The following is a 43462-nucleotide window of genomic DNA, read 5'->3' on the forward strand; positions in this document are numbered from 1 at the left end:
TGCGGCAGAAGTTTTAGCCCGTCCGGCGTTTGAGGACGAGCGCGAAGCGCGATGAACGGGGGGTCCAGGGGGGGCGGAGCCCCCCTGGTTCGGGAAGGGGCGGGTCTGGGGCGCCCCCGCGACGGCCTCACCCCGCCAGGTACCGCACCTGATCCCACAACACCGGATCCACCACCCCCACCCGCCGCCGAAAGTCCCCCACCCCCAGCTCCCGCACCACATCCGGCTCAACAAAGCTGGCGCGCCCCCGCACATCCCCCACGGCCCCCGGCGGCAACGGCACCACCCCACCCCGCTCATCGTGATACTTCGTCGCGATCCGAGCGACCCGCACCACGTCCCCCCGCACGGCGAGCACCAGAAACGGCCGCTCACCCCCACCGGGGTCCGGATCCCGCGCCCACCAGATCTCCGCGACCCCCGGCCCGCCCCCGCCACGGGACCGCCGCACCCGCCGCCGCGCCCCCCGCGCCCCCCGGCCCCACCCGTCCACGAGCGTGACCACGAGCGCGAGCACGACGACGGCGGCGAGGGCCAGCCACCAGGACGTGTCCATACCAGCGACGGTACCGGCGCACCCGCCGACCCGCCGCCCCTAGGGGTACGGGGCGATGCCGGTGAACGCGATGCCTGCGACGGCGGCGGCGCCCGCGAGCGCGGTACCGAGCCGAACCCACCAGTTGAGACGCCGCCACCCTGCCCGACCCGCATCCCTCGCCATGATCCCCCCGGAGGCCGAGGCACCCAGCCGTTCCTCACCACCTCTGTCCCACCCGCACCGGGCCCCCTCCCGGGAGCCCTCCTCAAGAGTTACGCCCGCCACCCCGAACTACGGGGGAAGAGTGACGTGACCGGTGACTTCGCCCACAACGGCCCGCGACGGAGGAGCGAGGCACCGTTTCGCGCCTTACGCTCGACGGACCGCACGCCCCCGTTTCCCCCGACCGCCAGCGCGGAGGTTCCAGCTATATGAAGCTCACCGTCGTCGGCTGCTCGGGGTCGTTTCCGTCCGCGGACTCGGCCTGCTCGAGCTACCTCGTCGAGGCCGACGGCTTCCGGCTGCTGCTCGACATGGGCAACGGCGCCCTCGGAGAGCTGCAGCGCCACATCGGTCTGTACGACCTCGACGCGATCTTCCTCAGCCATCTGCACGCCGACCACTGCATCGACATGTGCGCGTACTTCGTGGCCCGCTACTACCGCCACGAGGGCGGCCGCTGCGCGCCCATCCCGGTGTACGGCCCGGAGGGCACCGAGCAGCGCCTGACCACGGCGTACGCGGACACGCCGTCCGCGTCGTCGATGAGCGAGGTCTTCGACTTCCACACGGTCAAGCCGGGCGCCTTCGACATCGGCCCGCTCTCGGTGCGCACGGAGAAGGTCTGCCACCCGGTCGAGGCGTACGGCCTGCGTGTCGAGCACAACGGGAAGTCGCTCACGTACTCCGGAGACACCGGCCCGTGCGAGGCACTCGACGAACTCGCCGCGGGCACCGACCTGTTCCTGTGCGAGGCGGCCTTCACGCACGGCAAGGAGAACATCCCGGACCTGCACCTCAACGGCCGCGAGGCGGGCGAGTCCGCGAGCCGCGCCGACGCCCGCCGCCTGGTGCTCACCCACATCCCGCCGTGGACGGACGCCCAGGTCAACCTGGCCGACGCCCGGGACGTCTTCGCGGGCCCCGTGGAGCTCGCGGCGCCGGGAGTGACGTACGAGATCTGAGCCGCCGGGCCCGCCCCCAGGCGTATCGATACGGCAGCGGCCCGCACGACGGGCGTACGCGGCGGCAGTACGACGACGAAGGCCCCGGAACCAGTGCGGTTCCGGGGCCTTCGGCGTACGGGGAAGGGCTTACGCCTTCGTCAGGTCCTCGATCTCCTCCTCGGGCTCGCGGCCCGGGGTCGGGATGTTGAACTTGACGATCGCGAAGCGGAAGACCACGTAGTAGACGGCCGCGAACGCCAGGCCGATCGGGATGATCATCCAGGGCTTCTCGGCGAACTTCCAGTTCAGGACGTAGTCGATCGCACCGGCGGAGAAGGTGAAGCCGTGGTGCACGCCGAGCGCCCAGGTGACCGTCATCGCGACGGCCGTGAGGATCGCGTGGATCACGTACAGGGCCGGGGCGATGAACATGAACGCGAACTCGATCGGCTCGGTGATGCCGGTGACGAACGAGGTGAGCGCGAGGGACATCATCATGCCGCCGACGACCTTGCGGCGCTCGGGGCGGGCGGTGTGGGTGATGGCGAGCGCGACGGCGGGCAGCGCGAACATCATGATCGGGAAGAAGCCGGACATGAACTGGCCCGCGGTCGGGTCACCGTGCATGAAGCGCTGGATGTCGCCGTGCCACATGGCACCGGCGGAGTCGGTGAAGGAGCCGATCTCCTGCCAGGCGACGGTGTTCACGAACTGGTGCATGCCGACGGGGAGCAGCGCGCGGTTGACCACGCCGAAGATGCCCGCGCCGATGGAGCCGAGGCCGGTCATCCACTCGCCGAAGTTGGTGATCGCGTCGCCGACCGGGCCCCAGCACAGGCCGAAGAAGACGCCCATGGCGGTGCCGATGAAGGCCATGATGATCGGCACCAGGCGGCGGCCGTTGAAGAAGCCGAGCCAGTCCACCAGCTTGGTGCGGTGGAACTTCTGCCAGACCACGGCGGAGATCAGGCCCATGATGATGCCGCCGAAGACCTTGGGGTCGTTGTACGTGGCGGCGACGTCGGCACCCTTGGTGATCTTCAGCTCGGTGACCGGGAAGGCCTGGAGGACCTTCGTGTAGACCAGGAAGCCGACGAGCGCGGCGAGGGCCGTGGAGCCGTCCGCCTTCTTCGCGAAGCCGATCGCGACACCGATGCAGAACAGCATCGGCATGTTGGAGAACACGGCGTCACCGGCGTTGGCGAACACCGTGGCGACCTTGCCCCAGCCCAGGCCGTCCTTGCCGAAGACGTCGTCCTGGCCGAGGCGCAGCAGGATGCCCGCCGCGGGCAGGACGGCGATGGGCAGCTGCAGGCTGCGGCCCACCTTCTGCAGACCCTGCAACAGGCCGGCGCCCCGCTTCTTCGCGGGCGCCGCCTTGGCGGTGGCCGTACTCATGACTTCCTCCATGTGCGGGTGCTGCCAGGGGGACAGTTGGGGGGTCGACAGCATCCAGGTGGTCTACACCACTCAGTGGTGTAGACCTGTTGTAACACGGTCAAGGCGACATAAGGAACCTGCGATTCCTGTGGGGTCGGCCATAGCGCCGCAAACACGACGAAAGACCCCCGGACCATGGGGTCCGAGGGCCTCGTAGAGGGTATCGCGCGGAGGTTCCGCTTCCGCCCCGGAGCCCGGGGCTCAAACGCCTACGCCTTGGTCTGCTCCGCGTCCAACGCCTTTGCCTCTTCCTCCGGTTCGCGCCCTGGCGTGGGCAGGTCGAACTTATGGATCACGAAGCGGAACAGGGCGTAGTAGACGACCGCGAAGGCCAGGCCGATCGGGATGATCAACCAGGGTTTCGTGGCCAGGCTCCAGTTGATGACGTAGTCGATCAGGCCCGCCGAGAAGCTGAAGCCGTCCTTGACCCCGAGCGCCCAGGTCACCGCCATCGAGACGCCGGTGAGCAGCGCGTGGATCGCGTAGAGCACCGGCGCGATGAACAGGAAGGAGTACTCGATGGGCTCGGTGATGCCGGTGACGAACGACGTCAGGCCGACCGAGAGCATCATGCCGCCGACGACCTTGCGCCGCTCGGGCCGGGCCGCGTGCGTGATCGCCAGGGCCGCCGCGGGCAGCGCGAACATCATGATCGGGAAGAAGCCGGTGGTGAACTGGCCCGCCGTCGGATCCCCGGCGAGGAACCGGTTGATGTCGCCGTGCACCACCGTGCCGTCCGCCTTGGTGTAGTCCCCGAACTGGAACCAGACGAACGTGTTCAGGAACTGGTGCAGGCCGACCGTGAGCAGCGCCCGGTTGGCCACGCCGAAGATGCCCGAGCCCAGCCAGCCGAGGTCCACCAGCCACTTGGAGAAGCTGGTCAGACCGTCACCGATGGGCGGCCAGACCCAGACGCACAGCCCTGCGAAGACGAGCCCGATGAAGGCCATGATGATCGGCACGAGCCGGCGGCCGTTGAAGAAGCCGAGCCAGTCGACGAGCCGCACGCGGTGGTAGCGCTGCCAGAACCAGGCCGCGAGCAACCCCATCACGATGCCGCCGAACACCCCGGGATTCTGGTACGCGGCCTGCGCGGACGTGCCGTCCTCGGCCACGCACACCCCGCTCCACATCCCGGCCCCCGCGAAGTCGGCGCCCGCCGCGCAGTCGTCGGGAAAGGCGCGGAGCACGGCGTAGTAGACGAGGAACCCCGCGACCGCCGCGAGCGCCGTGGAGCCGTCGGCCTTCTTCGCCATGCCGATGGCGACGCCGATGCAGAAGAGCAGCGGCAGGCCGAGCGAGGAGTCGAGGAGCGCGCCGCCCGCCGCCGCGAAGACCTTGGCGACGTTCGTCCAGCCGAGCCCGTCGTCGCCGAAGACGTCCGGCTGGCCGAGCCGGTTCAGGATGCCCGCGGCGGGCAGCACGGCGATGGGCAGCTGCAGGCTGCGGCCCATCTTCTGCAGCCCCTGGAAGAGGCCGTTCCACCACTTCTTCCGCGGTACCGCGGCGGCGTCGGAACTCATCGGCGTTCCTCCCGGAACCAGCCAGGTTTGGCGGTCGTTGAAAACTGGTGTAGACCAGTTGCGGACGGGTACGCGGCACCGCCCCCACAAGGGGCGACACCTTGATCGTCATGATTGAGTACGGCCGCCGTGACCGCCCGCGAAGATGGGCCAACCGTGCGTTACCGTGACAAAGCGGACCTACGGTGTTGAGGCCGCGTCCTTTCACAGCAGGGAGAAACCAATGGCCAGCAAGGCTGAGAAGATCGTCGCCGGGCTCGGTGGCCTCGACAACATCGAAGAGGTCGAGGGCTGCATCACCCGCCTCCGCACGGAGGTCAACGACCCGTCTCTGGTCGACGAGGCCGCCCTGAAGGCCGCGGGCGCGCACGGCGTCGTCAAGATGGGCACGGCGATCCAGGTCGTCATCGGCACGGACGCGGACCCCATCGCGGCGGAGATCGAAGACATGATGTGAGACCGGCTCCCGCTGGTTTTTGAAGGCCCCGCTCCGCTCGACCGGAGCGGGGCCTTCACGCGTGCGCGGATGAAAAGCCCGTCGAGGGGGCACCCCCTGCTCTTTAAGAGCTTGGGGGAGATTGAGGACGAGCGCGCAGCGCGACAAGCCCGAGCCAGGGCAGCCCCGCACGGCACCGCGGCAACCGAGGAACCGCTCAAAGGCTAGGCTCAACGCCATGTCTCGATTCGACGGCCGCACCCCCGAACAGCTCCGCCCCATCACCATCGAGCGCGGCTGGAGCAAGCACGCCGAAGGCTCCGTCCTCGTCTCCTTCGGCGACACCAAGGTCTTCTGCACCGCCTCCGTCACCGAAGGCGTGCCCCGCTGGCGCAAGGGCAGCGGCGAGGGCTGGGTCACCGCCGAGTACTCGATGCTGCCCCGCTCCACCAACACCCGCGGCGACCGCGAGTCCGTCCGCGGCAAGATCGGCGGCCGCACCCACGAGATCTCCCGCCTCATCGGCCGCTCCCTGCGCGCCGTCGTCGACTACAAAGCACTCGGCGAGAACACCATCGTCCTGGACTGCGACGTCCTCCAGGCCGACGGCGGCACCCGCACAGCCGCCATCACCGGCGCCTACGTCGCCCTCGCCGACGCCGTCACCTGGGCCCAGGGCAAGAAGCTCATCAAACCCGGCCGCCAGCCCCTCACCGGCACCGTCAGCGCCGTGTCCGTCGGCATCGTCGGCGGCGTACCCCTGCTCGACCTCGCCTACGAGGAAGACGTCAAGGCCGACACCGACATGAACGTCGTCTGCACCGGCGACGGCCGCTTCGTCGAGGTCCAGGGCACCGCCGAAGCCGAGCCCTTCGCCCGCGACGAACTCAACGCACTCCTCGACCTCGCCGTCGCGGGCTGCGCCGAGCTGACGGCGCTCCAGCGTCAAGCACTGGATTCGGCCAAGTAGCGCGAAGCAGCGCCAAGTACCGCCAAGTAGCGTCAGGCCGAGCCAAGTAGAGGCCGACGCACGGCAGTTCAGTACCTCCCGAGGCAACCGTCCCCCTCATGTCCGGCGTTCTTTGGGGTATGGAGCGTGCGGGCACAACCACGTGCCCGCACACCGCACAACGGGAGGACTCATCCATGGCCGTGCGTCACCGGCGCATCACCGTCGCCATCACCACCGCACTGATAGCCGTCCCGGCGACACTCGGCCTCGTGGCCTGCGACCCCGAGGACGCCGTGGACTGCGTCAAGGCGGCCGACGCCGTCTCCGACGGCGCCGACGCCCTGCGGAAGGCGGCCCAGGACGCGGTCCTGTACCCCGACCGGAATTCCGAGAAGCGGTTCGACAAGATCAGGGACGACCTCGACGACATCCGCAGGGACCACGACGACGACAAGGACATCACCGAGGCCGTCGACGAGATGAAGAAGGCCGTCGACAACGTCGAGGACGCCGTCGACGACGGCGACAAGACCCCCGACCTCAGCCCCGTCGTGGACGCCGCGGGCAAGGTCACCAAGGCCTGCACCAGCTGACGCGGCGGGCGGGCGAGGCGAGGAGACGGCCCGGCGATCACGTCCCGCCGACGGGACCGATACTGGTCCCATGACCCGCCTGATCCTCGCCACCCGCAACGCCGGAAAACTCACCGAACTCAGGGCGATCCTCGCCGACGCGCACCTCGACCACGAGCTCGTCGGCGCGGACGCCTACCCCGACGTCCCCGACGTCAAGGAAACCGGCGTCACCTTCGCCGAGAACGCCCTCCTCAAGGCCCACGCCCTCGCCCGGGCCACCGGCCTGCCCGCCGTCGCCGACGACTCGGGCCTGTGCGTGGACGTACTCGGCGGCGCCCCCGGCATCTTCTCCGCCCGCTGGGCCGGCCGGCACGGCGACGACCGGGCCAACCTGAACCTGCTCCTCGCCCAGCTCGGCGACATCGCCGACGACGCCCACCGCGGCGCCCACTTCTTCTGCGCCGCGGCCCTCGCCCTCCCCGACGGCACCGAACGCGTCGTCGAGGGCCGCCTCCTGGGCACCCTGCGCCACACCCCGTCCGGCACGAACGGCTTCGGCTACGACCCGATCCTCCAGCCCAAGGGCGACACCCGCACGTGCGCCGAGCTCACGGCGGACGAGAAGAACGCGATCAGCCATCGCGGCGAGGCGTTCAGGGCGTTGGTGCCGGTGGTGCGGGAGCTGTTGGGCTGACAGTAATGGCCTGCGAATTCAACTTTCGATTCGCAGGCCATTCATGTGCGGCGGAAGGGATTCGAACCCTCAAGCCCGATCAAGGGCCACAGATCCTAAGTCTGCCGTGTCGCCATTGCACCACCGCCGCGGGCGCTAGCCATGGTACCGGTCAGGCCCTCCCTCTCGACCGCTGCCCTCCTCTGCACCAGGTGCTGGTGATCGCATGGCAGTTCGGGCACAGCAACCGCAGATTCTCCCGCCGGTCGTCGCTCCAGTCGCCGTTGATGTGGTCGATCTCCAGGGTCATGGGCTTCCCGTTCCATTCGGGCGGGGTCCCACACCTGTCGCAACGCTCGGAGACGCCGACCTCGCGCAGGGCGCGGCGGAGCAGGAAGCTCTGGGCTCGGCGTTGGCCGTCGTGCTTGACCAGGATGGCCTCAGCCGTCTTCCTCGGTGTGGTGCCCGGTTTGCCCAGTTGATGCGCCTGGCCGAGGAAATGGGATGTGTCTATTCGTTCCTCGGCGATCCACTCGCGCAGCATGCTCCGCTGCGCTGAGTTGTTCGGCCGCTCAAGGACCCGAAGTGTCCCGGCGATGGACTCGGACTCCGCTACGGCTTTACGGAGAGAGGCCGCATCGGGCCGTGTGTGCCGCCTGGTGCTGCGCTTGCAGCGGCGGAGGTGTGTTACGTCGATTCCGAAATGGTCGAACCGTTTGAACAGGTGGCGGTGGAGGCTCCGGTAGGGTCGCGTCCCCAAGAATGCGACGACCTCTTCGATGGACGAGCAGTTCTCGGCCGCCTTCGTCAGCAGCTCCCGCGTGTAGCGGACCGGCGGCTCCTTCATGATCGCCTCTTCTTGCCGCGCCCCCGGTAAGTGTCCGTGGTCGAGTGGCAGTTGGGACAGAGCATCCGCAGGTTCTCGATCCGGTTGTCGCTCCAGTCGCCGTCGATGTGGTCGACCTCAAGCGGCAGCGGTTCACCCAGCCATTCCGGCCCGATTCCGCACAGCGCGCACCGTTCGACAACACCGAGTTCTGTCATGGCTCGCTTGAGTCGAGTGTTGGGCACACGCCTGGTGGAGTCGACGATCAAGATCTCCGCAGGGGTGCGCCTCCTGCGGATGTCCGGGACCATCTCGGACCGAGCCTGCTTGCTGAAGTGCGACGTGTCGATCCCATACGCCTTGATGCGACGGCTGATGTGCGTGTGATAGCCGCCCACGATCCCGATTTCGAGGTACCGCAGCACGTCGTTCACGCTCTTCGACGCCGCCACCGCAGGCTCCAATACCTCCCGCGTCCACCGCGCCCCGTTCTCCCGCACGAAGTGCGACGTGTCCACGCCCAGCTTCTTCATCCGGTTCCGGATGTACTCGCGGCTCGGCCCCTTCGGATCCACCCCCAACTTCCCCAACGCCTCCGACAACGTCCCCGAAGACGCCGCCGCCTCGGCCAGCCTCTCCCGTGTGTAGGGGCTTGCCCCCATCGGTCCCCTCCGATTCCGGCCACTCGTTCGTGGTCTCGTACGGAGTAACGAACCGACTATCGGACAGTCACGCACGGGATGCGGAGCGTGCGGCTCCGGGCGGGCCGAGGCGTTGGCCGGGGCTAGACGCCCAGATCGCGGATGATCTTGGCCACGTGGCCCGTCGCCTTCACGTTGTAGAAGGCGTGCTCCACCTTGCCGTGCTCGTCGACGACCACCGTCGAGCGGATGACGCCCGTCACCGTCTTGCCGTACAGCTTCTTCTCGCCGAAGGCGCCGTAGGCCTCCAGGGTGGCCTTGGACGGGTCGCCGACCAGGGTGACCTTGAGGTTCTCCTTCTCGCGGAACTTCGCGAGCTTCTCCGGCTTGTCGGGGGACACGCCGATGACGTCGTAGCCCGCGGCCGCGAGCACGTCCAGGTTGTCCGTGAAGTCGCAGGCCTGCTTGGTGCAGCCGGGCGTGAGGGCGGCCGGGTAGAAGTACACGATGACCTTGCGGCCCTTGTGGTCCGCGAGGGAGACCTCCTTGCCGTCGGCGTCGGGCAGGGTGAACGCCGGGGCCGTGTCGCCGGGCGTGAGTCGCTCGCTCATCTCTCGGTCTCCTCGCAGAAGGGGTGGTGACGGTGTCGAGCGTAATGGGGGTGCTGTGGGGTGCGGGGCGGCGGAAGCTGACAGACTGTGGAGCGACCACGTACAGGAACACACCCCACGGAGGCAGCGCGGTGTCGGATGCGGATGCCAGGACCCCTGCGCAGATCGAGGCGGACATCAAGCGCCGGCGCGAGCAGCTCGCCGAGACCCTGGACGAGATCGGGGTACGGGTCCACCCCTCGACGATCGTCGGGGACGCCAAGGCCAAGGTCGCGGCGAAGGTGGACAACACCGTCGGGCGGGCCTACGTCGGGGCGAACCGCTTCGTCTCCGACGTGAAGCGCCAGCTCGTCGCGGACGACGGCGCCCCGCGCCTGGAGCGGATCGTGCCGGTGGCCCTCGTCGTGGTGGGCGTCGTCGGGCTCCTCGCGGTCGGTTCCCGGCGTCGCAAGGGCTGACCCGGGGGCGTACAGGGCGCGCGCGGGCAGGTAGGTTCGGGGCGTGAGCGCCAAGACACATGAATCAAGCAGCCATGACGACAAGCTGCCGATCCGGATGCTGCACGACCGCGTGCTCGTGCGCCAGGACGCCTCCGAGGGCGAGCGGCGCTCCGGCGGCGGCATCCTGATTCCCGCCACGGCGGCCGTGGGCCGTCGGCTCGCGTGGGCCGAGGTGGTCGCGGTCGGGCAGAACGTGCGCACGGTGGAGCCGGGCGACCGGGTTCTCTACGACCCGGAGGACCGGGCCGAGGTCGAGGTGCGGGGCGTGGCGTACGTGCTGATGCGTGAGCGTGATCTGCACGCGGTGGCCGCGGACCGCTTCGAGGGGTCGGAGGACTCGACGGGTCTTTACCTGTAGGGATCCGCAGGGATCTGTTCCGCAGGGATCTGTAGGGATCCGCGGGTGCCCGTACTCGTGGGGCCCGTACGGACGCAGGGGCTGGTGACCGGTGTCACCAGCCCCTTTTGCATGCCCTTTGCTACCGTGGAAGGACCCCGACGAGACGCGCCGTACCGGGACCCGCAAAGACGACGCACCCCCTGAAGTCACGTTTTCGGAGGTGCCGTCATGGCTTGGGTCCTGCTGGTCGTCGCCGGTCTGCTCGAGGTGGGCTGGTCGATCGGGATGAAGTTCACCGAGGGGTTCACCCGCCTGTGGCCGAGTGTGTTCACCGGCGCGGGCATCGTCGCGAGCATGGTGCTGCTGTCGTACGCGGCCAAGTCGCTGCCGATCGGTACGGCGTACGGCGTGTGGGTCGGCATCGGTGCGGCGGGTGCCGCGGTGGTCGGCATGGTCGCCCTCGGCGAGCCGACGACCGCGGCGCGGATCTTCTTCGTGTGTCTGCTGCTCGTGGCCGTCGTCGGCCTGAAGGCGACGAGCGGCCACTGAGTCCGGCGGGAGGCCCGGCCGGGGGTCCGGCCGGGTCCGTCGTCAGTCGCCGCGGGCGCGGCCGTTCGTGCCGGTGGTGAGGCCGCCCAGGGCGCCTGCCGGGCCGCCCTGGTCACCGCCCCCGCCGTCCGCGGTGCCGCCGCCGTCGTCGGTGCCTCCGGTGGGGCCGCCCGTGGGTCCTTGGGTCTGGCCCTGGTCCTGACCCTGGGTCGAGCCCTGGTTCTGGCCCTGTGACTGGCCGCCCTGGTCCTGGCCTCCGGTCGGGCCCTGGTTCTGCCCCTGGGTCTGGCCGCCCTGGTCCTGGCCGTCGGTCTGGCCGCCGTTCGCGGTGCCGCCGTCGGTCTTGCCGGTGTCGTCGTCGCCGCCGGTCGCGCCGCCGGTGTCGTCGCCCTCGTCGGGCTCCTCGGCGGACTGGGACGGGTCGGGGGCGACCGGCTGGTCCGCGCCGGCCTCCAGCTCCAGGTCGAAGTCCTGGACGGCCTTGCCTTCCAGGGCTTCCTTGGTGAACTGGGCCCACACCTTCGCCGGGTAGCCGCCGCCGTTGATGCGCGGCTCGCCGAGCGCCCCGTACAGCGGGGTCTGCGCGGCCGTGTTCGGGTCCTGGCCCATGACCGCGACGACCGTCGCGAGGTCCGGGGTGTAGCCCGCGAACCAGGCCGCCTTGTCGTTCTCGGCGGTGCCGGTCTTGCCGGCCGCGGGACGGCCCGCGGCGAGCGCGTTGGTGCCGGTGCCGGACTCGACGACGCTCTGCAGGATCGACGTCGTCGTGTCCGCGGCCTCGCGGCTGACGGCGGTGCGGGTCTCGCGCTCGGGCAGCGTGACCTCCTGGCCGTCCTTGGTGACCTTCTCGACGATGGTGTACGTGCCGTGCTTGCCGTGGTTGGCGAGCGTCGCGTACGCCTCGGTCATGTCGAGGACGCTGGCCGTGGACGGGCCGAGCGCGATGGACGGGGACGCGGTCAGGTCCGGGGTGTTCTTCGGTACGCCGAGGGCGACCGCGGTGTCCTTGACGTTGTCGGAGCCGACGTCGACGGCCATCTGCGCGTACACGGAGTTGACCGACTTGTCGGTGGCCTCGCGCACGGTGATGTCGCCGTAGTTGACGTCGTCCTCGTTCGCGGGTGCGTACGAGCCGCCGTCCCAGCCCTGGACCGGGCGCCGGTTGTTGCCGTCGTAGACGGTGTTCGGCGTGATGGGGCGGCCGTCCTGCGTGGTCGAGCCGTTCTGCACGGCCGAGGTGAACACGAAGGGTTTGAACGTGGAGCCGACCTGGTAGTCGCGCCGGGTCGCGTTGTTCATGAACTGCTTGGTGTAGTCGATGCCGCCGTACATCGCGACGACTTTGCCGGTCTTCGGGTCCACGGACGCGCCGCCGACCCGCACGTTCCGGTCGATCTTGCGGGCCTTCTTGTCGACCCTCGACATCACCTGGTCCTCGACGGCCTTCACGAAGGCGTCCTGCTTGGGCTTCTGCAGGGTCGTGGTGATGCGGTAGCCGCCCTTGCTGAGGGTGTCCTCGTCGACGATCTTGTTCTGGATGAGGTAGTCCTCGACGGCCTTGACCACGTAGCCGCGCTGGCCGGACAGGCCCGCCGCGCCCTTGGCCTGGTCGGGCATCGGGAACTTCATGCCCTGCCGCTTGGCGGAGTCGAGCCAGCCCTCCTTGACCATGCCGTCGAGGACGTAGTTCCAGCGGGCCATGGCCTTGGGCTTGTTCTCCGGGTGCGTCGCGACGTCGTACGCGTTCGGCGAGTTGAGCAGCGTCGCGAGGTAGGCGCCCTGGGCCGTGGTCAGGTCGTCGACGTCCTTGCCGTAGTACGCCTGGGCCGCGGCCTGCACGCCGTAGGTGTTGCGGCCGAAGTAGCTGGTGTTCAGGTAGCCCTGGAGGATGTCGTCCTTGCTCACCTCGCGGTCCAGCTTGATCGCGATGAAGAACTCCTTCACCTTGCGGGAGACGGTCTGCTCCTGGCCCAGGTAGTAGTTCTTCACGTACTGCTGGGTGATGGTGGAGCCGGACTGCTTGCCCTTGCCGGTGACGGTGTTCCAGGCGGCGCGGAGCATCGCCTTCGGGTCGACGGCGGACTCCCCGTAGAAGTCCCGGTCCTCGGCGGCGAGCGCCGCGTGCTGGACGTGCTTGGGAACCTTCGAAAGGGGGACGTTCTCGCGGTTGACCTCGCCGTCACGGGCGATCTCGGTGCCGTCGGCGTAGGTGTAGACGTTGCTCTGCTTGGTCGCCATGGCGTTGGCGGGCGGGATGTTGACGAGCATGTAGCCCGTCATGAAGGCGCCCACGACCAGCAGGATCAGCAGGATGAAGGAGCCGAGGACCATCCGCCAGGTGGGGATGAGCCGCCGCCAGCCCTTGCGCTTGGGCCGCTTGCGCTTCTTGCCCTTCTTGCCGCCGCCCTCGCCGGGGGCGGTCGCCGGTTCCGCTTCGGCGGGTTCCTCGGGCTCGCGGGGCGCCCAGCCCTGCGGCTCGGCGCCGCCGGACTCGCGGTGCTGGGCGCCGGGGCCTTCGGCGCTCGTGGGCCGGAGGCGTTGGGTGGCGGGCCCGCCTTGAGCGGACGCGGTGCCTCCGGAAGCGGCGGCGGCAGCGCCGACGCCCGCCCCGCCGACGCCCGCCCCGCCGACGCCCGCCCCGCCGACGGCTGCGGCGCCTCCGGCTGCGGCGCCTTTGGCCGCGGTGGCCCCGCGCCGCTGGCCGGCGCGGTCGGTGACCGGGCGGATCTGCTGGGTGGCGGGGTCGGTGGGGGAGCCGTGCGGGGTGGTGGCGCCGGTGGCCCCGGTGGCGCCGTTCCGGGCTCCGGCGGGGCTCTGCGGCCCGGCGCCGCGCCTGGGCTGCGCGTGGCCCGTACGGGGCTGCTCCTGTCCCGTACGGGGTGCTTCCTGTCCCGTACGGGGTGCTTTCTGGCCCGTACGGGGTGCTTTCTGGCCCGTACGGGGAGTCTCGGGGCCCGTGCGGGGTGCTTGGTGACCCGTGCCGGGCTGCTCGTGGTCCCGGATGGGCCGGAACTGCTGGGTCGCGGGGTCGTTCGGCGCGGCGGGGCCGCCGGGGCGCCCGGCGCCTCGCTCGCGTCCGTTCCCGGGGGTGCCCGGTCCTGCGGGCGGGGTGGCCGCGCCGCCGGGGCCGGGGCGTGCGGCTTGCTGGCCGCGTCCGTCGCCGCGGTCGCCGCGCGCGGCGCCGTGCTGCCCGGAGGGGTCGTGCTGAGCGCGGGCCGCGTCTTCGGGGCGTACGCCGCCTCCAGGACGTGCCGCGCCCCCAGGGCGTACCGCATCCTGCCCCTGCCCCGCGCCGGGAGCGCCCGGCCGGGACGCGGGGGCACCCTGCCCCGCGCCGGAGCCGCCCGGCCGCGCACCCGAGCCGTCGCGCCCGGCCGCGCCGGAGCCCGCCCGAGGACCGGAGCCGTCGTATCCGGTGCCCGCGCCCGTGCCGCTGTGCCCGGCGCCCGCGCCCGAGCCCGCCCGAGGACCGGAGCCGTCGTACCCGGAGCCCGGCCGCGCACCCGAGCCCGATCGCGCACCCGAGCCGTAGCCGTCGCGCCCGGCGCCCGAGCCGCTGTGCCCGGCGCCCGAGCCGTCGCGGCCGGTGGCCGAACCGCTGTGGCCGGTGGCCGAACCGCCGTGGCCGACGGCCGAGGCGCCCCGCCCGTCGGTGGCGCCGGTCGCGCCGTCGCCCGGGTGGCCGGTCACGGGCTCGCGTCGCGGGGTCGGGCGGGCAGGGCCGGACCGCGGCGGTCCGTCCTGGGGCGCCGCGGGGTCACCCTGCGGGCCCGCGCCGCGGTGGCGCGGCGAAGCCGCGTCCGCTCCCGGTGCGGCCCCGGACGGCGTGCCCGCAGGGCCTTCGGGGCGGGGCGTGGGACCGTCGGCGGACCCGCGCCCGGGGCCACGCTGCGGCTCGTCGCTGCTCATGTCTCGCGGAACTCCCAGTTCGCGTCGTACATCTCGTACGCCTCATACATCCAGTACGCCTCGTACGACCCATTGCACACCGTCCCGTCGCACCGTGATGACCAGGCACGCGCCGCGCGGCGAAATTGCCTGGCACGGACGGCCCCGATCGCACTAGGCTCCTGCGCTTCGGTCCGCGCCGTGCCCATGAACGGGACGAGGCTCTCTGAGAGGGATGTCCGTGAGAACAGGACGGTTCCGCTTGTACGCGGCCGTCGCCGGAGGAAGTTTCCGGAGATTCGCTACGTACCGGATGGCGACCCTGGCGGGTGTGTTCACCAACACTGTGTTCGGGGTGATCCTGACCTACACCTACATTGCCCTGTGGGACGAGAGACCCGGACTAGGAGGATACGACCAGGCGGAGGCGCTCACGTACGTGTGGCTCGGTCAGGCTCTCCTGATGACGGTCGCGGCGATGGGCGGCGGCTTCGAGGACGAGCTGATGGAGCGCATCCGCACGGGCGATGTCGCCATCGACCTGTACCGGCCCGCCGACCTCCAGGCGTGGTGGCTCGCGGGCGACCTGGGCCGGGCGGTGTTCCACCTGGTGGCGCGGGGTGCGCTGCCCATGGCGTTCGGCGCGGTGTGCTTCGAACTCGCCCTGCCGGGTGACCCGTTGAGGTGGCTGGCCGCGCTGCTCGCGGTGCTGCTCGGGGTGGTGGTCAGCTTCGCCGTGCGCTTCCTCGTGGCGCTGAGCGCCTTCTGGCTCCTGGACGGTGCGGGTGTGGCGCAGATCGCATGGCTGGCGAGCATGTTCTTCTCCGGGATGCTGCTGCCCCTGAACGTGTTCCCGGGCGTCCTCGGCGAGATCGCGCGCGCCCTGCCGTGGTCGGCGCTGCTCCAGGTCCCGGCGGACGTGTTCCTCGGCAAGCACACGGGCGTCGACCTGCTGTGGACGTACGCGTTCCAGGCGGCGTGGGCCGTCGGGCTGCTCGCGGCGGGCCGGCTGCTGCAGGCCGTGGCGACGCGGCGGGTGGTGGTCCAGGGTGGCTGAGCTCGTACGGGAGCGCGTGGAAGAACCAGGGGACGAGCCCGGGAATGCGTCCGGAGCGGAGGAGTCCGGAGCGGAGGAGTCCGTACGGAAGAGTGACCGGCCCGTCGGCCGTGCCGTGGACGGCCTGCGCGCCTATCGGATGATCACCGCGATGTGGATCCGCTCCACGATGGCCTACCGCGCGTCCTTCGTGATGACGGCGCTCGCCAACTTCGTCGCGACCGGCCTGGACTTCGTCGCGATCCTGCTGATGTTCTCGCAGGTGGACGTGCTCGGCGGCTACCGCCTCGGCGAGGTCGCCTTCCTCTACGGCGTGGCCACCACCGCCTTCGGGATCGCCGACCTCGCGATCGGCTCGATGGACCGGCTCGGCCGACGGGTGCGTGACGGCACCCTGGACACCCTCCTCGTGCGCCCCGCGCCGGTGCTCGCGCAGGTGGCCGCCGACCGGTTCGCGCTGCGCAGGCTGGGCCGTGTCACGCAGGGCGTGCTTGTCCTCGGGTACGCGTTCTGGGCCGTCGACATCGACTGGACGCCGCTGAAGGTGCTGCTGCTCCCGGTGATGCTGCTCAGCGGCGCGGGGATCTTCGTGTCCGTCTTCGTCGTGGGCGCGGCCTTCCAGTTCGTGGCGCAGGACGCGTCCGAGGTGCAGAACGCGTTCACGTACGGGGGCAACACGCTGCTCCAGTACCCGCCGTCCGTCTTCGCCAAGGACCTGGTGCGCGGCGTCACGTTCGTCGTGCCGATCGCATTCGTGAACTGGCTGCCGGGCCTGTACGTCCTCGACCGCCCGTATCCGCTCGGCCTGCCGTCCTGGGTCGCCTTCACGCCGCCGCTGGTGGCCGTCGCCTGCTGCGCGCTCGCGGGCCTCGCGTGGCGCGTGGGCCTTCGTTCGTACCGCAGCACAGGGAGCTGAGAACCACCATGGACACCCGCAGGGACGCCCGTACGGACCCGTACGAGGGGCCCGACGCCGACTTCATCGCCCTCGACGGCGTCGAGAAGGTCTTCGACGTACGCAAGAAGACCGGCTTCATGCGCCGCGAGAAGCGGCAGGTGCGGGCCGTCGACGGCATCACCTTCCGGGTGCCGCGCGGCGAGATGGTCGGCTACATCGGGCCGAACGGCGCGGGCAAGTCGACCACGATCAAGATGCTGACCGGCATCCTCACCCCCAGCGGCGGCCGCCTGCGCGTCGCCGGCATCGACCCGTCCCGTGAGCGCACCCGCCTCGCCCACCGCATCGGCGTCGTCTTCGGCCAGCGCACCACGCTCTGGTGGGACCTGCCGCTGATCGACTCGTACCGCCTGATGCACCGCATGTACCGCGTCCCGGACGCCCGCTTCGCCGAGAACCTGGACCGGTGCGTCGAACTCCTCGACCTGGGCGCCCTGCTGGACGTGCCGGTGCGGCAACTGTCGCTCGGGCAGCGGATGCGCGGCGACATCGCGGCGGCGCTCCTGCACGACCCGGAGGTCCTGTACCTGGACGAGCCGACGATCGGCCTCGACGTGGTCAGCAAGGCCAAGGTCCGCACCTTCCTGCGCGACTTGAACGCCGAGTCCGGCACGACGGTGCTCCTGACCACGCACGACCTCACCGACATCGAGCAGCTGTGCAAGCGCGTGATGGTCATCGACCACGGGCGCCTGATGTACGACGGCCCGCTGGCCGGCCTGCACGAGGTGGGCCGCAGCGAGCGCACCCTCGTCGTCGACCTGGAGCGCGAACTGCCGCCCCTGGAGGTCGAGTCGGCGCGTGTGGTGCGGACGGAGGGGCCGCGCCAGTGGCTGGCGTTCCCGGCGGCGCAGTCCGCCGCGCCCCTGGTCTCGTCGATCGCCGAGCGCTATCCGCTGGTCGACCTGTCCGTGCGGGAGCCGGACATCGAGGCGGTGATTGCCAGGATGTACGAGGACAGGCCGACCGCGTAGGCCGGATGGGATGCGGATGGGATGCGGAGGGGACGCGGAGGGGATGAGGGGCCGACCACATAGGCCGATGCCGGGACGACCTCGTAGGCTGCTGGTATGACGGACGCCGAGTCTCCTCAGCCAGCCACCCCGGCCTCCCCGCCGCCGCTCCCCGCTGTCCCCGGCTCGCCGAGCCCCGACCTGCGGGCCTCCGACGCTGACCGCGAGCGGGTCGCCGAGGTCCTGCGGGAGGCGATGGCCGAGGGCCGCCTCGACATGGACGAGTTCAACGAGCGGCTCGACGCGGCCTACCAGGCGCGTACGTACGGTGACTTGGCGCCCTTGACCCAGGACCTGCCGGTGGCGGGCGCGGCCGCGCCCAAGGTGTCCATGGTGAAGCGGTCGTCGGGCGAGGGGTCCGCCGAGATCGACTGGTCGGAGCGGATGGTCGGCGGCGAGCCGTCGTCGACCGGGGCCTTCGCCATCTGGAGCGGCTTCAGCCGCAAGGGCCCCTGGACGGTCGGGCGGCTCTTCACGTCGTTCGCGATGTGGGGCGGCGGCGAGATCGACCTGCGCGAGGCGCGCTTCACGGAACGCGACGTCACCATCCGCTGCTTCACGGTCATGGGCGGCATCGGGGTCGTCGTCCCGCCCGACCTGAGCGTCACCGTCAAGGGCTTCGGTTTCATGGGCGGCTTCGGCGACGACGCCACGGGCGAGGGCACCCCCGGCTCCCCGCGCGTCACGGTCACGGGCTTCGCCCTGATGGGCGGCGTGGGCGTCGAACGCAAGCTCCGCAAGGCCGAGCGCCAGCGCATCAAGGAGGAGCGCCGCAAGGCCAAACTGGAGGCCCGCGAGTCCCGCCGCCTGGCCCACGAGGAGCGCCGCGAACTCCACCACAAGCGGATGCACGAACACCGGCACGGCTCGCACGACCGTCTGCACGACCGCCGCGAGGACTAGCCCCGTCGGTGGGTCAGCCCCCGTCGGTGGGCCAGCCCCTGTCGATGGGGCAGCCCCTGTCGATGGGGCGGCGGGGCGCTAGCCCCCGAACAACCGCGACACCGCATAGATCGCCAGCCCCGCCAGCGACCCCACCACCGTGCCGTTGATGCGGATGAACTGCAGGTCACGGCCGATGTGGGCCTCGATCTTCTTGGAGGTGTGCTCGGCGTCCCAGCTCGCGACGGTGTCGGTGATGAGGGAGGTGATCTCGTTCCGGTACGTCGTCACGACGTACACCGCCGCGCCCTCCACCCAGCCGTCGACCTTCTCCTGCAGGCGGGCGTCCGTCGCCATGCGGGCACCGAGGGAGAGGAGGGCCGCGCGCACGCGCAGCCGCAGCTCGCTGCGCTCGTCCTCGGCCGCCGCGACGATCATCTGGCGGACCGCCGACCAGGCGGAGGCGATCAGGTCCTGGACCTCGCCGCGGGCGAGGACCTCCCGCTTGAGGTGCTCGACCCGCGCCCGCGTGTCCGTGTCGGACTGCAGGTCGGCGGCGAAGTCGGTGAGGAAGCGGTCGAGGGCGCCGCGCGCGGGGTGCTCGGGCATGTCCCGCATCTCGGTGACGAAGCGGAGCAGCTCCTTGTAGACGCGCTCGCCCACCTTCTTGTCGACGAAGCGCGGGGTCCAGCCGGGCGCGCCGCCCTGCACCGCGTCCATCACCTGGTCCGCGTGCGTCACCAGCCAGTCGTGGGCCCGTACGCACACCAGGTCCACGAACCGGCGGTGACCGGCGTCCGCGACGATCTTCTCCAGCATCTTCCCGATGCCGGGCGCGATCTCCTGGGCGTCGGCGCGGCGCGTGATCGCCTCGCCGACGACGGCCTGCACGTCCGAGTCGCGCAGGACCGTGAGCGCGCCGCGCAGGGCGGTGGCGAGCTCGGCGGTCACCCGGTCGGCGTGCTGCGGCTCGGCCAGCCAGGTGCCGAGGCGGCTGCCGATGCCGACGGCACGCAGGCGCTGGCGCACCACGGTCTGGGAGAGGAAGTTCTCGCCGACGAATTCGCCCAGCGATACGCCGAGCTGGTCCTTCTTCTTCGGGATGATCGCGGTGTGCGGGATGGGGATGCCGAGGGGGTGCCGGAAGAGGGCCGTCACCGCGAACCAGTCCGCGAGCGCGCCGACCATGCCCGCCTCGGCCGCCGCGGCCACGTACCCGGTCCAGGCGCCCGCGCCCTGGTGCTGCGCCCACTTCGCGAGGACGTACACGACCGCGACGAACAGGAGCAGCCCCGTCGCGGTGAGCTTCATACGGCGTACGCCGCGCCGCTTCTCCTCGTCGGCGGCGCTGTACGTGAAGCCGGAGGGGGCGTGACGCTCCCCCTCCGCCTCAGCTGTCTCGGCCGCGCGAGGTGTCTCAGCCGCGCGTCGGCTCTCTGTGCGTTCCATCCGTAGCGCCCCGTTTTCGGTCGTTCCTCGTACGCACCTCGTACGCATTGTCCCTTCCGGCGGGCCTTTCCGGCCTCCCACCGAGTCCCATCCGGGTTCCCTCCAGATCGACTCCTGGAACGCTCCATGAGTTCCCGGCGTCCGAGTGGGCAGAGGGGGGCAGTGTCGGTCTCCTCGCGGCCCATGACGCATCATGGGGTCTTCACACCGGAGCCTCGGGCTCCCCCTGCCCGAGGAGAAAACGCCCGCATGACCAAGCGTCACGGTTATGCACTGCTGGCCGCTGTACTCGCGGTCATCGTCGTGGTCTCGGCCGCCATATACCTCGGCGTCACGGGCGCCGACGACGCGGATGACCAGGTCGGCGCCAGCCCTCGCGCCCCCCGCAACTCCGCGGCCCCCGCCTCGGCCGGCACCTGGGTCGGCACCTGGTCCGCGTCCCCGGCCGGCGCGGAGCCCGGCACCGCGGCGGACGGCATGGCGGGCCGTTCCGTACGCAACGTCGTGCACACCAGCGTCGGCGGCGACAGCGCCCGCGTCACCCTGTCGAACCTGTACGGCAAGCAGCCGCTCAGCATCACGCGCGCCTCCGTCGCCGTGGCGGCCGCGTCGAACACGCCCGCCGCAGCCGCGGGCACCCTGCGCCGCCTCACCTTCGGCGGCGACACGGCCGTCGTCGTCCCGCCCGGCGGGCAGGTCGTCTCCGACCCGGCGCGCCTGCGGGTCCCGCACGACGCCGACCTGCTGATCACCACGTACTCGCCCACCCCGTCCGGCCCGGTGACCTACCACCCGCACGCCCGCCAGATCTCGTACGTGGCCGACGGCGACCGGACCGAGGACGCGACGGGCCACACGTACTACGAGCAGAGCCCGTACTGGCGCTACGTCTCCGCCGTCGACGTCCTGAGCAGCGAGACGGACGGCACGGTCGTCGTCATGGGCGACTCCATCACCGACGGCATCACGTCCAGCATGGGCACCAACCGCCGCTGGACCGACGTGCTCGCCGACCGGCTCCGCGAGGAGTCCGACGCGCCGCGCTACAGCGTCGTGAACCAGGGCATCAGCGGCAACCGCGTCCTGTCCGACGGCAGGCCCGGTACCCCCGCGGGCAACCCGAGCGGGCTCTCCCGCTTCGACCGCGACGTCCTGAACCGCACCGGCGTCAAGACCGTCGTCGTCGCCCTCGGCATCAACGACATCCTGCGCAACCAGGAGACCGACGCCGACCGCATCACCGACGGCCTGCGCGAGCTGACCCGCCAGGCCCACGCCCGCGGCCTGCGCGTCGTCGGCGCGACGCTCATGCCGTTCGGCGGCCACCGCGGGTACACCCCCGCCCTGGAGGCGGTGCGCCAGGACGTCAACGCGCAGATCCGGTCCGGCAAGGTCTTCGACGAGGTCACGGACTTCGACAAGGCCCTGCGCGACCCGTACGACCCGCGCAGGCTCCTCGACCGCTACGACTCGGGCGACCACCTGCACCCGAGCGACGCCGGGTTCCGCAGGATGGCGGAGCGGTTCGACCTGGCGGAGCTGAAGGGGGCGGGGTCGGCCGAGCTCTGACGGCGCCGCCCCCCGGGTTGCCTACCGCTCCCGTCGCTCCACGACGACCCATGAGGCGACCCCCACCGCACTGGCCACCCCGAGGACCGCGGGCCAGGCGCCGACCTTCTTGGCGAGCGGGTGCGAGCCCGCGAAGGCGGCGACGTACGCGGTGCTGAGCGCGGCGGCGGTCCTGCCTCCCGCCCGCTGCTGCCACTGCCGCGCGGCGACGGCGCCCGCGGCGGCGAGCACGGCGCCGCCGAGCGGCCGCTTCTTGGTGAAGCGGGCGACGGCGTACCCGCCGACGATCCCCCCGACGGCCACCGCTGCCGCAGGTACCCGCACCTTCGCCTTCGCCATGTCTGCCTCGCTTCCGCACTGCCCAGGGACGGCCCGGCCCATGGGGGACCGGACCCATGGCCCGAGGGTAACTGGCGGCTATTCCTTGGCGTACGGCCGCACTCGCTCCCCACAGTGCGAGGGTGCCGAACCCCCCCCGAGCTCTACATAGCCGTCGACGTGGAGGCGGACGGCCCCCTGCCGGTCCCGTACAGCATGCTCTCCCTGGGAATGGCGGTAGCAGGCCACCCCGACCTCACCATCTACACCGAACTCCGCCCCATCTCCGACGACTTCGTCCCCAGGCCCTGGCCGTCTCCGGCCTCGACCGCGACCGCCTCCTCCGCGAGGTCCCACCCGCCGAAACCGCCATGCGGGACGCGGCCCACTGGGTCAACGCCCTGCGCAAGACCGGCCGCCCCGTCTTCCTCGCGGCCCCCGCGGAGGAGCTGGCGCGGGTGTTTGAGGCGGTGCTCTCCAGCCGGCCCGAGCAGCCTCGCCCCACCTGAACGGCTACACCGAGGCGACGAATCTGGACCACGTGTCCGAGCGGACCGCGAGATGACCCTCGCCGCGGCGCTTCGAGTCACGTATGCGTACGGCGTCGCGCGTGATCGCTACCTCCACGCACTCCGTCGCGTTGCCCCCGCTGTAGGACGACTTGAACCAGGCGCATTCAGGGACCGAGCGGGTGTGGTCGTGCATCACAGCTCCTTGCGGACTCGTTGGATCAGCACGGAGGAGGCCTCCATGTCCAACGCTTGTGCGCGCAGGTAGTCGAACGCAAGTCTGTATCGCTTCAGTTCCTCGTCCTTTTCCAGGAAGAGCGAGCCCGTGTGGTAGTCGACGTACACGACGTCGAGGGACGGTTCGGCCCCGCCGATGATGACGAAGCTCCCGAGGGCGGCGCAGTGGGCGCCCTTGGAGAACGGCAGTATCTGGAGCGTGACGTGCGGCGCTTCATTGGCTTCCAGCAGCCGCCCGAGCTGCTCCTTCATGACGGAGGGCGAGCCCATGACACGACGGATCACGGACTCGTCGAGGACGGCCCACAGGTGCGGCGGCTCGGGACGGCTCAGAATCTCCTGCCGCTTCATACGGATGTCCACGAGCCGCTCGATCTCCGCCGAGGCCAGCTGCACCTCGTTGGCCTGCTGCAAGGCCGTGCTGTACGCGCGGGTCTGCAGCAGCCCCGGAACGTAGACGCAGGCGAAGTGATCCTCGCGAACGGCCTCGTCCTCCAGCGTGAGCAGGAGATTCATGCTCTCTGGAATCGAGTCGGCGACGGAGCTCCACCAGCCCTGCTGCTTGGCGTCCTTGGCGAGGTTGACGAGAGCGTTCCGCTCGGCGTCGCTGGCGTCGTACGCACGGCAAAGCGCCTCAACGACAAGCCACTTGACGGGACCTTCGCGGGTCTCGTACCGGCTCACCGTCGCCTTGGAGACCCCGACGTGCACTCCGGCTTCCTCGAGCGTGAGCCCTTTGCGGGAGCGCAACTTGCGCAGAGTCGCACCTAGTTGGCGGCGGCGAGTGGTGGCTCTCGCTGGCACGTCGGATACCTCCTCGGGCTGGGCGGACTTCCTGCTGCCCGGCCGCAGACAGGTTATGCGGGGCGGCAGTTGGGGCCGCTCGGATTCACTCGATGGATTCTCGTGAGAAGTTACATGGCGAGACTTCTCTGTGCCATGCTCGGCGCCAGGAAGGCTACGCAGCGTCGCCGCGCGGTCGCGGTGGGCGCAGCGCTGGCGTGGCCGGGAGGGAGTCTTGCCATGTCTTTCTCTGAGCGGAGCGCGGGCCGTCTTCGGTGCGTCGTACCGTTCGAGGCCGTGCCGGCGGAGCTGAGAGTGCTGCGCGCGGAGGTCCGCTGTGCGCTCGGTCGCTGGGGCGCGGCCGCTGTTTCGCCGGAAGTTGAGCTCACGGTCACAGAGCTGGCGACGAACATCATCAAGCACGTGGGGGAGGGGACGGCCGCGACGCTCGTGCTGGAGCCGAGGGGGGACCGGCTCCGAGTGGAGCTCCACGACAAGAGCCACGTCCGGCCGGTACTCGGCTCTGGAGGCTGCGACGAAGAGTGCGGCAGAGGGCTGCACCTGCTCACGGCCATGAGCCTGGACTGGGGCACTCTGCTAACGGCCAGCGGCAAGGCGGTGTGGTGCGATATCTCTCTGGCGCCCGCGCGGCACTGTGCTCGGGTTCAGCGGGCCGCGGCGGTGCTCGCCGAGTACCGGCGGGCAGCCGGAGCCGACTCCGTGGTCGTGCCGACGTACGCGGCGCTGGAGGCCTCGGTCACTGACACGATCGCGGACTTGCTCCACTGGCTCGCGGTCCAGGGCGGCGACCCGGACGACGTGCTGGACCAGGCGCAGATCCGTTACGGGGCGGCGTGAGGGCTGGCCGAGGCGGATCCGCGGATCATGGCCCGTAAATCACTGGGGGTGCGCCAGGATTCTCCGGGACGGTTTCTGTGGCACATGCGGTGACAGTGGACGCACAGGTAGACGAGGTCGTCGAGTCGTTACTGTCACCGAGGCCGCCCGATCAGATGTCATGAAAGGTGTCGTCCGAGCGGGCAGGGCCTTCCTGGCGGGTCAGCCTCGCAAGTAAGTGTGGATCGACGCGGCGATGGCCGTGCCGAGGGGGATGGGTACAGCGTTACCAATCTGCCGGGCGATATCAGTTTTCGAGCCGCACCACCGATATCCGAGAGGGAATCCCTGGATTCGCGCGGCCTCGTAGTGGGTGATCGGACGGGGAGCTGTCGGATGGAGATAGCGACCCTTCTCGGGTTTGAAGAACTCGGTCCGGATGGTAACTGAGGGATCTCCTTTGCGGAGCCTTCCCATCACATCACCGGAGCCGGTGTTGTGATTGTCCCAGCTCTCAGTAGAGAGGTATTCAACTGAGGTCTTCACTCCCGAAGGGTTCGGGTTATCGAAGATCTGAATAACGCCATGGGTGTTGATTGTGTACCACTTTCCGCGTAGATCCTTGCGATTTCCACCCTCGGGGATGGCAAGGTATCGGGCCCTCGAAAGTGGCTCTGGGTTGCGGCCGAAATGCAGATCTCGGGTGATGAAAATGCCCGGGATGACGGCATCGATCTCGGCGACATGCTCCTTGCTGTCCGGTAGCTCGGTGCCTCGGATCGGTAGTTGTGACGATTCTTCGAACACGCTGTCCACAGCCTGCCAGTACAAGATGCCCGCATCGATCCTATCGAGAGGTCGAGTGGAGAATCCAGGACTGTGTTTCGGGCGCCGAGTGTGGGTGGCATTCGGATACGTCATATTGCGTCCGTTGTCCACGTCGCGGCGTACGCCGATGACGATGGCTCGCCGACGTGCTTGAGCTGCACCATAATCGGCCGCATTGAGGAGGTAGCGCCTGTTCTTCTTTTCTGGCGAGTCCGTCGGTGCATGGCCGGGAGGATCGACGAGTCGGTATTCCTCCAGGAGGCCGCCCTCGTTCACCTGGCTGAGCAGGTTATGGAACTCGTCCGATTTGAGGAAGCGGTCGACGTTCTCGATCACGAAGACCTTGGGGCGGATCTTGGCCACAATGCGGACGTAGTCTTCCCACAGACGGTTTCGTTCGCTGCCCTTCTTCTCGCGATTCAACGCCGAGAAGCCTTGACAGGGAGGGCCGCCCACCACCACGTCCGCGTGGAGTGCTTCCGGCGTGGGATCCCACTCCTCGATGTCGCCGACATGGACACGGGAGGGCGGAATGCTCTTGTCCGGCCTGATGTGTCCGAAGTTCACGGCGTACGTAGCGGCGGCCGCGGCGTCATGCTCCACTGCCGCGATGCTGTGAAATACAGGACCGTTGTTCTGTGCCCCGTCCGGGCGGAACGCATGGAACCCCTGGGTAAAGCCGCCGCATCCGGCAAAAAGATCTACAACTGTGATGGGTGCGGGTTCGAGGGGACGGGGCATGCGCATGAGGCGATCTTAGCCGTGCAGGGCGGCCGCGATGGCACGCCCGACAGTGGTTGCGACGGGGGGAGGCATGGCGTGACCAATCTGGCGATACCGCGATGTCTTTCCACCAAAGAACTGCCAGTCTGCGGGGATCGCCTGGATCGCTGCGGCTTGGTCCACGGTGAGCTTGGGGAGCTCGTCAGCAGGGAAGTCCGCGTCCGGTGGTTCGTTGCCGAGGCTGTTGCCGTTCACGCCGAGCGCGGCCCATGCCTTCTTGCTGCCGGTCGGACCGAGGTCTGCTCCGCCACGTCGTTCGGAACCCCCGACGAGGGCAGGAGCGATGTGGTCGGCACCCTTGATCCAGCGTTCTGCACCGGGCCAACCGTTCGCGGACATCGAAGGGCCGAGCACTTGGCCGACTGTAGGCGGAGGCTGGTCTGCTGGCTCGGGCCAGGAGAACCGTGAGAAGTACGGGTCCCGCAGGCCCACCAGGAAGCCGCTTCTGCGGTTCTGCGGCACGCCGAAGTCTGCGGCGTTGAGAACCTTCCAACTCGAGTGATAGCCAGCCTCTCCGAGCTCGGTCTCGATCCATGAACGATCGGGGCCGAAGTCAGGGCTCTCGACCAGGTCCGGGACATTCTCCAGAAGTACGGCCTTCGGCCCGATGGTGCGTGTCAACCCGATCACAGCCCTGAGGACCTTGCGTTCCTCCGTGTCCTCAGTGCGCCCTACAGTGGCCGAGGACCTGACCCGAGGAAGGCCACCACTGACTAGATCAACCCCGAAGACATCTGGGCACATGCTCGGATGGAAGTCCATGACGTCTATGCAAACGACGTTCCATTCGGACCTGTTGAGATCGATCGTGAAGCAGGCGTCGGCCTTGCTGTCGATGAGGATGACCGGATCGAACCCGGCGCGCTCAAGCCCCAACGCCTGGGCTCCGGCTCCGGCGCAGATCTCGACTGAGCGCAACCGGTGGGAGTTGCTCGGACCCACCGGCGTCACTTGAGGTACGGGCGACTCTCCCTGCGGCGGCGCGCTCATGGAAGGCTCGTTACTGATGGCGCTCTGGTGCGGGCCGTGATCGTGCTCCGCGGTGGCGGTTGGAGTGGGCGAGGAACTCGGACGCTGGGCATCGACGGACTCTTGGGCGACCGCACACAACTCCTCGTCCAAGGCGTTGCCCTCGATGCCATCGAAGAGTACGAACGGGGCGAGCCGCAGCAGCCTTTTGAGGAAGTCGCGGAGGGTCTCCCGCTCGTTCAGTCCGGTCAGGTCGAGATCCTTCCAGACGCGAAGGATGGCCCGGACCATGTGAGGGCTTCCGCCGAGAGCGGCACGGCGCGCATAGATCTGGTCGAATGCAGCTTCCCCGAGGATCTTCAAGGCGCTGTACGGTTCGGGGTCGCCCGAGGAACGCACAAGCTGGGCTCGCCACCACAGCCGGCCGAAGACATGTCGGGTGAGATCCGTACCGAGGACACGGTCCCGGGGCGGCTGTGGGTACCGCCAGAAGGCGACATCTGGAAGCAGGACCAGTGAGAGGAACGCCCAGACATCCCGGGAGGCGGCCTCAGCCGGGACCATGCCCATCTCGGCGTGCAGCAGAGCAGCGAGTCGAAGGTCGAACTCGGCGTTGCGTGCGCGGTCCGAGTCGTTGGGGAAACCAGCCTGCGTGGCGAGGTCAAGTACGCCTTCGCGCAGTTCCCGGAGCTGTGCGGTGGAGATCCGGTCGCCACCGGTGGCCACGTACACGGCCGACTTATGACTCGTGGTTGAGCGGTCGGTCAGGTCGGCGATCGGCAGATGCCGGTACTCCTCGAAGAGAGGTTTGGCCTGAGCGGTGAGCAACCGGGGGTAGAGGAAGCTCATCATGACACCTCGAACATCTTGACGGCCGCCTGAAGGTCCGAGGCGAACAAGGCGGGTGACTGCCGTTGACGCAGCCGGACATCAGTAATCGTCTGCCCTGGGAATAGTTGGTTGAACAGAGTGACCAGGGTGGCGCCCAGCGATCCGTCAGGGAAGGTGGAATCCTCAGCGAAATCTTCGTTGCCGAGTGCGTGCTCGATCATGATCCGGGCGGCGTCCGCATACACCACGGAGAGCACGATCCGGTCCACCGGGCGTGGTTTGCCCGCGTTCTCGAAAGCAGCGGCGGTGACGGTGTTGCGCTCGTTGACGAGCAACAGCAGGGATCCCATAGTGGCGCTCTCCAAGCCCCCGCTGATCTGTAGGTGCCAGGCGGCGTTACCAGGGAAGGACGTCCGGTCGAAGTCGATCACAGCCATGGGGAACTGTGGCGCATCACCTTGGAGGCGCAGGGACTCCCGATCACTCCACAACACGGAGCCCGCCCGACGAGGCGAGGAGGGGCGTGCGTTGTTACGCCGTTCGGCCAGGACGAGAGCCGTGTCGAGAAGCAGTAGACCGCCCAGGTCGGCTCCCCGCAGTCGTATGTCCAACCTCACCGTGGTGGTGCCTGCTGCGGACAGACGCACATGTTGTGCGGGTCCGCTGAGGTTGGAGCCCGTGGCCGTCCACACGGCTGCGAGGGTGAGTGGCGCATCGGTCGGCAGTCCCGACTGAGAACGCGTTCGATCAAGGTCAACCTGGATGGTCCTGCGTAGATGCAGGTCCATCTGGTAGTCCCAGTCCGGCAGAGCCTCGGGCATGGCCATGTCGCCGTCCTCGGTAACCAGCAACCATCCCTCGGCGGCAACCACGTCCTCCGACGGGCTGCGGTAAGGAAGAACGCGCCGGGTCACTGGTTCCTCACTGCCTCGACCTTGATCCCGATCTCGGTCATGGTGTCTGGGGCCGGACGTACCACAGCGCGCCAGACAGAGTCGAGTCCGCCCTCGATCACGCAGGCTTCGGAGTCGTACAGCTGACCGTCGCTGTCCTCCCAGCCGACGAGCACGGGCATGCTCGCTCCGATGGGCGGATCCGTCTCGCGCCCACCAGTGCCGGGGAGCGTAACGGCCAGGTCGATGCGGACCCGCTGGAGGCCGGGTACCGGCAGTCGGAACTCCTGGATCAGCACTGTGCTGGCACCACGATCGTCGTAGTAGGCATCACCGACGTACTGCACGCGTGGCCGACGGCGTGGCGTGCCAAGCTCACTGCTTCCCGACTCATTCGCGAACGGGCGCTGGCCGGTATTGAGACCGAGCGGACCGGCAGGCCCGTCAGAGGAGCGCTGTCCCGCGTCGGTCTGCACCGCTGTCGGAGCGGAGCGCCCCAGTTCACGAGATGTAGCCGCTTCCACGTCATCCGCCCTTGAAGTGCGCGTGGCGGTGCTGCCCGGCCTGGAATAGGCGGTGGCACCACCAATACCCCAGGCTCCCCCCACCAATCCGGAGAATAGTGAGCTGGCCGCTCCCAGAGCGACATTGCTGGCTCCTGGCCGGGCGACACCTCCGAGGGAGAGCAGGCCGTCCAACGATTCGGTGATACGCCGGAATGTCGTGTGCACGAATGTGCTCTCGGGTCTTTCAAGTGACTGTGGATTCCAGGCGTCGTGCGTAGGCGGTTCAGCCTTCGCGTAGATCTCATCCATGGCTTCGTCGGCCCGGAAGACCCCTGCGTACCCCTGATGCGCACTCGGAGGCTTCGGCCCCGGCCGGTACGTGACGACGAGTTCCGCGGGACGCATCAAACACACGTGATGGACGATGTGCTCGATGTCGAGCATGCGCGAGGCGCGGCTCGGATCCAACGGTGGCGTGAGCCGCTTCACCAGACCCAGGCGTCCCAAGTGCCGCTTGGGCTTCAGACATTGCAGGTCGATGCCGTCCGGGCCGCTCATCGCCTCGTAGGCGGCAACGAACATGTTGAGCGGTCGGGTTTCCTGCGGATCGGGAACGCGATGTTCGAGGCCGTCGCAGGTGACGGAGAAGCGCATGGAGGGTGCGTTTCCGCCCCTGGAGAGCATCTTGGGCCAGAGATGCCAGGCGATGGTCTCGGCCAGGTAGTCGGCTGCCGCAGGCGGTGCGAGCTCGTCCAGATTCGGGTCGACGACGACGATGGTCGTCCCGGTCTCCTCGGAGCCGAAGGGCTTGAGACCAAGGCGCTGGGCCATGGCCTCCGCATCCCGGTCGATCAGGGGTTCCACGACTTCCCCTGAGTTGTCGCCCCACCAGTGCCGACCGGTGTAGCGACGATCCCCATCAGGCTCTGCCGCCACATAGCTCTTCCATAGGGCACAGCCGATGAGCCGGGTTTCGTAGCTTCCCTGCGCGGTGCGGCACTGCGAGTGGACGAGGACGGTTCCGGGCCGGGACAGAAGATAGAAAATGCCCTTGCCGAAGCCGTAAGTGCCGCCGCCCAGTGCAATGTCGCGCGGTTCGCCGATGTTCCGGATGAAGGACACGAAGTCCCGGTCGGCCTCGACGGCATCGTCGGCGCGAGTGGGGCCCCCGAGCCCTCGCGTGCCTCGGTCGGAGACGGCAAGTACCTGCACCGAGCCGCGTTGGAGCGAGTCGCGCAGCGGGAAGTTCTCCGCGCCGGTGGGGGCACCGTCGAGCAGCAATTCCCGCCACGCTCTGGCGTGAGCCGGGCCCACCGTCCACACATCGATGGAGTAGTCGACTGGAGCGGACGATGGCACCACCCGGGCGTCCCAGCTGTTTTGAGCCGACTCGCGTACCAGGATGGTGAGGAGGTCGAGTTCCGGACGCCCGAGTTGGTTCCGAATCCCCTCTGCCGCGCTCGCGCCTTCGGGAGGGTAAGGCTGGGAGAACCAGCTGGGCGCCGTCACACGGGCTCCTGGATCAGTTTGTCGATCGTTCTGGAGACCTCCCCGGGGGCGAGGGGAGCAGGCACCTCACCGGACAGGTCGATGGTGTATTCGACGTCGGTGACCGAAATAGGTACACCTGCTGCAACAAGAGCTCGGCCAGTCAGCCCAGGGAAGTTGGCATCGACCTGGTACCACCTCTCCTCCTCGATGACGAAGCGCACGTCGCGGTAGCGGGCGGCGTCCTCGGGGTGGTATCCGGCGCCTGCGAGCAGTTGCAAGAGCGCGCCCTCGTCGTCGCACAGTCGTAGGGCCTGCTCGATCGACTCCACGAGACCTGTGCCGTCACCGTTCACGTTTGTGTGTCGCAGACGAAACCAGGCAAGGCAGAGGAATCCATTCTCTGGAACTTCGAGTTGATCGAGTCCATGTATCCGTGGCCTTCGACCATCGTCAACCGTACTGCACTTCACCTCGATGGCGGTGGTGCCGGCAGAGAAGTCGTGGCGGTACTTCTCGGGGCCACGCCAGCACCGGTGCGCACTCGAGTCCTTCGCGATAAGTCGGTTGAGTACCATCAACTCACCGAAAAGACCCGCGAGTTGCTCGGGTCCCAACGGGTCACCCTGGCTTCGGAAGAGAGCCTTCCAACGGTCGAGAGCGCGGTACAACGCCTTGGTCGGGTTCTGCGGTAGCTCTCTGGCCTGGTCCAGCACGTCCACGCACAGCTCCGTGAACAGGTCGTTGAGGTCTTCGCGCAGGCAGGTGAGATCGGCATAGGTCTGATAGCTGTCCGCACCCTCAAGGGGGCGCTTGCGCAACAGCAGAGCGGGTCCGTTCAGACCGGGGCGGATCTTGCGGTGGGAAGGGATCGGCACCAGGACGTGCCGATGTCTGTCGTGATCGACTGCCACTACCAACGGGCCGTGTTCGGCGACGACGGGGAGTTCGGAGACCCGCAGTCGACGTTCGTCAGTGGTCTGCTCTTCCTCAAGTCTGGTCCAGTGCTCCTCGACGGCCTTGCGGAGCGTGTCATCTCTCATTCGTCCTCGCTGTCGAGGAGGCTGAAGTCCTCATCTTCGATCGATACGTTGGACAGGTCGGCGGAGATGTACTTGCGTACCTCGCTGTCTTCCCCCTGCGGCTCAGGGAAGACCAAGCCGACACCGATCACATGCTCCTCTGCATTCAAAGGGGCGCGCAACTGTTTCTTTCTCGGGTTGTTCGACGGAATCGGCTCGGACATTTTGTCGATCGGGTACAGAACCAGCAGACCGACGTTCGGGAGCTGGGCTCGTCGCTCGCTCACGATGGCCTTCTCCGTCAGCTTTGATGTGTCCCCGGGAAGGTCCACAGTTGCGTCCCGGCGGCTCATCAGTGTCTTGATGTCGGCGAAGTCCTCGGTAGGATTCTCGATCTTGATTCGGGCGCGGATGTTCCGTCCGACGGCCACGCCGGGGGCGAAGGTGAAGTCGTCCCTCTTGGGGTTGCCGACGATAGCAATGTTCCACCGGCCGAGCGAACCGGATGCAGCAACTCGCTTCTGAATGTATTTGATGATCAGGTCAGGATCGTTCTCCGGGGATTTTTCGTGGAACTGGTAATTTGACAGGAAGTCGATGATGAAGTTGTGCGGGACGGATCGGAACACATAGCGGCCCTCCGTCGGGCGCGAATCCGTCCTGACCGCATTCGCGACGGCGGATCTGACCAGGGTGCAGGCGGCATCGATGTTTTCGCCCAGCCAGTCCCTGTTGGTGTGAAAGTAGTGGGTCTGGACCCGCTTCCCGCCGTATGAAGATGCCGCAGTGACGGCGTTGCGCATCTTGGCAGCGGCGGTCACGCGCAAGGCGGGGTGGGTGCGCAGTCGGACGGCAAAGGTGCGGGGAGTCTCGTCCTCGGTCATGTAGACGTCGATGTCGCGCCGCATCTCGGTCTCGACTGTGGCGAGGTGCCGGAACCACCCGGCCAACTCGTCGGTCATCCAGATCCGCGGCAGGTCGGCGTAGCCGTTCCTGAAGCCGAACCAACGCCCCATCTGCAGCAGTGTGTCGTATGCCGAGACGGCGCGGACGAAGTAGCTGACCGACAGACCTTCGAGTGTCAGTCCCCGGGAGAGGGTGTTGCCGCCCACGGCGATGGCCACGACCGGGCCGTTCTCGTAATCGAGACGGTCCTCGCTGCTGGAGTTGTCCATGATGACTCGACAACTGTCGAGGACTCCCGGCAACTCGGGCAACAATTCCTCGAACGACACCTTCGTCTCGCTGAAGTCCTCGGCAGGGACGCGGTCGGCCTCCTCCTCCCATGAATTGCGCAACCGGGAGAGGAACCCGGTGTCCGTCAGAGACTGCGCCGACCGGTTGCGTAGATGCTCCAAAGGCCTCTTGAAGCTGTTGTGCACCGAGGTGTTGACGCTGGTGTGGATCAGCATCGTGCTGTGCGGGTTGCCGGTGCCTCTCACCCGTCGTGCCGCTGTGACCAGCCAGAAATATTCGACAGCCTTGCGGAGAGTGTCGGTGATGATCGGCTCGAAGCCCTCGACGTCGGCCCTCGCCGCGGGGCGTACACACGGCACGTCGTCCTGGGGAATCGAGCGAATCATGTCGTAGCCGTCGTCGAGCTGTTCAGGGTCCTCATCGTCGAGCGCGTAACGCCCGAAGAGGACCTCGGTGCCGAAGTGCCCTTCGGGTTTGGGGAGGTTGACGATGAAATCCTGGGGGTAAAGGTCCTCGGAGCTCGGGTCGATGAGCAAGTTCGCGAACGGTGAGGCGGTGTACCCGACGTAGGCGGATTTGGGTAGGCTGCCCATAATGCTGAGGATTAGCGGGTTGATCGATTTCGTCGCTACGGTGGCCTGATCCGCCTCGTCGTCGATGATCAGGGCTGGGCAGTCCTCAAGGTAGTTCGATGCCTTCGTGAGCCATCGAGTCAGTTTGCGCAGTACCGTCGCGTTCTTCTTCACCACGCACAGCACGTGGGTTTTATTGTTCTTCCCGAAGTACGAAGCCGGGTTTTCCTGCGGAGTGAAGTCCTTGTCGAGGCCGGTCAACTGGGACCACATCGTGGGGTTCTGCTCGACGAGCTGCTGCACCAGTCGGGCCTGGGTCTGGCGGCGGAGGCCGTTGTGGATGCCGGCCAGCACGATGAAGAGTTTGTAGCCGCGGTCGGCAGCCTTGGCCATGACTGAGGTGAAGTTCGTGGTCTTGCCGGACTGCACATACCCGACGACAAGGCCTCGGGTGGAGAACGCTTTCTCCTTCGGGTGGTTCAGTAGCGAGACGATACGGGTCGAGGAATCGTCGAGATTCTTGATCGCGGGATCTTGGGGCCAGCCGTCCTTGTGGAGTAGATCCACAATCGCTGGCCAGCATTTGTCCTTGGGTTGCGGGCCCGTGTACCAGGTGTCGCGATTACCCAGGACCACCGCGTGCGGCTCTTCGAGCTCTTTGATCCGGATGGTCTGTTGAACGTGCCGTTCGCGGATCTGCTCGATGATGTCGGGACTGATTCCGAACTGTTCCAGCCGCTTGACCGACTCGGCAGGGGGGAACTTGTCCAGGATTGCCTTGAATGTGTCATACATTCCGTCGAACTCGTCGGTCATGGGAGGCGACCATTCCCCTTGATCTCGTTCACTGAAGTCAACCGAACCGCGGTGATCCGCTGCTTGCGTGGATTCGCTCCGCAAGCGGCACGGGCCCCTAGGGCACAAGGAGGCGTCTGTATCGGTGCGGACGCACCCTCTTATGCAATGTCTACACACTATTGGGTGTAGGCGGGCGCTGATGTGCGATACGGGTCACGATTGGCGATTGAGTTTCGCACCCTCGGGTCTCTACGAGGGGGGTGACCGCCTGGAGATCACGACGGCCGCGACCTGGTCCGCGACCTCCTCCGCGGACTCGTGCTCCCAGAACCTCAGCACTGTCCAGCCTTCGGAGCGTAGATGGCTGGTGGTTTCGCGATCTCGCGTCATGTTCCGGTCAAGTTTCGAGCGCCACCAATGCGCATTCGCTCGAGGGCTCGTGGCGTGTTCGGGGCAGCCATGCCAGAAGCAGCCGTCGAGGAACACGGCGATCCGCAGCTTTCCAAAGGTGATGTCCATGGTCCGGCGAGGCATGCCCGCGACAGGGACGTGCACCCGATATCGCAGCCCCCTACTGTGCAGTAGTCGACGCACGGCCATCTCTTGCGCTGTGTCGCGGGACGCTTGACGGCTCATACGTGCGGCAACAGCCGGGGACGAGGCGGTCGGGGACATGGCATCAGTATGGGTTGGGTGACGTGGATCTCGCGAGCTGGGATCTGCGTCACTTGGGCGGGTTCGGTGACCGGCTCAGGGGGCGAGGGAACTGCTGTTCAGACGCCTTCGCCGTGGCACGCCATGTATGCCTGCTGTGACCCGCACCAGCATGCGGAATTCCGCTCCGGCGGCCACCCCACCGCCCGCCCCCGTGCCGCCAGCGTCGTCGCGTACTGGGGGAGCAGTGTCACGTCCGACGGTGACGCGCCCTCCGACGCTGCGAAGGCCTCGTATGACGGGACCGTTCCCGTGACGATGCCCAGGTTGGGGGTACCGGAGGCGGAGAGTTCGCGTAGCGATGCTTCTATCGTCGACAGGTGGGTCTCGTGGGAGGGGTACTCCGTCGACAGGTCCGGGTACGCCGTCAGGAGTTCCGTGAGTTCCGTGGACGGCCAGTGGAGGATCGCTACTGGGAAGGGGCGGGAGAGGGCTTCTCGGTACGTGCCCAATTCCGCTTGCAGTCGGGTGATTTCGGCGCGGAGTTCGTCGGGGTTGTCCGAGCCGAGGGCCCAGACCCGCTTCGGGTCGTGGAGTTCGTCCAGGGGGACCGGGGTGCGGCCCGCCGCGGCCGCGCGGGCGCGGTGGACGCGGTCCGCCAGCTCGTCCCACGTGTCGTGCGCCGCGCCCTGCAGCCGGCGTACGCGATGGCGGCCGTACAGCAACGGGTGCGTGGGATAGGGGGGTTCGAGGTCCGGGGCGGGGAGCAGATGCTGCAGCGCCTCCGTGAACGTCTCGTGCGCCTGGTCCAGCTCGTCGTGGGACTCCAGCGCCTCCGCCACGATCACCCACGGCGCCGCGTCCGCGGGGCGCGTGCCGCGTACGCCCTCGATGATCGCCCGCGCCTCCGCCTCGTGGCCGTACTCCCAGAGGTTCGCCGCCTTCAGGGCCCGGATCAGGGTCGGGTTCTCCGGCGGGTGCGCGGCGGAGGGGGAGAGGAGGGTGTCGTAGAGCGTCGTCGCCCGTTCCCGGGCTTCCGCCAGCTCCAGGTGGGCCGCGGCCTGGAGGAGCAGGTGTTCCGCGTCCTCCGGGTAGAGGCCCGCGGTGCGCTCCAGGCGCTCCGCTTCGGCGATGTGATCGACAGGGGCGACGGCGTGGTCGGCAGGCTTGTCGGGGCGCATGGGTGACACCGTACTGCCGTTCTCGGGGTGGGGTGTATGGGGTTGGTTCGTCCGCGGGTGCGGCCCTACGCCCAGGGCCGAGCGGCCCGGTTAGGCTGGCTCCCCGTGATCATTCGCCGCCAGCCGCGCCCCCTGCGTCGGCCGCAGCTCCTCTGGCTGCTCGCCCCCTTCGTGCTGTACCTGGGGGCCCTGCCCCTCGCCAACCGCGTACGGCCCCTCGTGTTCGGGCTGCCCTTCCTGTTCGTGTGGCTGTTGGCCGCGACCCTGCTGACGCCCCTCGCCGTCTGGCTGACCTACCGGGGCGACAAGAAGAGGCGGCGCTCGTGAACACCGCCGTCGCCACCTCCGTCTTCGGTGTCTTCATGGTCGCCACCGTCGCCCTCGGGCTGCTCGCCGTGCGCGGGCACGGCCGTGGGGGCGGGCTCGCCGAGTGGTCCGTCGGCGGGCGGTCCCTGGGGCCGGTGTTCATCTGGGTGCTGATGGCCGGTGAGGGGTACACCAGCTTCAGCTATCTGGGGGCCGCGGGCTGGGGGTACAACTACGGGGCTCCCGTGCTGTACGTCGTGGCGTATATGTCCTGCGGGTACGCGGTCGGGTACGTCGTCGGGCCCATGCTGTGGGACTACGCGCGGCGGCACGGGCTCGTCAGCGTCAGCGACATGGTGGCCCACCGCTATGGAAAGCCCTGGCTGGGGGCGGGGGTCGCCGTGCTCGCGACCGTGTTCCTGCTGCCGTACATCCAGTTGCAGATCACGGGGATGGGCGTCGTCGTCTCGACGATCTCGTACGGGGCCATCAGCCTCAACTGGGCCTATTTCATCGGGTTCGCCGTCACCACCGGGTTCGTGGTCGTCAGCGGGCTCCGCGGGAGCGCCTGGGTCTCCGTGCTCAAGGACGTGCTCGTCATCGGCACGCTCGCCTTCCTCGCGGTGTACGTGCCGCTGCACTACTTCGACGGGTACGGGGACTTCGTCGGGCGGATCGTCGACGAGAAGAGCGCCTGGCTGACGCTGCCGGGAAGCGGTGGGAGCCCGTACGGCGAGGCCTGGTTCGCCACCACCTCGTTCCTCAACGCCCTCACTGTGGTGATCTTCCCGACCACCGTCGCCGGGTATCTGGGGGCGCGGAGCGCCGACGCCCTGCGTCGCAACGCCATCTGGCTGCCCGCGTACAACGTCCTGCTGTTCGTGCCGATGCTGCTCGGCATGGCGGCCCTGTTCGTCGTGCCGGGGCTGAGCGGGGCCGGGTCGAACCTCGCCCTGTTCCGGCTCGTCGTGGACTCGCTGCCGGCGTGGGCGGTGGGGGTCATCGGCGTCGCCGCCGCGCTGTCGTCGATCGTGCCGATGGCCGTGTTCATGCTGGTCATCGGGACGATGTGGGGGAGCAGCGTCTTCTGCCTGCTGCCCCGGTGGCGGTCGTCCGCGCGGCAGAAGCTCGCCTCGCAGGGCGTCGTCGTGGCCGCGGGGACGCTCGCCCTGGTCATGACGTACGCGGCGCCCAACACCCTCGTACGGCTCTCGCTCGTCTCGTACGAGGGGATGGCGCAGCTCGTACCGATGCTGCTGCTCGGGCTCGTCTGGCGGCGGCTGACCCTGGTGGGGGCGGTGAGCGGGCTCGTCGTGGGGGTGGCGATCGTGTGCGGGCTCGTGTTCAGCGAGCACGATCCGGTGGGCGGGGTGAACGCCGGGATCGTCGCCCTCGCCGTCAATCTGGCGGTCGCGCTCGCGGTGTCGTACGCCGGTCCTGCCGACCGGGACGGCCGGGCGGACGACGACGTGCTCGCCCGGGACCCGGTCGACGACGAGCCCGGTACGACAGGCCCTCCCGGTACAACAGGCCCTAGCGAGGAGCCCGCTCCCGAAGGAGTACGACGCTGAGCGCGGCCAGGACGCCCAGGGCCGCGGACACCAGGAGCGCCACGTTCGCGCCGTGGGCCAGGTCCTGGGGCGTCGAGCCCGTCGCCGTCGACACCGCGATCATCAGGGCGACGCCCGCCGCGGAGCCGATGTAGCGGGCGGTGTTGCCCGCGCCCGAGCCCATCGAGGCGCGCTCCGGCGGCACCGACTCGACGGCGAGGAGCGGGAGCGCGGCGTTCAGGAGGCCGCTGCCGACGCCGGAGATCAGCAGGCCCGGCAGGAGGCGCAGCCAGGAGTCGGCGGCGGCACCGCCCAGCATCGTCACGGCCGCGACGGCGTGCAGGACGAAGCCCGCGGCCATCTGGTGCCGCGGCGTGACGCGGCCCGCAAGGCGCCTGGCCTGCAGCGCGACCAGGAACGACGTACCGGACCAGAGCGCGAACAGCCAGGCCGTGCCCATCGCGGACAGGCCGAGCGCGGTGTGCTGGATCAGCGTCGGCAGATAGCTGAACAGGGCGATCACGGAGAGCCCGGTGAACAGGCCGCCCGCGGACGAGGCGAGGAACAGCGGGCGGCGCAGCAGACCGAGGTCCAGCATGGGCGTCTCGGCGCGCCGTTCCACGTATGTGAACGCGACCATCAGGACGACGGCCGCGAGCAGCAGGATGCCCACCGGCGCGCGCAGCCAGCCGTCGCGGCCGAGCGTCAGCGCGGCGAGCAGCGCGACGAGCGCGAGCCCGAAGGCGAGCGCGCCCGCCAGGTCGGGCCGCCCCGCGCGCGGCGCCCGCGACTCCACCAGCGCACGCGGGCCGAGGACGCCGACGGCGAGGGTGACGACGGCCAGGACCGCGTACGGCAGGCGCCAGTTCGCGAGGGTCGCGATGCCGCCGGAGACCACCGGCGAGACGGCGATGCCGCCGCTCACGAACGCGCCCCACACCCCGGTCGCCCGGATCCGCCCGGGGCCCGCCGGGTACGCCTGCGCGATCAGGCCGAGGCTGGCCGCGAGGACCGCCGCGCTCGCCGCGCCCTGGGCCACGCGCGCCAGCGTGAACATCCACGTCGACGTGGCGAGGGCGCCGAGCGCCGTGGTGACGCCGAGCGCGTACGTCCCGTACAGGAAGATCCGGCGCCGCCCGTAGTCGTCGGCGAGGCTGCCCGCGACCAGGAGCAGCGCGGCGAGGCCGAGCGGGGTGCCGTTCAGGAGCCAGGCCTGGGCGGAGAGGGAGGTGCCGAGCGCGTCCGCGGTGTCGGAGAGCGTGACCATCGGGGCCGTGTACGTCATCAGGGCCATGAAGGTCGCGGCGCTGGTGAGGGCGAGGGTGGCGCCGGGGCGGTGGCGCGTCGGGGGTGTGGTGGCGGTGGCCGGTGGGGCCGGTGTGGTGATGGCGGCGCGAGACATGGGTGTCCCTTCGGGACGAGTGGCTTTCAGGTTCAGTCATTGAACTTGCGAGGCGTCTGCGACCGTAGCATTCGAAGTTCAATGAATGAACCATGAGTCGGGAAAGTGGCTACAGTGGGCCCATGGCTCTCGGCAAGGACTACGCGGCGCAGGAGTGCTCCGTCGCCCGCGCCCTCGAAGTCGTCGGTGAGCGCTGGACGATGCTCGTCGTCCGCGACGCGCTCTACGGCGTCCGGCGCTACAACGACTTCCTCGTCCACCTCGGCATCCCGCGCGCGGTCCTCGCCGCCCGCCTCCAGACGCTCACCGACGCGGGCGTCCTGGAGAAGCGGCCCGCCGCGGACGCGCCCCGGCGCCACGAGTACGTGGTCACCGAGCGCGGCCGCGCCCTGTGGCCGACCCTGCGGGCGCTCGGCGTCTGGGGGCGCGACGCCTTCAACAGTGCGGCTCCGCTCCGGTACTTCCGGCACGCGGAGTGCGGCGCGGAGCTGGGGGTGGTGGGGGAGTGCCCGGCGTGCGGGCGGCTCGTGCCGGTCGAGGACGTGGAGATGCTGCCCGGGCCCGGGCTCGATCCGGAACCCGTCGATCCGGTCAGCCGGGCGCTGCTCGGACCCAGGCGCCTGCTTCAGCCGGTCGTCACCGATCCTGTATAACGGCAGGAAGCGGCAGCACACGCACGTTCGAGCGACGGAGAGGAGGCGGCTTTGACCAAGGACCGGACCCAGGATCGGATCAGCGATCGGACCGAGGGTCTGACCAAGCATCGGATCAGCGATCGGATCAAGGATCTGGTCAAGCGGTCAGGTGCGGCCCTGCGGCCCGCCGTCCTGCTCTTCGTGCTCCTCGTCGAGACCGTCCTCGCCGACACGGGCAGCCTCTCCGCCGCCGTCGCGCTCGCCGCGACCGCCGCCGCCGGCTCCGCCCTCGCCGTGTGCTCCCTGCTCGCCGCGCGCTCCGCGCCCGCCGTGCCCCGCACCCGCGTGCGCACCGCCATCCGCGACCGCGAACAACGCACGGCGTTCCTGCCGCAGCGCGACCCCGACGCCCGGGGCCGCACCCGCCCCCGAGCACCCGGCCGTCCCCTCCTGACGGCCGCGTAGGGACCCTTCAGGCCCACCCTTCGGACCCCGCGCGGGTCGTCATGCCGACAAGCACCCCTGCCCGTAGAGGCACGCCTGCCCGTTGAGGCACCCCTGCCCGTCAGGGCACCCCGGCACGACGAGACCCACGGAGGGCTCACCCATGTCTTTCTTCGCCGACCTGGTCGCCGACCTCGCCGACCTGTTCGACCCGCTCTTCCACGGCTCCGCGATGGCCGCCGCCATCGTCGCCGTCACCATGTGCGTACGCCTGCTCGTCCACCCCCTGTCGCGGGCCGCCGCCCGCGGCCAGAAGGCCCGCGCCAAGCTGACGCCGCAGATCGCCGAGCTGCGCAAGAAGCACGGCAAGAACCCGGAGAAGTTCCAGCAGGCGCTCATGGAGCTGCACCGCAAGGAGAAGGTGTCGCCGCTCGCCGGCTGCCTGCCCGGCCTCTTCCAGCTGCCCGCCTTCTTCCTGCTCTACCACCTGTTCTCCAGCTCGAGGATCGGCGGCGAGGCCAACGAGCTCCTCGACCACAAGCTGCTCGCCGCCCCGCTCGGCGGCCGCTGGGCCGACGCGCTCGGCGACGGCGGCGTCTTCGGCGCGGCCGGGCTCGTCTACCTGGCCCTCTTCGCGCTCGTCGCCGCCGTCGCGACCTTCAACTACCGGCGTACGAAGCGACAGATGTCCGGGGCCGCCGCCCTGCCCGTGGGGGACGAGCAGGCGCCCGGCGCGGGCGCCATGGCCGCGATGACCAAGTTCATGCCGTTCCTGTCCTTCATGACGCTGTTCTCCGTGGCGGTGGTGCCGCTCGCGGCCGCGCTGTACATCGTGACCAGCACGACGTGGAGCGCGGTGGAGCGGGCCTTCCTGTACCGGGACATGCCGCAGGGCGCGGCGGCGGCCCACATGGCCACCGCCATGTGACGGTCCAGTACGTGAACGGGGTCTTGCGGGGCGGACGGCTTGCTTGGAGGATCGGCCAGACCTCCGATGACCGCACATCGTCGGCCGGGTGGCCCGCGACCAAGGGAGACGATCCATGAAGCTGCTGCGAGTCGGTACGGCGGGTGCCGAGCGCCCCGCGCTGCTCGACGCCGACGGGACCCTGCGCGACCTGTCCGGCGTCGTGGCCGACATCGACGGGGCGCTCCTCGCCGACGACGCCGCGCTCGCCCGGGTCCGCGCGGCCGCCGCAGGCGGTGACCTGCCCGTGCTCGACGCGCCGGGGCTGCGCGTCGGGCCGCCGGTCGCGCGGATCGGCAAGGTCGTGTGCATCGGCCTGAACTACCACGACCACGCGGCCGAGACCGGCGCGGAGCCGCCCGCCGAGCCGGTCGTCTTCTTCAAGGCGGCGGACACCGTGGTCGGGCCGTACGACACGGTGCTCGTGCCGCGCGGCTCGGTGAAGACGGACTGGGAGGTCGAGCTCGCGGTCGTCATCGGGCGCACGGCGCGCTATCTGGCCTCGCACGAGGAGGCGCTCGCGCACGTCGCGGGGTACGCGGTGGCGCACGACGTGTCCGAGCGCGAGTTCCAGATCGAGCGCGGCGGCACCTGGGACAAGGGCAAGAACTGCGAGACGTTCAACCCGCTCGGGCCGTGGCTGGTGACGGCGGACGAGGTGGCGGACCCGCAGGCCCTGTCCCTGAAGCTGTGGGTCAACGGCGAGCTGAAGCAGGACGGGACGACGGCCCAGCAGATCTTCCCGGTGGCGGAAGTGGTCCGCTACGTCAGCCAGTTCATGACGCTGTACCCGGGCGACGTGATCAACACGGGGACGCCCGCCGGGGTCGCGCTCGGGCAGCCGGAGCCCAAGCCGTTCCTGCGGGCGGGTGACGTGGTGGAGCTGGAGATCGACGGGCTCGGGCGCCAGCGGCAGGAGCTCAAGCCGGCGTAACAGCGTCAAGCCGATGTAACAGCGTCAAACCGGCGTAACACCGTCAAGTCGGCGTAACGCCGGGCGGCGTAAACCTTCCGCCTGTCGGGCCAATGGGGGAAGCCCCGAGCGTGTCTCCCGTCACTTTTGTCTGAATTACGCATATTTCCGTGTATGCGAAGAAAAAGTTCAGCGTATCTAGCAGCGGCCGTCACGGTGGCCGCGGCCGTGGTCGTCGGCGGCCTGGCCGGGCAGGGTGTGGCCGATCCCCTGCCCGGCGGGCTCGGCCCCTGTCTTGGCTCCGGCTGCCCGAGCGGCCCCTACCCGGACCCGAACAACGGTCCCGTCGCGGGCCGCGACGAGAACATCAACGTGTTCGTCGGCAAGGACATGCTCGTCCGGCAGGCGGCCGCCGAGGCCGAGGGCAAGGTCGTCGTGCTCGGCAACTTCGACATGAACAAGGCGGCCGGGGTCTCGCAGATCTACAACGTGGGCGTCGCCGGCGTCGGCTCCCGCGTGCCGCCGCCCAACGGCTCGGACTTCCTGACCTCCGGCGGCAACGTGACCGTCGCCACCGGCCAGCGGCTGCTCGCCGAGGAGGGCAGCGTCTCCGGGCGCGTCGTGTACGAGGGCACCACCAGCGGCACGGTCAGCCCGGCCGCGGTGCAGGAGCCGGGCGCGGCCGACAAGTACGCGAGTCTGCCCGGCCAGCTGACCGCGGCCAGCCAGTGCTACGCGTACGACAACGGCGAGCCCAGGGCCGCTACGGGGGAGGCGGTCAACAGCGGCAGCGAGACGACCTTCACCGGCGACGGCCGCTCCGCCATCCAGGTCTTCAACGTCGACTTCGACCTGGTCAGCCGGACCGGCGGCGACCAGGGCATCATCTTCCGCAACATCCCGGCGGACGCCACCGTCCTCGTCAACCTCACCGGCGACGCCCGCACGATCCGCACGTACATGGGCACGCTGCCGGACGGTCTGCGCGAGCGGCTGCTGTGGAACTTCCCGGACGCCACCGACGTCACCTTCGCGGGCAGCGGGCAGTTCCAGGGGAGCGTGCTCGTCGGGCAGGCGGCGAGCGCGACGACGGTGACGCTGCCCGGCATGAACGGGCGGTTCTTCACCGTGGGCCAGCTGACGCACACGTCGGCGCGGGGTGGGGGCCAGGAGTTCCACGCGTACCCGTTCAACGGGGATCTGCCGACGTGCGCCGCGCCGTCTCCGTCGCCGAGCCCGTCGGTCTCGCCGTC

42 protein-coding genes, 1 tRNA gene and 1 riboswitch are annotated in these 43462 nt (G+C 69.2%); of the genes, 22 read left to right on the top strand and 21 right to left on the bottom strand.

The features are described 5' to 3' along the window. Window positions 1–127 precede the first annotated feature (127 nt). Complete coding sequence (locus tag ACFWZ5_RS07870; RefSeq protein WP_384802317.1) at window positions 128–556, bottom strand: type II toxin-antitoxin system PemK/MazF family toxin; 429 nt, start codon at window positions 554–556, stop codon at window positions 128–130. Window positions 557–969: 413 nt separating this feature from the next. Here ACFWZ5_RS07870 and ACFWZ5_RS07875 point away from each other — a divergent pair, with 413 nt between their 5' ends. Beyond that, complete coding sequence (locus tag ACFWZ5_RS07875) at window positions 970–1722, top strand: MBL fold metallo-hydrolase (RefSeq protein WP_384802320.1); 753 nt, start codon at window positions 970–972, stop codon at window positions 1720–1722. Window positions 1723–1851: 129 nt separating this feature from the next. Here the strand turns inward: ACFWZ5_RS07875 and ACFWZ5_RS07880 are convergent, their stop codons facing one another. Both ACFWZ5_RS07880 and ACFWZ5_RS07885 read right to left on the bottom strand, forming a co-directional pair. Continuing rightward, entirely contained in the window at window positions 1852–3102 is a 1251-nt protein-coding gene (locus tag ACFWZ5_RS07880) for a PTS transporter subunit EIIC (protein ID WP_384802323.1), read from the bottom strand. A gap of 251 nt (window positions 3103–3353) precedes the next feature. After that, window positions 3354–4667: a PTS transporter subunit EIIC gene (locus ACFWZ5_RS07885; protein ID WP_384802326.1), complete on the bottom strand. Its 1314-nt coding sequence runs from the start codon at window positions 4665–4667 to the stop codon at window positions 3354–3356. Between the two features lie 223 nt (window positions 4668–4890). Between ACFWZ5_RS07885 and ACFWZ5_RS07890 the strand changes: the two genes are divergently transcribed. The 4 genes from ACFWZ5_RS07890 (at window position 4891) to rdgB (ending at window position 7324) form a co-directional block, all read left to right on the top strand. After that, the gene (locus ACFWZ5_RS07890) at window positions 4891–5124 is read left to right on the top strand and encodes a glucose PTS transporter subunit EIIB (RefSeq protein WP_024756373.1); all 234 of its coding nucleotides are present in this window, start codon (window positions 4891–4893) and stop codon (window positions 5122–5124) included. Window positions 5125–5341: 217 nt separating this feature from the next. Continuing rightward, window positions 5342–6073, top strand: coding sequence for a ribonuclease PH (rph, locus tag ACFWZ5_RS07895; protein WP_384802329.1), 732 nt, complete (start codon window positions 5342–5344; stop codon window positions 6071–6073). A gap of 176 nt (window positions 6074–6249) precedes the next feature. After that, a complete protein-coding gene (locus ACFWZ5_RS07900; RefSeq protein ID WP_384802332.1) occupies window positions 6250–6648 on the top strand; it encodes a hypothetical protein in 399 nt (132 codons plus the stop codon). Between the two features lie 70 nt (window positions 6649–6718). After that, complete coding sequence (gene rdgB / locus ACFWZ5_RS07905) at window positions 6719–7324, top strand: RdgB/HAM1 family non-canonical purine NTP pyrophosphatase (protein ID WP_384802335.1); 606 nt, start codon at window positions 6719–6721, stop codon at window positions 7322–7324. A 46-nt stretch (window positions 7325–7370) separates the two neighbouring features. On the opposite strand, the gene ACFWZ5_RS07910 is transcribed toward rdgB, so the two are convergent. The 4 genes from ACFWZ5_RS07910 to bcp form a co-directional block, all read right to left on the bottom strand. Then, window positions 7371–7454: transfer RNA gene (locus ACFWZ5_RS07910), tRNA-Leu, on the bottom strand. A gap of 21 nt (window positions 7455–7475) precedes the next feature. Continuing rightward, a complete protein-coding gene (locus ACFWZ5_RS07915) occupies window positions 7476–8150 on the bottom strand; it encodes an HNH endonuclease (protein ID WP_384802338.1) in 675 nt (224 codons plus the stop codon). Next, complete coding sequence (locus ACFWZ5_RS07920; RefSeq protein WP_384802341.1) at window positions 8147–8791, bottom strand: HNH endonuclease; 645 nt, start codon at window positions 8789–8791, stop codon at window positions 8147–8149. Before ACFWZ5_RS07920 ends, ACFWZ5_RS07915 begins: the two co-directional genes overlap by 4 nt. Window positions 8792–8913: 122 nt before the next feature. Next, window positions 8914–9381 carry a thioredoxin-dependent thiol peroxidase gene (bcp, locus tag ACFWZ5_RS07925; RefSeq protein ID WP_384802344.1) on the bottom strand — a complete coding sequence of 156 codons (468 nt, stop codon included), beginning with the start codon at window positions 9379–9381 and terminating at the stop codon, window positions 8914–8916. Window positions 9382–9512: 131 nt separating this feature from the next. On the opposite strand from bcp, the gene ACFWZ5_RS07930 reads away from it, so the two are divergent. The 3 genes from ACFWZ5_RS07930 to ACFWZ5_RS07940 all read left to right on the top strand — a co-directional run bounded on the left by ACFWZ5_RS07930 (window position 9513) and on the right by ACFWZ5_RS07940 (window position 10770). Then, the gene (locus tag ACFWZ5_RS07930) at window positions 9513–9839 is read left to right on the top strand and encodes a DUF3618 domain-containing protein (RefSeq protein WP_384802347.1); all 327 of its coding nucleotides are present in this window, start codon (window positions 9513–9515) and stop codon (window positions 9837–9839) included. A gap of 97 nt (window positions 9840–9936) precedes the next feature. Beyond that, window positions 9937–10239 carry a GroES family chaperonin gene (locus ACFWZ5_RS07935; RefSeq protein WP_383776943.1) on the top strand — a complete coding sequence of 101 codons (303 nt, stop codon included), beginning with the start codon at window positions 9937–9939 and terminating at the stop codon, window positions 10237–10239. A gap of 110 nt (window positions 10240–10349) precedes the next feature. Next, window positions 10350–10419, top strand: a riboswitch (guanidine-III (ykkC-III) riboswitch). 30 nt (window positions 10420–10449) lie between these two features. Continuing rightward, a complete protein-coding gene (locus ACFWZ5_RS07940) occupies window positions 10450–10770 on the top strand; it encodes a DMT family transporter (protein ID WP_384802350.1) in 321 nt (106 codons plus the stop codon). Window positions 10771–10812: 42 nt separating this feature from the next. Here the strand turns inward: ACFWZ5_RS07940 and ACFWZ5_RS07945 are convergent, their stop codons facing one another. Further along, complete coding sequence (locus ACFWZ5_RS07945; RefSeq protein WP_384802353.1) at window positions 10813–13497, bottom strand: transglycosylase domain-containing protein; 2685 nt, start codon at window positions 13495–13497, stop codon at window positions 10813–10815. A 1396-nt stretch (window positions 13498–14893) separates the two neighbouring features. Between ACFWZ5_RS07945 and ACFWZ5_RS07950 the strand changes: the two genes are divergently transcribed. From ACFWZ5_RS07950 to ACFWZ5_RS07965, 4 genes are all read left to right on the top strand, one after another. Then, the gene (locus ACFWZ5_RS07950; RefSeq protein ID WP_384796077.1) at window positions 14894–15715 is read left to right on the top strand and encodes an ABC transporter permease; all 822 of its coding nucleotides are present in this window, start codon (window positions 14894–14896) and stop codon (window positions 15713–15715) included. After that, window positions 15708–16631 (top strand): ABC transporter permease, encoded by a 924-nt coding sequence (locus tag ACFWZ5_RS07955; RefSeq protein ID WP_384796079.1) that lies wholly within the window; start codon window positions 15708–15710, stop codon window positions 16629–16631. Before ACFWZ5_RS07950 ends, ACFWZ5_RS07955 begins: the two co-directional genes overlap by 8 nt. Before the next feature lie 8 nt (window positions 16632–16639). After that, the gene (locus ACFWZ5_RS07960; protein ID WP_384796081.1) at window positions 16640–17647 is read left to right on the top strand and encodes an ATP-binding cassette domain-containing protein; all 1008 of its coding nucleotides are present in this window, start codon (window positions 16640–16642) and stop codon (window positions 17645–17647) included. Between the two features lie 96 nt (window positions 17648–17743). After that, window positions 17744–18589: a DUF1707 domain-containing protein gene (locus ACFWZ5_RS07965; protein WP_384796083.1), complete on the top strand. Its 846-nt coding sequence runs from the start codon at window positions 17744–17746 to the stop codon at window positions 18587–18589. 78 nt (window positions 18590–18667) lie between these two features. Here ACFWZ5_RS07965 and ACFWZ5_RS07970 read toward each other — a convergent pair whose 3' ends face one another. Then, a complete protein-coding gene (locus ACFWZ5_RS07970) occupies window positions 18668–20017 on the bottom strand; it encodes a DUF445 domain-containing protein (protein WP_384796085.1) in 1350 nt (449 codons plus the stop codon). A 249-nt stretch (window positions 20018–20266) separates the two neighbouring features. On the opposite strand from ACFWZ5_RS07970, the gene ACFWZ5_RS07975 reads away from it, so the two are divergent. Then, window positions 20267–21586, top strand: coding sequence for an SGNH/GDSL hydrolase family protein (locus ACFWZ5_RS07975; RefSeq protein WP_384796087.1), 1320 nt, complete (start codon window positions 20267–20269; stop codon window positions 21584–21586). Between the two features lie 21 nt (window positions 21587–21607). Here ACFWZ5_RS07975 and ACFWZ5_RS07980 read toward each other — a convergent pair whose 3' ends face one another. Then, window positions 21608–21925 (bottom strand): hypothetical protein, encoded by a 318-nt coding sequence (locus ACFWZ5_RS07980; protein ID WP_384796089.1) that lies wholly within the window; start codon window positions 21923–21925, stop codon window positions 21608–21610. Between the two features lie 350 nt (window positions 21926–22275). Between ACFWZ5_RS07980 and ACFWZ5_RS07985 the strand changes: the two genes are divergently transcribed. Beyond that, window positions 22276–22413 carry a hypothetical protein gene (locus ACFWZ5_RS07985; protein WP_384796091.1) on the top strand — a complete coding sequence of 46 codons (138 nt, stop codon included), beginning with the start codon at window positions 22276–22278 and terminating at the stop codon, window positions 22411–22413. Between the two features lie 4 nt (window positions 22414–22417). Here ACFWZ5_RS07985 and ACFWZ5_RS07990 read toward each other — a convergent pair whose 3' ends face one another. Beyond that, window positions 22418–22609 carry a DUF397 domain-containing protein gene (locus tag ACFWZ5_RS07990; RefSeq protein ID WP_384796093.1) on the bottom strand — a complete coding sequence of 64 codons (192 nt, stop codon included), beginning with the start codon at window positions 22607–22609 and terminating at the stop codon, window positions 22418–22420. Further along, a complete protein-coding gene (locus ACFWZ5_RS07995) occupies window positions 22609–23454 on the bottom strand; it encodes a helix-turn-helix domain-containing protein (RefSeq protein WP_384796095.1) in 846 nt (281 codons plus the stop codon). The genes ACFWZ5_RS07990 and ACFWZ5_RS07995 overlap by 1 nt, the downstream gene beginning before the upstream one ends. A 219-nt stretch (window positions 23455–23673) precedes the next feature. Between ACFWZ5_RS07995 and ACFWZ5_RS08000 the strand changes: the two genes are divergently transcribed. Continuing rightward, complete coding sequence (locus ACFWZ5_RS08000) at window positions 23674–24291, top strand: ATP-binding protein (RefSeq protein WP_384796097.1); 618 nt, start codon at window positions 23674–23676, stop codon at window positions 24289–24291. A 201-nt stretch (window positions 24292–24492) separates the two neighbouring features. On the opposite strand, the gene ACFWZ5_RS08005 is transcribed toward ACFWZ5_RS08000, so the two are convergent. The 8 genes from ACFWZ5_RS08005 to ACFWZ5_RS08040 form a co-directional block, all read right to left on the bottom strand. Then, window positions 24493–25845: a DNA cytosine methyltransferase gene (locus tag ACFWZ5_RS08005; protein WP_384796099.1), complete on the bottom strand. Its 1353-nt coding sequence runs from the start codon at window positions 25843–25845 to the stop codon at window positions 24493–24495. Window positions 25846–25854: 9 nt separating this feature from the next. Beyond that, window positions 25855–27699, bottom strand: a complete 1845-nt coding sequence (locus tag ACFWZ5_RS08010; protein WP_384796101.1) for a DUF6339 family protein — start codon at window positions 27697–27699, stop codon at window positions 25855–25857. Then, complete coding sequence (locus ACFWZ5_RS08015) at window positions 27699–28595, bottom strand: hypothetical protein (RefSeq protein WP_384796103.1); 897 nt, start codon at window positions 28593–28595, stop codon at window positions 27699–27701. The genes ACFWZ5_RS08010 and ACFWZ5_RS08015 overlap by 1 nt, the downstream gene beginning before the upstream one ends. After that, window positions 28592–30589 (bottom strand): hypothetical protein, encoded by a 1998-nt coding sequence (locus ACFWZ5_RS08020; protein WP_384796105.1) that lies wholly within the window; start codon window positions 30587–30589, stop codon window positions 28592–28594. The genes ACFWZ5_RS08015 and ACFWZ5_RS08020 overlap by 4 nt, the downstream gene beginning before the upstream one ends. Beyond that, window positions 30586–31611, bottom strand: coding sequence for a PD-(D/E)XK motif protein (locus tag ACFWZ5_RS08025; protein WP_384796107.1), 1026 nt, complete (start codon window positions 31609–31611; stop codon window positions 30586–30588). Before ACFWZ5_RS08025 ends, ACFWZ5_RS08020 begins: the two co-directional genes overlap by 4 nt. Continuing rightward, window positions 31608–34175 (bottom strand): Z1 domain-containing protein, encoded by a 2568-nt coding sequence (locus ACFWZ5_RS08030; protein WP_384796109.1) that lies wholly within the window; start codon window positions 34173–34175, stop codon window positions 31608–31610. Before ACFWZ5_RS08030 ends, ACFWZ5_RS08025 begins: the two co-directional genes overlap by 4 nt. A gap of 231 nt (window positions 34176–34406) precedes the next feature. Continuing rightward, entirely contained in the window at window positions 34407–34793 is a 387-nt protein-coding gene (locus tag ACFWZ5_RS08035) for a very short patch repair endonuclease (protein WP_384796126.1), read from the bottom strand. Between the two features lie 137 nt (window positions 34794–34930). After that, complete coding sequence (locus ACFWZ5_RS08040; protein ID WP_384796111.1) at window positions 34931–35992, bottom strand: SEC-C domain-containing protein; 1062 nt, start codon at window positions 35990–35992, stop codon at window positions 34931–34933. Window positions 35993–36097: 105 nt separating this feature from the next. On the opposite strand from ACFWZ5_RS08040, the gene ACFWZ5_RS08045 reads away from it, so the two are divergent. Together ACFWZ5_RS08045 and ACFWZ5_RS08050 are read left to right on the top strand one after the other, a co-directional pair. Next, complete coding sequence (locus ACFWZ5_RS08045) at window positions 36098–36319, top strand: DUF3311 domain-containing protein (protein WP_384796113.1); 222 nt, start codon at window positions 36098–36100, stop codon at window positions 36317–36319. Continuing rightward, the gene (locus tag ACFWZ5_RS08050; RefSeq protein ID WP_384796115.1) at window positions 36316–37869 is read left to right on the top strand and encodes a sodium:solute symporter; all 1554 of its coding nucleotides are present in this window, start codon (window positions 36316–36318) and stop codon (window positions 37867–37869) included. Before ACFWZ5_RS08045 ends, ACFWZ5_RS08050 begins: the two co-directional genes overlap by 4 nt. Here the strand turns inward: ACFWZ5_RS08050 and ACFWZ5_RS08055 are convergent. Continuing rightward, window positions 37832–39250, bottom strand: coding sequence for an MFS transporter (locus ACFWZ5_RS08055; RefSeq protein WP_384796117.1), 1419 nt, complete (start codon window positions 39248–39250; stop codon window positions 37832–37834). The two genes, ACFWZ5_RS08050 and ACFWZ5_RS08055, sit on opposite strands and share 38 nt — an antisense overlap. Before the next feature lie 122 nt (window positions 39251–39372). Between ACFWZ5_RS08055 and ACFWZ5_RS08060 the strand changes: the two genes are divergently transcribed. From ACFWZ5_RS08060 to ACFWZ5_RS08080, 5 genes are all read left to right on the top strand, one after another. After that, the gene (locus ACFWZ5_RS08060) at window positions 39373–39903 is read left to right on the top strand and encodes a winged helix-turn-helix transcriptional regulator (RefSeq protein WP_384796119.1); all 531 of its coding nucleotides are present in this window, start codon (window positions 39373–39375) and stop codon (window positions 39901–39903) included. 114 nt (window positions 39904–40017) lie between these two features. Next, window positions 40018–40350, top strand: a complete 333-nt coding sequence (locus tag ACFWZ5_RS08065) for a DUF6412 domain-containing protein (protein WP_384796128.1) — start codon at window positions 40018–40020, stop codon at window positions 40348–40350. A gap of 142 nt (window positions 40351–40492) precedes the next feature. Then, window positions 40493–41257, top strand: a complete 765-nt coding sequence (locus ACFWZ5_RS08070) for a YidC/Oxa1 family membrane protein insertase (protein WP_384796121.1) — start codon at window positions 40493–40495, stop codon at window positions 41255–41257. A gap of 115 nt (window positions 41258–41372) precedes the next feature. After that, window positions 41373–42230: a fumarylacetoacetate hydrolase family protein gene (locus tag ACFWZ5_RS08075; RefSeq protein ID WP_384796123.1), complete on the top strand. Its 858-nt coding sequence runs from the start codon at window positions 41373–41375 to the stop codon at window positions 42228–42230. Between the two features lie 195 nt (window positions 42231–42425). Then, window positions 42426–43462, top strand: a 1037-nt coding sequence (locus tag ACFWZ5_RS08080) for a choice-of-anchor A family protein (protein WP_384890533.1), incomplete at its 3' end; no start/stop codon positions are given.

The sequence above is a fragment of the Streptomyces sp. NPDC059003 genome (assembly GCF_042740445.1).
GTDB lineage: Bacteria > Actinomycetota > Actinomycetes > Streptomycetales > Streptomycetaceae > Streptomyces.

Excerpts from the sequence above, each read along its gene's own strand:
- ACFWZ5_RS07870 (WP_384802317.1), bottom strand. The coding sequence starts at position 556 with ATGGACACGTCCTGGTGGCTGGCCCTCGCCGCCGTCGTCGTGCTCGCG.
- ACFWZ5_RS07875 (WP_384802320.1), top strand. The coding sequence starts at position 970 with ATGAAGCTCACCGTCGTCGGCTGCTCGGGGTCGTTTCCGTCCGCGGAC.
- ACFWZ5_RS07880 (WP_384802323.1), bottom strand. The coding sequence starts at position 3,102 with ATGAGTACGGCCACCGCCAAGGCGGCGCCCGCGAAGAAGCGGGGCGCC.
- ACFWZ5_RS07885 (WP_384802326.1), bottom strand. The coding sequence starts at position 4,667 with ATGAGTTCCGACGCCGCCGCGGTACCGCGGAAGAAGTGGTGGAACGGC.
- ACFWZ5_RS07890 (WP_024756373.1), top strand. The coding sequence starts at position 4,891 with ATGGCCAGCAAGGCTGAGAAGATCGTCGCCGGGCTCGGTGGCCTCGAC.
- rph (WP_384802329.1), top strand. The coding sequence starts at position 5,342 with ATGTCTCGATTCGACGGCCGCACCCCCGAACAGCTCCGCCCCATCACC.
- ACFWZ5_RS07900 (WP_384802332.1), top strand. The coding sequence starts at position 6,250 with ATGGCCGTGCGTCACCGGCGCATCACCGTCGCCATCACCACCGCACTG.
- rdgB (WP_384802335.1), top strand. The coding sequence starts at position 6,719 with ATGACCCGCCTGATCCTCGCCACCCGCAACGCCGGAAAACTCACCGAA.
- ACFWZ5_RS07915 (WP_384802338.1), bottom strand. The coding sequence starts at position 8,150 with ATGAAGGAGCCGCCGGTCCGCTACACGCGGGAGCTGCTGACGAAGGCG.
- ACFWZ5_RS07920 (WP_384802341.1), bottom strand. The coding sequence starts at position 8,791 with ATGGGGGCAAGCCCCTACACACGGGAGAGGCTGGCCGAGGCGGCGGCG.
- bcp (WP_384802344.1), bottom strand. The coding sequence starts at position 9,381 with ATGAGCGAGCGACTCACGCCCGGCGACACGGCCCCGGCGTTCACCCTG.
- ACFWZ5_RS07935 (WP_383776943.1), top strand. The coding sequence starts at position 9,937 with ATGCTGCACGACCGCGTGCTCGTGCGCCAGGACGCCTCCGAGGGCGAG.
- ACFWZ5_RS07940 (WP_384802350.1), top strand. The coding sequence starts at position 10,450 with ATGGCTTGGGTCCTGCTGGTCGTCGCCGGTCTGCTCGAGGTGGGCTGG.
- ACFWZ5_RS07950 (WP_384796077.1), top strand. The coding sequence starts at position 14,894 with ATGTCCGTGAGAACAGGACGGTTCCGCTTGTACGCGGCCGTCGCCGGA.
- ACFWZ5_RS07960 (WP_384796081.1), top strand. The coding sequence starts at position 16,640 with ATGGACACCCGCAGGGACGCCCGTACGGACCCGTACGAGGGGCCCGAC.
- ACFWZ5_RS07965 (WP_384796083.1), top strand. The coding sequence starts at position 17,744 with ATGACGGACGCCGAGTCTCCTCAGCCAGCCACCCCGGCCTCCCCGCCG.
- ACFWZ5_RS07970 (WP_384796085.1), bottom strand. The coding sequence starts at position 20,017 with ATGGAACGCACAGAGAGCCGACGCGCGGCTGAGACACCTCGCGCGGCC.
- ACFWZ5_RS07975 (WP_384796087.1), top strand. The coding sequence starts at position 20,267 with ATGACCAAGCGTCACGGTTATGCACTGCTGGCCGCTGTACTCGCGGTC.
- ACFWZ5_RS07980 (WP_384796089.1), bottom strand. The coding sequence starts at position 21,925 with ATGGCGAAGGCGAAGGTGCGGGTACCTGCGGCAGCGGTGGCCGTCGGG.
- ACFWZ5_RS07985 (WP_384796091.1), top strand. The coding sequence starts at position 22,276 with ATGCGGGACGCGGCCCACTGGGTCAACGCCCTGCGCAAGACCGGCCGC.
- ACFWZ5_RS07990 (WP_384796093.1), bottom strand. The coding sequence starts at position 22,609 with ATGCACGACCACACCCGCTCGGTCCCTGAATGCGCCTGGTTCAAGTCG.
- ACFWZ5_RS08000 (WP_384796097.1), top strand. The coding sequence starts at position 23,674 with ATGTCTTTCTCTGAGCGGAGCGCGGGCCGTCTTCGGTGCGTCGTACCG.
- ACFWZ5_RS08005 (WP_384796099.1), bottom strand. The coding sequence starts at position 25,845 with ATGCGCATGCCCCGTCCCCTCGAACCCGCACCCATCACAGTTGTAGAT.
- ACFWZ5_RS08010 (WP_384796101.1), bottom strand. The coding sequence starts at position 27,699 with ATGAGCTTCCTCTACCCCCGGTTGCTCACCGCTCAGGCCAAACCTCTC.
- ACFWZ5_RS08025 (WP_384796107.1), bottom strand. The coding sequence starts at position 31,611 with ATGAGAGATGACACGCTCCGCAAGGCCGTCGAGGAGCACTGGACCAGA.
- ACFWZ5_RS08030 (WP_384796109.1), bottom strand. The coding sequence starts at position 34,175 with ATGACCGACGAGTTCGACGGAATGTATGACACATTCAAGGCAATCCTG.
- ACFWZ5_RS08035 (WP_384796126.1), bottom strand. The coding sequence starts at position 34,793 with ATGAGCCGTCAAGCGTCCCGCGACACAGCGCAAGAGATGGCCGTGCGT.
- ACFWZ5_RS08040 (WP_384796111.1), bottom strand. The coding sequence starts at position 35,992 with ATGCGCCCCGACAAGCCTGCCGACCACGCCGTCGCCCCTGTCGATCAC.
- ACFWZ5_RS08055 (WP_384796117.1), bottom strand. The coding sequence starts at position 39,250 with ATGTCTCGCGCCGCCATCACCACACCGGCCCCACCGGCCACCGCCACC.
- ACFWZ5_RS08060 (WP_384796119.1), top strand. The coding sequence starts at position 39,373 with ATGGCTCTCGGCAAGGACTACGCGGCGCAGGAGTGCTCCGTCGCCCGC.
- ACFWZ5_RS08070 (WP_384796121.1), top strand. The coding sequence starts at position 40,493 with ATGTCTTTCTTCGCCGACCTGGTCGCCGACCTCGCCGACCTGTTCGAC.
- ACFWZ5_RS08075 (WP_384796123.1), top strand. The coding sequence starts at position 41,373 with ATGAAGCTGCTGCGAGTCGGTACGGCGGGTGCCGAGCGCCCCGCGCTG.